Source organism: Mycobacterium malmoense (assembly GCF_019645855.1).
Lineage (GTDB): Bacteria > Actinomycetota > Actinomycetes > Mycobacteriales > Mycobacteriaceae > Mycobacterium > Mycobacterium malmoense.
The window spans coordinates 632504-687262 of the sequence record NZ_CP080999.1; the positions used below are offsets into that span (position 1 = coordinate 632504).

Below are 54759 nucleotides of genomic sequence, written 5' to 3' on the forward strand. Positions count from 1 at the left end.
CCCGACCCGGATCACCACCGTGCTGGGGATCCTCAAGGCCTACACCACCCGCGTGGGCTCCGGGCCGTTCCCCACCGAATTGTTCGACGCCAGCGGCGAATACCTGTCCAAGACCGGCGGCGAATTCGGCGTCACCACCGGACGGCGCCGGCGCTGCGGCTGGTTCGACGCCGTCGTCGCCCGCTACGCCACCCGGGTCAACGGCATCACCGACTACTTCCTGACCAAGCTCGACGTGCTGTCCAGCCTGGAAACGGTGCCGGTGTGCGTCGGCTACCGGATCGACGGGGCACGCACCCACGACATGCCGATGACCCAAAGCGATCTCGCCCGCGCCGAACCGATCTACGAGGAGCTGCCCGGCTGGTGGGAGGACATCTCGGCCGCGCGGGATTTCGACGACCTGCCCGCCAAGGCGCGTGACTACGTGCTGCGGCTGGAAGAGCTTGCCGGAGCACAGGTTTCGTGCATCGGTGTCGGTCCCGGCCGCGATCAGACCATCGTGCGCCGCGACATCCTGGCGGCCCGCCCGTGACGGATTTCGATCCAAAACAACTCGACCCAGAGTACGAACATCACGGCGGCTTTCCAGAATACGGCCCGGCCAGCCCAGGCCCCGGATTCGGCCGGTTCGTCGCGGCCATGCGCCGGCTGCAGGACCTCGCGGTGTCCGCCGACCCGAGCCCAGATCTCCAGGACGTCTGGGACGACGCGGCCGACCGCGCCACGGCCCTGGTGGAGCTGCTGGGCCCATTCGAGGCCGAGGAGGGCAAGGCGCCGGCCGGGCGGACCCCCGACCTGCCCGGCATGGGCAGCCTGCTGCTGCCGCCCTGGACGTTGACGCGGTACGGCCCCGACGGCGTCGAAATGACGGGCTATTTCAGCCGGTTTCACGTCGGGGGCAATCACGCCGTGCACGGCGGGGTGCTGCCCCTGCTGTTTGACCACATGTTCGGGATGATCTCGCACGCCGCGGGACGGCCGATCAGCCGGACGGCCTTCCTACATGTCGACTACCGCAACGTGACCCCGATCGACGCGCCGCTGGTGGTGCGCGGGCGCGTCACCAGCACCGAGGGCCGCAAGGCCTTTGTCTCCGCGGAATTGGTCGACGCGGGCGACACTGTGTTAGCCGAAGCCAACGGCCTCATGGTGCGGCTGCTTCCCGGCCAGCCTTAGGGCGCTGGCGGCGGACCTATCCTTGAGCGGTGGCTGACGGCTTGAGCGAGGGACCGGACGACAAGACGACGGCGCTTGCCGTGCCCCCGCAAGGCGCCCAGGCCGACGACGGGCCCCGGGTGATGCTGCTGGGTTCCGGTGAGCTCAGCCGGGAGCTGGCGGCCGCCCTGCGCCACCTCGGCGCGCAGGTGATCGCCGCGGGAGATGACCGCGAGCACCCGCACGGGGTGGCCGATCAGTCGCTGACCATACCGATGACTGACGCCGACGAGCTATCGGAGCTCATTCGACGGCTGCGACCGGACTTCGTGGTGACCGCCGCGGACGCGGTCGCTGTTGACGCCCTCGAAGCGCTGGCCGCCGGCCCCGACAACCAGCGCACCCAACTGGTGCCCAGTGCCCGCACCGTCCGGCTCACCGGCGACCGGGAGGGCCTGCGCCGGCTGGCCGCCGATGAGCTGGGCCTGCCCACCGCGCCCTTCTGGTTCGCCGGATCGGTCGGCGAGCTCGAGGCCGTGGCCGCGCACGCCGGGTTTCCGTTGCTGGTGAGGCCGGTGACCGGGCGGGGACACTCGGTGGTCGCCGGGCCCGACGACATCGGGCCGGCCTGGCAGCGCGCCGGTCACCAGCGGGTGATGGCCGAAACCGTGGTCGAGATCGAGTTCGACGTCACCCTGCTCGTGGTGCGCAGCGAGGGCCCGAACGGTCCGCTGATCGAATTCTGCTCACCCATCGGTCATCGCGGCGTCGACGGTGTTGTGCTGGAATCCTGGCAACCCCAGCAGATGAGCACCGCCGCGCTGGATGCCGCCAGGTCGATCGCCGCGCGGATCGTCAAGGCGCTCGGTGGACGCGGCGTCTTCGGTGTCGAATTGATGATCAACGGCGACGAGGTGTACTTCGCCGACGTCACCGCGCGCCTGCCCGAGAGTGCCTGGGTGACCGTGCGCAGCCAGCGACTTTCGGCGTTCGAACTGCAGGCGCGGGCCATTCTGGGCCTGCCGGTGGACACCCTGATGATGTCGCCGGGTGCGGCCCATGTGATAAGCCCCGGTCACGACGGTGGATCGGTCGCCGGCGCGCTGAGCGTTCTCGAAAGCGATCTCCGCGTCTTCGGGCGGGGACTCCGGTCCCCGAAGCCGGGCTTGGCGCTGGCCACGGCGCCAGACGTGGCGACCGCACGCGACCGTGCCCGACAGGTGGCGACCGCCCTGAATGTGAGCTGATGCCTGTGCCGCAAGCCCCTCGCCGCGCTGCAGGGTCTCCACCTTGACCCACACTGCGGGTCACCCGCGCCAAGCACGGGCCGGCGGGAGGTGGTCTCGGCGAAATTGCAGGAGAAGCGCTTCAGACCACCTCCAGGCCGATGTCGCTGACTTCTGCGACAATCGCCGCATGGCCGCCACCGTTTCCGTCCTGGACCGCGAGATGTACTCCGAGGCAGAGGCCGCGCGTCTGCTGCGAGTTCATCAGCAGACGCTGAATTACTGGCTCGAAGGCAAGACATGGCGTGGCCGCACGTATTTGCCGGTGATTCGGCCTAAGCCTGAGGGTCGGCGAACTGTGACCTGGGCAGAGTTTGTCGAGGCGGGTCTACTGAGCCAGTACCGCCAACGCAAGGTCGATCTCGATGAGGTCCGCCGGTTTATCGCCGTACTGCGTGATAAAACCGGCGAACCGTATCCGCTCGCTCATGAACGTCCTTGGACGCTGAATGGTCGTCTTCTGATAGAAGCGCAGAAGGCAAGCGATCTGCCGCCCGAATATTGGTTGTATGCCCCTACTGACGGCCAATTGATACTTCCCTTGTATGCCGCACAGGAGTTTCTTGATCGGGTGAAATTTGTTCACGACGAGGCTGTCCTTTGGCGCCCGGCCGGTCCTGAGTCGCCCGTGGTCATCGATCCCGACACGCGGTTCGGCCGACCTTCGGTCGGTGGCATCAGTACGTCGGTACTCAAGGAGTACGCGGACGACGGTTATGGCTACGACGAGATCGCCGAGGAATTCGGTCTCAAAGTGCGTGACGTGGAAATGGCTGTCGCATACGAACTGCAAAGCAAGGCCGCTTAAGCGGATCGCGCGCTGTGAAGAATGCTGATGTCCGCTTTTACTTCGATGCGGACATCCTTGGCTTGGCCCATGTGATCTGTGCGCTGAGGCCGGATTGCACCTATCCGGGCGATCCCGGAGCCGTCATCAAGCGTAAGTCGCGGCCGCCGTGCGTCATTCAGTCAGATCCGGGTGACAACCGCTGGATTACAACATCCACCGCCCAGGGATGGATAGGCATCACCCGCGACAGCGACATCCAGACTCACTTTTCGCTCATGCAATCCGTCAAGGACAATTGCGCGAGGCTAGTCACTCGCGCGGGTCCTGATGCAGGGGACAAATGGCGTCAACTCGAAACGTTTATGACGCAGTGGAGACGGATCGAGGCTCTGCTGGACCGAGAGGGGCCGCTCATCCTGTCGATAACACGGACTTCCCACCGCGAGGTTGACATCGAAAAGTGCCTGAGGAACATACGGCAAGGGCGCGAGACGCGATCGGAAGCTCGTCAGCGACGGCGAGACGGCCACCCGGACAGCCCGCGCCTGCTCTGAATCAAACATCAAAGGAAACGGCCGCGGCTGCGATGAATCCCGGCTGATAGCGTCGAAGGGTTGCGCCCAGGCCGGTCGACGCCCGCACTGACATGATGCTTAGGCACGGATAGTGTGGCTCACAATGTTGACAAAGGACGAGGTTGAAGACGTATGAGCACAGAGCGCGCCCACGCCTACGCAGGAGACATCACGTCGCTGGAGGCGTGGAAGCTACTCAGCGACAACCCCGACGCCGTGCTGGTCGACGTGCGCACCGACGCCGAATGGCGGTTCGTCGGCGTGCCCGACCTGTCCAGCCTGGGCCGCGAGGTCGTCTACATCGAGTGGAACACGACCGGCGGGACGTACAACGAGAACTTCGCCAACGAGCTCAGGGAACGGGTCCCATCGGCGGGAGCCGACGCGGAGCGGCCGGTGATCTTCCTGTGTCGCTCGGGCAACCGCTCCATCGGCGCCGCGGAGGTCGCGACCCGGCTCGGCATCACCCCGGCCTACAACGTGCTGGACGGCTTCGAAGGCCATCTCAACGCCGACGGTCATCGCGGTGACACCGGCTGGCGCGCGGTCGGATTGCCCTGGAAGCAGCAATGACCGACGGTTCGGTCCGCACGCCCAAGGCGCTGCCCGACGGCGTCAGCCAGGCCACCATCGGCGTGCGCGGCGGACTCCTGCGGTCGGGGTTCGAAGAGACCGCCGAGGCGATGTACCTGTCGTCCGGCTACGTCTACGAATCGGCGTCCGTTGCGGAGAGGTCGTTCGCCGGCGAGCTGGACCACTTCGTGTACTCGCGCTACGGCAACCCGACCGTGACGATGTTCGAGGAACGGCTGCGCCTGATCGAGGGTGCGCCTGCGGCGTTCGCGACCGCGAGCGGCATGGCCGCGGTGTTCACGTCGCTGGGCGCGCTGCTGGCCGCCGGCGACCGGCTGGTCGCGGCGCGCAGCCTGTTCGGGTCGTGTTTCGTGGTGTGCAACGAGATCCTGCCGCGGTGGGGCGTGGAGACCGTCTTCGTCGACGGCGACGACCTCGCGCAATGGGAGCGGGCGCTCTCGGTGCCGACCCAGGCGGTGTTCTTCGAGACGCCGTCGAATCCGATGCAGTCGCTGGTGGATATCGCCGCGGTGACCGAGCTGGCTCACGCCGCGGGCGCGAAGGTGGTGCTGGACAACGTGTTTGCCACACCGCTGCTGCAGCAGGGCTTTCCGCTCGGGGTTGACGTGGTAGTGTACTCGGCCACTAAGCACATCGACGGTCAGGGCCGGGTGCTGGGCGGCGCCATCCTCGGCGACAAGGAGTACATCGACGGCCCGGTGCAGAAGCTGATGCGGCACACCGGCCCCGCGATGAGCGCATTCAACGCCTGGGTATTGCTGAAAGGCCTTGAGACGCTTGCGGTTCGGGTTGAATACAGCAATTCCTCGGCGCACCGGATCGCGGAATTCCTGGAGGGTCATCCGGCGGTGAGCTGGGTGCGCTACCCGTATCTGGCGTCGCACCCGCAACACGACCTGGCCAAGCGTCAGATGACCGGCGGCGGGACGGTGATCACGTTCGCGCTCAGGGGCCCGGAAAATGCCGCCAAGCAACGGGCCTTCGAGGTGCTGGACAAGCTGCGGCTGATCGACATCTCCAACAATCTCGGCGACGCCAAATCGCTTGTCACTCACCCGGCGACCACGACGCACCGCGCGATGGGTCCGGAGGGTCGCGCCGCGATCGGGCTCGGCGACAACGTGGTTCGCATCTCAGTCGGGCTGGAAGGCGCCGACGACCTGATCGCCGATATCGATCGGGCGTTGAGCTAGCCGGCTTTGCTTTCAGCCGCCTCGGCGCGTTCGGCCGCCGCCAGCGTGCCCTCCTGCGCCTGCTGCTCGACCCAGTTCACCACCGGCCGTGCGTAAATCATCTGGCTGGTAATGGCCATCTGGCCGCGACCACGCCCCAGAAACGAGATTCCCCAGGCGAACAGGGCGGCGATGCGATTCCGGTGGCCGACAAGGTAATACAGGTGCAGCACCAGCCACGCTAACCAGGCGGCGAAGCCACCGAACTCGAGCTTGCCCACTTGTGCCACGGCGCTGAATCGCGACACCGTCGCCATGCTGCCCTTGTCAAAGTACTTGAACGGCTTACGGTTTGCCGGGTCATCCTGCCCCTTGAGCCCCTGCTTGATCGTCTTGGTGGCATAACTCGCACCCTGGATCGCGCCCTGCGCCATCCCGGGCACGCCGGGCACCGACATCAGGTCGCCCACGACGAACACGTTCGGGTGCCCCTTGACGGTGAGGTCCGGCTCCACGATCACCCGTCCGGCGCGGTCCACTTCGGTTCCATCGGACTGCTCGGCAATCATCTTGCCCAGCGAGCTGGCCTGCACGCCGGCCGCCCACACCTTGCACGCGCATTCGATCCGTCGTTCGCCGCCGTCCTTCTCCTTGATGGTGATGCCCTTGTAGTCGACGGCGGTCACCATCGCGTTGAGCTGGACCTCGACGTTCATCTTCTCCAGCCGGTGCTGGGCCTTCAGACCCAGCTTCGCCCCCATGGGCGGCAGCACCGCGGGCGCGGCGTCGAGCAGGATCACCCGGCAGTCGGTGGGCTTGATGGTGCGAAACGCACCGGCGAGCGTGCGCTCGGCGAGTTCGACGATCTGCCCGGCCACCTCGACGCCCGTCGGCCCGGCACCGACCACCACGAAGGTCAGGCGGCGTTGTCGCTCGGCGGGGTCGGTGGCCACCTCGGCGGCTTCGAATGAGCCGAGGATGCGGCCGCGCAGTTCCAGGGCGTCGTCGATGGTCTTCATCCCGGGCGCGTAGGTGGCGAACTCGTCGTTGCCGAAGTAGGACTGCTGCGCGCCGGCGGCCACGATGAGACTGTCGTAGGGCGTCACCGTCTCCATGCCCATCAACTTCGAGGTGACCGTCTGCGCCTTCAGGTCGATCGCGTTGACTTCGCCCCACAACACCCGCACGTTCTTTTGCTTGCGCAGGATCAGCCGGGTGGTCGGGGCGACGTCGCCCTCGGACAAGATCCCGGTGGCCACCTGGTACAGCAGCGGCTGGAACAGGTGAGTGGTCGTTTTCGAGATCAGGGTGATGTCGACCTGGCTTCCTTTGGGGGCCCGCCTGAGCGCCTTGGCCGCGGTCAGTCCGCCGAATCCGCTTCCGATGATGACGACGCGATGGCGCGACATGCTTCTCCTTCAGGGTTCTTCTGGTTGCACAGCGCATGTCCACCGTACGGCTGGGCCATCTCGATCGCTTTACACTATACGGGTAGGGGGTATATATTAGGACGGGTGAGCACCTCGCGGGTGACTTCGCATCGGCCGCCACGGCTGTTAACGGTCGTGGTTGTCGTGGTGCTGGCGTGGCTGCTCGCCGGTGCTGACTGCGGGCTCCCGCGGTTCGATGCGCACCCGGGTGGCCCGTCGCACTCGCTCAGCGTCGAGCATCCGCGTCTTTCCGACGGTTCGGCAGCATCGTGTGCGAGCACGCTGGCGACCGCCGTAATAGCGCGTCCGGCAACCGCATTGGCGGTGCTGGGCATCGCACCGGTTGTGCTCGCCCTTACCGGTCGGCTTGCCGGCCTACGGTCAACGGCCCTGCGCGGCCCGCCTTCTGGCTCGGTCTATCCCTTCACCAGCGTTTTGACGCAGCTCTGCGTGGCTCGTCGCTGATCAAACAGCGTACGAGCCTTTTGTCGCGCCGTTTGGCGCTCATCCATCGCGGACTGCTAAATCGCTTGGGAGGTACGGGGAAATGGACTTTGGGGCGCTACCGCCGGAGGTCAATTCCGCGCGAATGTATTCCGGCCCGGGCCCTGGGTCGTTGTTGGCCGCCGCTGGGGCCTGGGACGTCATCGCCGACGAGCTGTACGCCGCGGCGGGATCCTGCTCGGCCGTCGTCTCGGCATTGACCGGTCAGGCCTGGCTCGGCGCCGGGTCGGCGTCGATGGCGGCCGCCGCCGCGCCGTACCTGTCATGGATGAATGTCACTGCGGCGCAAGCTCAATACACCGCCGCCCAGGCGAGGGCGGCCGCGCTTGCCTTTGAAACGGCGCTCGCCGCCACCGTTCCTCCGCCGGTGATCGCGGCCAATCGCGTTGTGCTGGCGTCGCTGATCGCAACCAACGTCATGGGCATAAACATCCCGGCGATAGCGGCCACCGAAGCGCACTACGGCGAAATGTGGGCCCAAGACGCCGCCGCGATGTATGGCTATGCCGCCGCCTCGGCGGCCGCGTCGACGCTGACGCCGTTTACCTCGCCGGCGGAGATAACCAATCCGGCTGGGCTGAATTCCGTTGTCTCACCGGAACTTCAACAACTCGCGCAGCCGCTGGAGTCCGTCTCGTCACCCGTCAGCGACTACGCCTCGGCCATCAGTTCGTCGATATCCGTGATGTCGTCTCTGAGCTCGGTGGTCGAACCGCTCGGCACGTCCGGCACGCTGGCGTCGACGCCGGTCGGCGCCGATGTCGAATCACTGGTCTCAGCGCTTGGTTCGGCCGCCTTGCGGCCGGGTCCTTTCCTGGCCGGGCCCGGGTCGGCGATCTCCGCCGAGTTGGGCAAGGCCGCGTCCGTCGGGTCGTTGTCGGTGCCGCAGAGCTGGGCGGCGGCCGCCATCGCGCCCAGCCCGCTCGCCGCCCCGGCGGATGCCGGCGGCATCCCGGTGGTCCATGCCGGTGGGACGGGAGGCGCGCTGGGCGGTTTGCCGGTGGCCAGCCCAGCCGCGCGGGCCGGGAGCGGTGGCGGCAGCCCCCAAGGAGCGCAAAGCACCCCCGGGACCCGATATCTCAGCACCGCTTTCTTCGTCCCGCGGCTTGGTGTAGCCGAGCCGGTTGCCGGAGGTTGACGCGCTGTTCGGCCACTTCCGGCGCCGACAAGCACACTCCTTCCAGGCACGCCGCTTATCCACAACCGACGTCCGGGCAAGAAGTTTTGTCGGCGCCGCGGTGGCCGAGATTGAGGAGCACGTGCCGACTTCCCCCCGATATCGTTCTTGTGCCCATGGTGCACCTGCTCGACATCTTGACCGACAGACAACGCCTCCTAGAGCGCATACAGCGTGCCTGCCGCTGATGATCTTCTCAAAAATCGTGCAGCAAACGGCCATTGGGTGAGGGCGCACGTTCACGCATAGCGCATAGACGGTCACGTCGTCAGTCTGCGAGCTGAACATAGCGACGTAGAAAATTAGGCGCGCCGGAAGAAGCTGCGGATCTGTTCCCGAAGGCTCACTTCGAGGTCTTCCGATGGCGGGAACAGCCGCCGTGCCTCGGCTGCGAAGTTGGGTACCTGGTTGGCCAGCGCGGCGAGAAGCTGGTGCGCCGTGAACGGTGGATTCATCCAGGCCGCGAGAATACCGGAAAGTGCTGCGCGTGTTGCATCTTCGTAGAGGTCGAGCTGATCTAGCAAGAAGTCGTCGGGGTGGCGCACTTCGATGTTGTAGGGTTCGACAGCTTCTGAGGGAAACCCGGTACGGTCGGCGGTGACGATCAGCTCGGCGCGTTCTCTGACCGCTGCGGCGAGCACGTGGCGGTCCTTCTCGTTGTTGCGCATCGCCCCGATGAGTTCTTCGTACCCGGCGACTTCGGCGTCAACAAAGTTGTCCCGCATCATATTTAGGCGCTTATCGGCCTTCTGCGCCGATACGCCCAGCTTGTCCACCATGGTGCGCCGTGTCTCAACCAGGATGTGCTGTGACCACAGCGGGCGATAGATGCCCGTATCGGCCAGCCGCAGCAACACATCAACGAGCGGATACGGGGCGAGCACACACGCGTCCAACACCACCGGGAACGCCATACTCTTCTAATCCCTCACTGCGCCCAGAAGATACGATTTACTCTCCAAACGAGCGGCTATGGAGCGTGGCCCTGATGTCGTCCGCATGGTCGCGCGTCAGCTCATCCAGCGCCGCCCGCCGATTGCTTCTGGTTTCCTGCTGGTATTGCAGTAGCGCGTCAAGGCTGACCTTGCGGTGCCGTCCCGGCTTCTCGAATGGAATGCGGCCTTCCTCAAGGAGCTTCACCAGCGTCGGACGTGAGATGTTGAGCAGGTCGGCGGCTTCCTGGGTGGTCAGCATCTGGTGACGCGGCACCAGTGTGATGGCGTTGCCTTGCGCCATCGCGAGTACGACGCTATAGAGCGCTTCGCGCACCGGTTCGGGCAAGACGATGGGGTTGCCGTCACCGCCGCACACCGAAACTTGCTCAGCACCCAGCGCCCTCACCAACGGCTTGAGATCTGCCGGTTGGTCGGGCGGTAAAACAGTCCGCTCTTGCGCGGTCAGCATGGCTACCATGGTGTCCAGGGTAAAACGAAAGAAACGAAAAGTCGAGAACCGATAGTCCCGGCGCGCTCGGCGGCTTCACAGCATATCGCCAGGTAGCAGACCCAAACGATCACGCCGAGCCCCCGGCGTTCGTGGCTCCGCGCGGGCAACTGGGCGGCCATTGGTCTAGTGTCCAGCGCGGCGGTGGTGCAGCATGGAGGACAGCCCTGCGCCCGAGGTGGTCGGTGCAGCAGGCATGAATGGCTACCGGCCGGTGTCAGCGCTCCGCTGTACCGTGAGCGGCTGCAGGTCACACCAGACAGCCGACAAGTGGAAATCCATGAGCGACACGCCGCAACCAGAGCCGGCACGCACGGCATGCATCCCATAAAGCATCGAAGACCTCACGCACATCAACCAAGCCCGCATTGCCGCTGAGGCCGCCCGCCGCGCCGAACGGCTGACACGCAACAACGACCCACCGCCCTTCTAGTGCAACGGATTTCGCCTAGAACGGCCACGCGCTGGCGTTGGTTTTGTATTTCGCGTTGAGTGCCGTGCAGAAGTCGTCGGCCGTGCCGGCGAGGAAGATGTAATAGGCTTCGGCACCGCCGCGGCGGCTGTCAAAAGAATTGGGTGTGGTCCAGCCGCTGTCGCACATCGCGGTATCGCTGCCGGCGGTGGCCCTACGCCAATTGGTCTTGGCGCAGGAGGTCAGGGCGTCGACGTTCGGTGTGGCGCTCTTGGCGGCGACCAGCATCGCGCCTCCCCATTGCCCGTCGTTGCGGCGGTAGGCGCGCGCCCCGAATCCGGCGTTATTGGTCTGGCATGTCAACGCGCGACGCAGCAGTCCAAAGGGCGCGGCGAGCTGGGGGTTGGCGACCGCGGCGGCGGCCGTGATGAATTGCGCCGCGCCCGAGCCGTCGACCTCCTGGACGTTCGGGTTGCCGAGGCCGGTCAGCTGTTGCGCGATCCCGGCATTGTTGCCGCCACCGATGATCGGTCCGCCACCGCCGGACGTCATCGGGGGCAGCGTAACGGGATCGGCGTCCGCCGTCGGTATGCCGGTCACGGCGACCAACGCCAACGCGGCGACGACGTTGCGGATCTGGTATGCGCTAACCCTCATGGCTCTCATTCCAGCACGTGCGCATAGTCGGCACGTCGGCCGTCGGCGATCAGCGAGTCGAGCACGTGGCGGGTCTGCAATCGGATGTATTCGTCGACGGTGTAGGTCGGCCCGAAGTGCCAGTGCTTGAGCGCCCAGCCGTGCGCGAGCAGCATGATGTCGCACACGGTGAGGTCGACGTCGACGTCGCGGAATACGCCCTGCCCGATGCCGGCCTCGATCACCGCGCGCAGCGGCGCGGCAGAGGCGATTTCGAGCTCCTTGATCTGCGTGCGCCCGGCCGCCGACAGGGTTCGGCTCTCCCGGTAGGTGAGCACCACCCCGTCGAGGTTCTCGTCGACGATCCGGATGTAGCGGCGGATGCCCGCGGCCAGCCGGTCGACGACATCGTCGCCGGCGGCGTCCATGACGGGCGCCAATTGATCGCGGAACACATCGAGGATCCGCACGATCGTCGCGAGCAGCAGGTCTTCCTTGCCGCCAAAGTACTTGTAGATCAAGCCGACACTGACGTTGGCCTCGGCGGCCAGATCCTGCATGGACATCTGGTGAAACCCGGTCCTGCCCATGACCTTGACCGCGGCGTCGAGCACCTGCCGGCGCCGTGAGCTGGCCCGGGCCGCGCGCACGGCCTCCTCGGCGGGCAGGTCGCTGTAATCGACGGCCACTAGATGCCCAGGTCCTTGGCGATGATCGTCTTCATGATCTCGTTGGTCCCGCCGTAGATCGTCTGAATGCGGGCGTCGACGAACGCGCGCGACACGCTGTACTCGCGCATGTAGCCGTACCCGCCGTGCAGTTGCAGGCAGCGGTCGGCGGTGCGCACCTGCAGGTCGGTGGTCCACCACTTCAGCCGCGCCGCCCGCGCCGCGGTCAGCGAGCCGACGAGGTGCTCGGCGAGGCAATCGTCGAGATACGTTCGGGCGATGTCGATTTCGGTCGCCAACTCGGCGAGGACGAACTGGCTGTTCTGGAAGCTGCCGATCGGCGCGCCAAACGCCTTGCGCTGCTTAACATAATCGAGCGTCTGGGCAAATATGCCCTCGGCGGCGGCCACCGCGCCCACCCCCAGCGCGAGCCGCTCCTGCGGCAGGTTTCTCACCAGCTGATAGAACCCCGAGCCCTCTTGCCCCAGCAGATTACTGACGGGCACCCGCATGTCGGTGAACGCGAGCTCGCTGGTGTCCTGGGCGTGCAGGCCGATCTTCTCCAGGTTGCGGCCGCGGGAAAACCCCGGTGTGTCCGCGTCCACCACCAGCAGCGACAGCCCCTGATGCCGATCGGGCGAGGTGCGCACCGCTATCACGAACAGGTCGCCAGTCTGCCCGTTGGAGATGAACGTCTTGGCGCCGTTGACGACGTAATGGTCGCCGTCTGGCACCGCCGTCGTGCGGATCCCGGCCAGGTCGCTGCCGGTGCCGGGCTCGGTCATCGCGATGCCCAGCACGGTCTCGCCGGTCACCACGCCGGGCAGCCACCGTTGCTGCTGCTCGGGCGTCGTCAGATCGGTGAGATAGGGCAGCACGACGTCGTTTTGCAACGTGAACGCGATGGCCTCGGCCGCCGCCCCGGCCCGCTGCAGCTCGTCGATGAGGATCGCGTTGTAGCGAAAGTCGCGCACCCCCGGGCCACCGAAGCGCTCGGGCACCGAAAAGCCCAGCAGCCCAAGCTTTCCCGCCTCGACGAACAGCGAGCGGTCCCATTGGCCATCCCGCTCCCAACGTTCGTGAAGTGGGGCCACGGTCTGGTGCACGAAATCGTGTACCAGTCGCCGGAACTGGTGATGCTCTGGGTGGTAGGACAGGCCGCTCATCAGCGGAAGGCGTCGCTGCCGGTGAACGCCTGGCCGAGGATGAGCTGGTGCATCTCCGGTGTGCCCTCGTAGGTCAGCACCGATTCCAGGTTGACCATGTGCCGGATGACCGGGTATTCCAGCGATATCCCGTTGCCGCCCAAAATGGTTCGCGCGGTCCGGCAGATCTCGAGAGCCTCGCGGGTGTTGTTGAGCTTGCCGAAGCTGACCTGCTCGGGACGCAGCCCGACGGTGTCCTTGAGGCGGCCGAGGTGCAGCGACAGCAGCTGCCCCTTGTGCAGCTCGACCGCCATGTCAACGAGTTTCGCCTGGGTCAGCTGGAATCCGGCGATCGGGCGGCCGAATTGGGTGCGCTGCGTGGCATAGTCGAGCGCGGCCTGCCAGGCCGACCGCGCCGCCCCCATCGATCCCCAGATGATTCCGTAGCGCGCCTCGGACAAACACGACAGCGGGCCACGCAGGCCCCGCGCCTCCGGCAGCATCGCGTCGGCGGGCAGCCGCACGTCGTCGAGCACCAGCTCGCTGGTGATCGACGCCCGCAGCGACAGCTTGTGGTGAATCGTGTTGGCGGTGAAGCCCGGGGTGCCGGTGGGGACGATGAAGCCGCGGATCCCGTCGTCGGTGGCGGCCCACACGATCGCGACGTCGGCGACCGAGCCGTTGGTGATCCACATCTTGCGGCCGTCCAGCACCCAGTCCGAACCATCTTGCCGCGCACGGGTTTTCATCGCGGCGGGATCGGATCCGACGTCGGGTTCGGTCAGCCCGAAGCAGCCGAGCAGTTCGCCGGCGGCCATGCCGGGCAGCCACCGCTGCTTCTGCTGCTCAGAGCCGAAGTTCCAGATCGCGAACATCGCCAGCGACCCCTGCACCGACACCATCGACCGGACGCCGGAGTCGGCGGCCTCCAGCTCGGTACAGGCCAGGCCGTAGTGCACGGCGGAGGCCCCGCCGCAGCCGTAGCCGTGCAGGTGCATGCCGAGCAGCCCGAGCTGGCCGAACCCCTTGGCGAGCTCGCGGACCGGAAGGTCGCCGATCTCGAACCACTCCGCGACGTACGGAAGGACGTGCTCGGCGCAGAACTTCCTGACCGTGTCGCGCACCGCGAGCTCGTCACCGGACAGGGAGGCGTCAATGCCCAGGGGATCGTCGCGGTTGAAGGCGGGGGGCGCGTCGGTGCTCATGGGAATCAGCCTGCCACTAGCCTGCCATTGTGAGGCCACCGCTGACGCTGATCACCTGTCCGGTGATGAACGACGCGGCGTCGGACGCGAAGAACAGCACCGGCGCGGCGACCTCCTCGGGCCGGGCCAGCCGTCGGAACGGAATCGCTTTGACCAGCGCTTCTTTCAGCTTCTCCGGCTGTGCGTGAAACAGCGGCGTGTCCGTCGGGCCCGGGCACACGCAGTTGACCGTGATCTGATGGCGGGCCATCTCGCGGGCCAGCGATTTGGTGAGCGCGATGACCCCGCCCTTGGCCCCGGCGTAGATGGTTTCGCCCGCGCTGCCGACGCGCCCCGCGTCGCTGGCCAGGTTGACGACGCGTCCGCCGGCCTGCGCCTCGATCATGCCCGGCAGGAACGCGCTGCAGACATGCACCGGCCCCAGGTAATTGATGGCCACCACCTTGGCCGCGAATTCCGGTGTGGCATTGAGGAATTGGTCGGTGCGATCCCAACCGGCGGCGTTGACCACGATGGTGGGCACGCCGACCTCGGCGTTGGTCCGGTCGCGCAGGGCGTCGACCTGGGCGGGGTCGGCGACGTCCACCGGCAGCGCGGTGATCAGCTCGGCTTGCTCCTTGGCGGTGGCCACTGCGGCCGCCTCGTCGAGGTCGGCGGCGACCACCCGGTCGCCCTGCGCGGCGAACGCCAGCGCTATCGCCTTGCCGATTCCCGACCCGGCGCCGGTCACCACCGCAAGCCTGCGTTGTGAATGAGCATTCATTGCAGACGAATCTAGGTTCACCACGGCTGGGTGGTCAAGGATTCCGGCCCGGCCCGGTAGTCTCGCTGCATGCGACGGCCGGTGTGGTTAGCCATGGACGTCATCGCCGTGCTGGTGTTCTGCGCCGTGGGACGCCGCAGTCACGACGAAGGGCTCAGCGTCACCGGCGTCGCGACGACGGCGTGGCCGTTCCTCACCGGCACCGTCGTCGGATGGCTGGCGGCGCGGGCGTGGCGGCAGCCCACCGCGCTGGCGCCCACCGGGGTGGTCGTCTGGCTGTGCACCGTGGCGGTCGGCATGGTGTTGCGCAAGGCCAGCTCGGCCGGCGTGGCGGCGAGCTTCGTGGTGGTGGCGTCGACGGTCACCGCGGTTCTGTTGCTCGGTTGGCGAGCGGTCGTCGGGCTAAGCCTGCGGCGCCGCTCCGGTGTCTGACCACCGATGGCGCGGGCGGACGACGACAGCTGGGATGCGGCCACCGGCGTGGGAGTGACCGCGACGTTCGGCGCGGTGGCAAGGGCGGTGGCCACCAACAAAGGGCTGATCAGCGACGCGTTCGCCAAGCGGTTGGTGAGCGCCGCGGGGGTGGAGTACTTCGTCCGGGTGGTCAACGACGAGCGGTTCGCGGCCGACGACGGCGACGACCCGGTGATGACGGGGCTCATCGACATCCTGGCGGCGCACACCCGGTTCCTGGACGAGTTTCTCGCCGACGCGGGCAGGGCGGGCATTCGCCAAGTGGTGATCCTGGGGTCCGGTCTGGACACTCGGCCGTATCGGCTGTGGTGGCCGCGGGGGACGACCGTGTACGAGATCGACCTTCCACGGGTGCTCGACTTCAAGGCCGAGGTGCTACGCGGGCTGGATGCCAGGCTGACCGCCAACCGCCGCGCGGTGGGCATCGATCTTCGTCAGGATTGGCTGGCGGCGCTGCGGCGCGTCGGTTTTGACGCCGCCCAACCCACGGCGTGGATCGCCGAGCAGCTGCTCGTCGGCTACCTACCGCCCGACGCCCAGAATCGGTTGCTGCAAGACGTCACGGCGGTGAGCGCCGCCGGCAGCCGGTTCGCCGCCGACCACATGCCCACCTGGACCCCGATGCACGTCGAGGCGGGGCGGGCGTTTGTCGACAGCTGGCGGCAACACGGCCTGGACGTCGACCTGGCCAGCCTGACCTACCCGGGCGAATACCATTACGTCCCCGAGTATCTGGCGTCCCACGGCTGGGAGACGGACGAGCGCAACGTCGTCGAGTTGCTGACCGGCATGGGGCTGGCCGAACTGTGGCGCGGCGGCCCCGACGACTTGGCGGTCACCCCGGGTTATGTCACCGCGACGCGATCCTAGGAATGCCCCCGGGTGGCAAAAAGTGTTAGACGTTAGGTGATGTCGAGTTCCCGGCTCAGGTTTGTTCCGGCGGCGCTGGACGACGCGCTGGCGCGGCCGCTGCTCGCGGAGCTGGCCGTCGAGTATGCAACCCGATACGGCAGCACGACGTCGACGGTCCTGGCGTGGTTGACGGAAGGCCCCGCCGACGAGTTCGCGCCGCCCCACGGCGGAATGCTGATCGGCCTGTTGGATGGCCGTCCGGTTACCGGTGGCGGGTTCCGGCGGTTCGACGCCGAGACCGCCGAGCTCAAGAGGATCTGGACGGACAGCGAACACCGGCGCCGTGGCTACGCGATGGCGCTGCTGGCCGAACTGGAGGTCGAGATAGCCGCGCGCGGCTACCGCAAGATCTACCTGATGACCGGCGACCGCCAGCCCGAGGCCGAGGAGCTATATCGGGCCACCGGTTACACCCGGTTGTCCGGGCCGCTGCCGTCGTCGGGTCCGGTCTTCCCGATCGCGTTCGAAAAGCGGCTGGCGTGACAGCCTTCTGGATTGCCGAGCGGTTGGCCGCCAAACGGCAAGGCGCTCAACGCGCTCGCGTCAAGGCCTGATCGGTGGCCTCGCGGATCGGGCCGCGCCACACGTCGCCGTGACCGGGCAGCAGCACGCTGGTGTCCAGCAGAGCCAGCGCGTCCAGGCTGCGCAGACAGTCGGACTGGCTGTGGTTGAACACCGCCGGTAGCAGCTGGGGCCCGCGGTGACGCAGCAGTGGGTGGCCGGTGACCAGCGCGTCGCCGCTGACCAGCACGCCGTCGACGACATACGAGCAGTGGCCGCTGGTATGCCCCGGGGTGGCGATGGCCATCGGGTGTCCCGGCAACCCGGCGGCCACCTCGGCGGTCAGCGGCCGCGTCGAAGGGATGCCGTCGCGGATCAGGCCGCCGCTGCGCAGCACGTGGACACCCCACACCGCCCAGCGCGGCCGCCAAATGCGCAGTGCGACATCGAAAACCGAGGCCTGCTCCAGGTACTCCCGTTTGGCGTGACCCACTTCGTCGGCATGGCAATACACTTGCGTGCCATGCTCGCGGGCGAACCAGATCGCCGAGCCCAGATGGTCGATGTGCGCGTGCGTCAGCAGGATGGCGCGCACGTCGCCGGCGCCGTAGCCCAGTTTGTCCAGCGAGGCCAGCACGTCCTCCCGGTCCCCGGGATAGCCGGCGTCGATCAGCATGACGCCGGCGTCGTCGGTGACCAACGTCCAGTTAACGGCCTCGCCCAGGGCAAGGTGCACGGTGTCGGTGACCTGAACAAGTGTCGGTGCCGATCCCATGGCCGCGAGTCTAGGAGCGATCGCGAGCGCGGCGGAGCCGGGCGCGGCGGGTCGCGACGGTGAATCTAGGAGTGATCGCGAGCGCGGCGGAGCCGGGCGCGGCGGGTCGCGACGGCGAATCTAGGAGTAGAAATAACGGGTGGCTGAACTCAAACTCGGATATAAAGCGTCCGCCGAACAATTCGCACCGCGCGAGCTCGTCGAACTGGCCGTCGCCGCCGAAGGCCACGGCATGGACAGCGCCACCGTCAGTGACCACTTCCAGCCGTGGCGGCACGAGGGTGGGCACGCCCCGTTCTCGCTGGCCTGGATGACCGCCGTCGGCGAACGCACCAAGCGCATCGTGCTGGGCACCTCGGTGCTCACCCCGACCTTCCGGTACAACCCGGCCGTCGTCGCGCAGGCCTTCGCCACCATGGCCTGCCTGTACCCGAACCGCATCTTCCTCGGCGTGGGCACCGGCGAGGCGCTGAACGAGATCGCCACCGGATACCAGGGCGAGTGGCCGGAGTTCAAGGAGCGGTTTGCCCGGCTGCGCGAATCGGTGCGGCTGATGCGCGAGCTGTGGCGCGGCGGCCGCGTTGATTTCGACGGCGACTACTACCGGCTCAAGGGCGCCTCGATCTACGACGTGCCCGAGGGCGGCGTCCCGATCTACGTCGCCGCCGGCGGCCCGGCGGTGGCCAAATACGCCGGACGGGCCGGGGACGGGTTCATCTGCACGTCCGGCAAGGGCGAGGAGCTCTATAAGGACAAGCTGATGCCGGCGGTGCGGGAGGGCGCCGCGGCCGCCGACCGCAACGTCGACGACATCGACAAGATGATCGAGATCAAGATCTCCTACGACCCGGATCCTGAGCTGGCGCTGGAGAATACCCGGTTCTGGGCGCCGCTGTCGCTGACCGCCGAGCAGAAACACAGCATCGACGATCCGATCGAAATGGAGAAGGCCGCCGACGCGCTGCCGATCGAGCAGGTCGCCAAGCGCTGGATCGTCGCGTCGGACCCCGACGAGGCGGTCGAAAAGGTCGGTCAGTACGTGGAATGGGGCCTCAATCACCTGGTGTTCCACGCGCCCGGCCACGATCAACGCCGGTTCCTGGAGCTCTTCGAGAAGGATCTGGCGCCGCGGCTGCGTCGGCTGGCCTGAAAGGCGAGCGGGTGGCCGCCGGTGCCGGTTCTGTGTCGGCGATCTACATCGCCGCGCCCGAGCCGGAGACCGGCAAGTCGACCATCGCGCTGGGCCTGCTGCACCGACTGGCCGCGACGGTCGCCAGGGTGGGCGTGTTCCGGCCCATTACGCGGGCAGGCGAGGACCGCGACTACATCCTGGAACTCCTGCTGGCGCACACCACCGCGGGGTTGTCCTACGAGCAGTGCGTCGGCGTGACCTACCAGCAGCTGCACGCCGACAGCGACGCCGCGATCGCCAGCATCGTCGACACCTATCACGCGGTGGCTCAGGCCTGCGACGCGGTGGTGATCGTCGGCAGCGACTACACCGACGTCGCGAGACCCGCCGAGCTCTCGATCAACGCGCGCATCGCGGTCAACCTCGGCGCGCCGGTGCTGCTGACGGTCAGCGGCAAGGGCCGCACACCCAGCGAGATCGCCAGCGTCGTCCAGGTCTGCTTGGCCGAGCTGATCGCGCAGCACGCCCACACCGCGGCGGTGGTGGCCAACCGCTGCGAGCCGGCGGAGGTGGGGGCCATCCGGGAAAGGTTGGACGATGCGCTGCCCGCGTTCGCCCAGCGCAGCTACGTGCTGCCCGAGGAGCCGCTGCTGTCGGCGCCGACGGTGACCGAACTGGAGGAAGCCGTGAACGGGACGCCGGTCAGCGGCGAGGCGTCGCTTCGGGAACGCGAGGTCATGGGCGTGCTGGTCGCCGGGATGACCGCCGATCATGTGGTGGAACGGCTGAGCGACGGCGTGGCGGTCATTACCCCCGGTGACCGTTCGGACGTGGTGCTCGCCGTCGCCAGCGCCCATGCGGCCGAAGGATTTCCGTCACTGTCGTGCATCGTCCTCAACGGCGGATTCGAGCTGCATCCGTCCATCGCGGCCCTGGTTTCCGGACTGCGGCTGCGGCTGCCCATCGTCGCCACCACATTGGGCACCTACGACACCGCCCGGGCGGCCGCGGCCGCTCGCGGCCGGGTCACGGCGAGCTCGCAGCGCAAGATCGACACCGCGCTGGAGCTGATGGACCGCTACGTCGATATCACGGATCTGCTGGCACAGCTTGCCATTCCGATCCCCACCGTGACCACACCGCAGATGTTCACCTATCAGCTGCAGCTGCGGGCCCGCTCCGATCGCAAGCACATCGTCCTTCCCGAAGGCCACGACGACCGCATCCTCCGGTCCGCCGGCCGCCTGCTGCAACGCGGCGTCGCCGACCTCACCATCCTGGGCGACGAAGCCCGAATCCGCCTGCGTTCTGCGGAACTCGGTGTGAGCCTAGACGATGCGAAGGTAATCGACCCGCACACCAGCGAGCTGCGCCACCAGTTCGCCGATCAGTACGCGCAGTTGCGCAAGGCCAAGGGCGTCACCGCCGAACACGCCCGCGAGGTCATGCGTGACGCAACGTATTTCGGCACCATGCAGGTGTATAACGGCATGGTCGACGGCATGGTATCCGGCGCCGCCCACACCACCGCGCACACGGTTCGCCCGGCGTTCGAGATCATCAAGACCGCTCCCGACGTCTCCACCGTTTCCAGCATTTTCTTCATGTGCCTGCCGGATCGGGTGCTGGTGTACGGCGATTGCGCGATCATCCCGAATCCGACGACGGAACAGCTCGCCGACATCGCGATCAGCTCCGCGCGCACCGCGGCACAGTTCGGTGTCGAGCCGCGCGTGGCCATGCTGTCCTACTCGACCGGTGACTCCGGTGCCGGGGCCGATGTCGACAAGGTCAGGGCGGCAACGGAATTGGTACGGCGACGAGCTCCGAAGTTGCTAGTCGAGGGCCCCATCCAGTACGACGCCGCGATAGAGCCCACGGTCGCGGCCACCAAACTGCGCGGCTCATCGGTGGCCGGTCGCGCCACGGTGCTGATCTTTCCCGACCTCAATACCGGCAACAACACCTACAAGGCGGTGCAGCGCAGCGCCGGGGCGATCGCCATCGGCCCGGTGCTGCAAGGGTTGCGCAAGCCGGTCAACGACCTGTCCCGGGGTGCGCTGATCGAGGACATCGTGAACACCGTTGCCATCACCGCGATCCAGGCGCAGGGCATCCGTGACTAACGCAGGCCGCCTCGTGCTGGTGATCAATTCCGGGTCGTCGTCCCTGAAATTCCAACTGGTCGAGCCCCACTCGGGCGAGTCACGGGCGAGCGGCAACGTCGCGCAAATCGGAGAAGGCTCCTCATCGGTCCCCGACCACGAAGCGGCGCTGCATCGCGCGTTCGACATGTTGGCCGACGACGGCGTGGACATCCAGGCCTGCGGACTGGCGGCGGTCGGCCATCGAGTTGTCCACGGCGGCAACGAGTTTTACCAACCAACGCTGTTGGACGACACTGTCATCGGCAAGCTTGAGGAGCTGTCCGAGCTGGCCCCGTTGCATAATCCGCCCGCGCTCAAGGGAATTGAGGTGGCGCGCAAGCTTCTTCCCGACGTTCCACACATAGCGGTGTTCGACACGGCGTTCTTCCACGACATGCCGCCGGCGGCGGCGACCTACGCTATCGACCGCGGGTTGGCGCAGCGGTGGCAGATCCGCCGTTACGGGTTCCACGGCACGTCGCACCGGTACGTCAGCGAGCGGGCCGCCGCCTTCCTGGGCCGACCGCTCGGCGACCTGAATCAGATTGTGCTGCACCTGGGTAACGGTTCCTCGGCCTCGGCGATCGCCGGCGCCCGGCCGATCGACACGTCGATGGGCCTGACCCCGCTGGAGGGCCTGGTGATGGGCACCCGCAGCGGCGACATCGACCCCAGCATCGTCGCCTACCTGTGGCACACGGCGAAGATGGGTATCGACGAGATCGAGTCCATGCTCAACGAGCGGTCCGGGGTGTTGGGCCTGGCCGGCGAACGCGACTTCCGGCGGCTGCGGGCGATGATCGAATCCGGCGACAGCGCAGCACAATTGGCCTATAGCGTGTTCATTCACCGGTTACGCAAATACATCGGTGCCTACCTGGCGGTGTTGGGACACACCGACGTGATCAGCTTCACCGCCGGGATCGGTGAGAACGATCCGGCCGTGCGCCGCGACGCGGTGGCCGGCCTGGGGGAGATGGGCATCGCGCTCGACGAGCGGCGCAACCTCAGCGGGGAGAGGGGCATACGACGCATTTCCAGGGACGACTCTCGGATCGCCGTGCTGGTGGTCCCGACCAACGAAGAACTGGCCATCGCCCACGACTGCTTGAGCGTGCTGGATAGGTTATAGGAAGCCCAGGCCGGTGCGGCCGGATCCGACCGCCGGCGCGGGATCGGCCCCGACGGTGCGGGCCAGCAGCTCGTAATAGACATCGCGAAAGTCGGTGGTGAATTTCAGGTCTCCGTGGTCGAGGTCGGTAAGACTGGGTTCCGCGCCGTAAAATCCGCCCTTGACCGGCATGCCCGCGACGAAGACCGTGCCGGCGGTGCCGTGATCGGTGCCCTGGGACGCGTTGGCGCGCACCCGGCGGCCGAACTCCGAGTACGCCATCACGACGACATTGCGGCCGCAGGGATCGCCGGCCATCCCCTGCAGGAAGGGTGTGACGGCCTCGTCGAGCGTCTGCAGCAGGCGTTGCTGGGTCCCCCGCTCGTCGGCATGGGTGTCGAAGCCGCCCAGCTGCACCGTGTACACCCGCGTCGGGACGCGGGCCTGCACGGCGGCGGCCACCATGCCCAGCTGGGCGGCCAGCGAATTATGCCCCGCGGCAGCGGGTTTAACCGACCCGAAAGTGTCGTTGGCGGTGCGCGCGGCGCGATAGGCCTTGCGCACCGCGGCCATCGCCGGGGTGTCGTCGGGGTCATCGGTGCCAAGGGCACCCATGATCGCGTCAAACCGGTCCGCCTGCCCGGCCGGCACCTGGGTCGGGGAAAGCGCCGCCGCCGTGCACTTTTCGCCGACCGCCAGCGGGGGCAACACGGGCCCGATGTTCACCGCACGCAACGGGTCGTCGCCGGTGGCGTCGAGCCAGCGCCCGATCCAGCCGGTCGAGACTGGCTCGTCCGGCGATGCCGTCTGCCAGATGTCCATGGACCGGAAGTGGCTGTGGTCGGGCCGCGGATAGCCTACGCCGCGCACGATGGCGAGCTGCCGCCGGCTCCATAGCTGGGCCAGACCCTTCATCGCCGGGTTGAGCCCAAGCCGGTCGTCGAGGCGTATCACGTCGCCCGGGGCGTAAGCCAATTCCGGCCGCGCATCGTGATATGCGTTGTCGGCGTAGGGAATCAGGGTGTTGATCCCGTCGTTGCCGCCGTAGAGCGTGACGATCACCAGCACGCCGGCGCCCTCGGCCAGCGGCCGGTCCCCGGCCGCGCGCATCAGGTCGTGCCAATCGACCGCCACCGCCCCAGACAGCAGGCCGGCCGCCCCGACGCCCGCGCTGGCGATGAGGAATCTGCGGCGGTTGATTTCGGGCATCGTTGGTCTCAGGCAATCTCGTTAGGACGTCAGGTATTCGGGCGTGTTGACGGCGGCCGCGACCAGTTGCGGCGGCCTGTGGACCAGAGGCTGCAGCGCGTCGGCGCTCCGGTCCGACCAGGCTCCGACGCCGAGCAGGTAGCCGACCGCGTCGATGCGGTCGCCGGGGGAGGAGCCTTCGATGCCGGACAGGTCGCCGGCGTGGGCTAGCCGCGTCGCCGCGCGCAGCCGGGCCGTGGCGCTGGCGGTGGACAGCCACACCTGGCCGCGCGGCCAGCCGCCGACGCTCGGCGGGTAGAACGGCCGCTGCCCCAGCGCTCGCAACGTCGCGTCGGCCAGCTTCAGGTGTGCGGGTTCGCCGAGCGGCACCCGCAGCGCCCGCGCCACGCCGACCAGCCATTCGATCGGGGTGTTGACGACGGCGGCCCGGCTGCCGGTGAACTCGCCGTCGATGAGGATCGCCCGGGTCAGCGCGCGCAGGTCGCGTCCCGGACCGTACGCGGAGACCAGCCGGTCGAGCGCCTGCGGCGACGGCGGGTCGTCGGAAGCCAAGTGCTGCCACAGGCGTCCCGCGACATACTCCGCCGACTTGGGCTGGGCCAGCACGGCGTCGCAGAATCCGGCGGCGTCGAAGTCGCGGGTGAGCCCGAAGAGCGTCTTGGCCGTGAAGTCGTGGCGTTTGGGCATCATCGAGGTCTGGCCGTTGGCGCCGATCACCCATCCCGTCAGCGCCCGGGCGCCGGCGCGCACGTCGTCTTCGCTGTAGCCGTTGCCGTGGCCCAGCGCGAACAGTTCCATGAATTCACGGGCGAGGTTTTCGTTGGCGGCCTTGGCGGTATTGGTCTGCCCGTCCAGCCAGCGCAACATCGCCGCGTCGGTCAGCATCGCATAGGCCAGGGTGCGAAAATCGCCCAGCGACAGCGTGCGCAGCTTTTGATTCTGCGCGGCCATGTACGCCGCCACCCGGACCTTCTGCGCAGAGGTGGCAAAGTGGTTGTGCCACAAGAGCGTTAACTTTTCGTGGACCGGCCGGCCGACGGCGACCATGCGGCTCAGCCACCAGTCGGACAGCACACGCTGTTGCTCGGACAGCCGTCGGCCGAACTCCCTGCGGGCAGCCGGTGCCGCGCCCTTGCCCGGGCCGCGCGGCGGCTCCAGGGTGGGCATCGGCGTGGCGATCGCACCCGTGTCGGCGTCGGGGTTCGCGCCCAGCATCGCGTCGACGTAGCCCGGCCAGTCCCGGGTGACGGCGGCGTCGACCTCGGGCCCGGTCACCCCGAACCCGGCCCGGCGCAGCGCGCGGGCCGTGGTGATCCACCGCGTGGACTGCCCTGGCATGACTCAACTGTGCGGCGCGTACTTAAATTTTCGCTGAGCGTGTGCTCGCGGCTTTGAAGTGCGCCGGCGGTGGAATTTAGGGCCTTGGGTTTTCCGCCCTGGATACACACTCGGCCGGCCTGTGCATAGATGTAAACGCCGTCAGCGGTTGGCGTGCGACCTTTCTGGCATGAATTCGAGGGAACCGTTCATCGGCAGCGAAGCATTGGCGTGTGCGGCGTTGAGCCGGCATCAACTGCGGACGCGCTATCGCGCGGTGTTTCCCAACGTCTACCTGTCGACAAAGGTTCAACCCACCCTTGAACGGCGGATCTCCGCCGCTTGGTTGTGGTCGAGGGGCAGGGCGACCATCGCAGGCGCGGCCGCCGCGGCACTACATGGCACCAAGTGGATTCCCAACGACGTCCCAGTCGAGCTGATATGCGTCAACTCCCGGCCGCCGCGAGGTGTCGTGACACGACGCTGCTTATTGCTGGATGGCGAAGCGCAGATGATGGACGGCCGGTCGGTCACCACGCCGGAGCGTACCGCGTTCGACATCGGCCGAGGGGGAGCCATCCACTCGGCGGTCGCACGGCTGGACGCGCTCGCGGCCGCAACGGATTTCAAGGTCGAGGACGTGCTGCGTGTTTCGCGACGCCACCCCCACTCGCCGGGTCTGCGGCGATTGGAAATCGCGCTAGAACTCGTTGATGCGGGCGCACAGTCTCCCAGGGAGAGCTACCTTCGGCTGCTTCTCGTCGAAGCGGGATTTCCTCGGCCGCAGACCCAGATACCGGTGCTGGGCGCGGACGGTATTCCCGTCGCTCACATCGACGTGGGCTGGGAGGAGTACATGGTCGGCGTCGAATATGAAGGTGACCAACACCAGACCGACCGTCGGCGGTACGTCTACGACATTCAGCGCTTGGAGATGCTCGAGCGGATGGGCTGGCTCATCGTCCGAATCGTCGCCGAGGACCACCGCGCCAATATCGTGCGCCGAGTCCGGATGGCAATGGCCGAACGGGGTTGGACTGCGCGCTGACGCGCTGGGTGTGAGCTGACGGCTTTGCGTGTGAGTCCTGGGCTTTGCGCGTGAGCGTAGGGCGGGATCAAGGCGATATCCCAGCCCAGGATTCACGCCCAAAGCCCAGGATTCACACGCAAAGCCCAGGACTCACGCGCAAAGCCCAGGATTCACGCGCAAAGCCCAGGATTCACGCCCAAAGCCACGCGGGAAGCCTAGAAGGTGCTGGTTGGCCGCACCTTGTTCGCCATGTCCACCAGCGTGTAGCGGTGCCGTTGGGTGGGTGCGACCCTGGCCAGGCTGCGCAGCGACGCCTCGACGCCCAGCCGCAGGCCGTGTTCGGTGAACGGGAAGCCGAGGATGTGGTTGGTGCTGGCCTGGTTGTCCTCGAGCCAGTCCATCGCGCCGCCCAGCACCAAGGCGCGGATCTGCAGCACGCGCGGTTCGGTGGGCGGCAACGCCTCCACGCGGCGGGCCGCGTCGCGGATCTGTTCCTCGGTGATCTCGCTGGTCGACCGGCCGGACATCAGGGTCACCGCGCTGGTCAGGCGCGCGGTGGTGAAATGCCTTGAGGTGGGCGGCACCTCGTCCAGGGTCCGCACCGCGCCCTCTCGATCACCTTGCGCCGAAAGGGATCTGGCCAACCCGAAAGCCGCCGAGATCACGCCGTCGTTGGTCTTCCACACCGCCTCGTAGAACTTTTGCTCGTCGGTGTTGCCGGCCAGCTCGGCGGTGGCGGCCAGCGCCAGCTTGGGCGCGAGCTCGCCGGGAAAGGTGTCCAGCACCTCGGTGAAATGCTTTGTGGCGGAGTCATAGTCGCCGGTGAGCAGCTCGGCGACCGCCCGGTACCAGACCAACCGCCACCGCCAACCGACTCGCTCCGCCAGGTCGTCGAGTTTGCGGGTGGCCTTGGCCACGTCGCCGAGGTCCAGCAGCGCGCGGACTTCCATCAACGGCAGCTCGGTCGACTCGGACAGCTCGACACCGTCGGCGTCCAGCGCGCCGTGGCGGGCCGCGCGCAACGAGTCCAGCGTCTGCACCGGTTGGGAAAGCACCGTCGCCTGCAGCACCGGGGCCGCGACGTCGGCCGGATCGACCAGCGGCACCGGCAGGGCCGTCACGATTTCCCTGGCGGTCAGCTTCTCCGAATGGACCTGGCCGTCCAGGTACACGTCGGTGTGGGCGACCAGCAAGTCCACCCCGAACGTCGAGCGACTGGGGCTGAAGGTCGTCGACAATCCGGGCCGCGGCACCCCGGTGTCCTTGGCGACCACCTCGCGTAATACGCCCATCAACTGGCCGGACATCTCCTCGGCCGAGGAAAACCGTCGCCGCGGGTCGGGGTCGATGGCTCGGCGCAGCAACCGGGCGAAAGAGTCGTAGGTGGTCAACACGGGATCGTCGTCGGGCAGCCCGTCCACGTAGCGGCCATTGCGGGTGCGCAGGTTCAGCGTGAGCGCCGCCAGCGTGCGTCCCACCGTGTAGATGTCGGTGGCTATCGTCGGGCCGGTCCGCACGATCTCTGGCGCCTGGAAGCCGGGCGTGCCATAGAGGTAGCCGAACGAGTTGATCCGCGACACCGCGCCCAGGTCGATCAGCTTGAGTTGGTCCTCGGTGAGCATGATGTTCTCCGGCTTCAGGTCGTTGTAGACCAGGCCGATGGAATGCAGGTAGCTCAGCGCGGGCAGGATTTCCAGCAGGTAGGCGATGGCCTCGGCGACCGGCAGTTTCTCGGATTTCCCCTCTTTGAGGCTCCGCTTGAGCGACTGCCCGCCGACGTACTCCATGACGATGTAGCCGACCGGATCCCCGTGCCGGTCGATGTGCTCGACGAAGTTGAAGATCTGCACGATCTGCGGGTGGACCACCTCGGCGAGGAACTGGCGTTCGGCCATCGCGATGGCCTGCGCCTCGGCGTCACCGGAGTGCACCAGGCCCTTGAGCACCACCGGACGGTCGTTGACGTTGTGGTCGACCGCCAGATAGACCCAGCCCAGGCCGCCGTGCGCGATGCAGCCCTTGACCTCGTACTGCCCGGCGACGATGTCGCCGGGATTCAGTTGGGGCAGAAACGAATACGGGCTGCCGCAGGCGGGGCACCAGCCCTCGGACGCGCCCTTCTCGGAGCCGGACCGGCCGACGGGTTTTCCGCAGTTCCAGCAGAAGCGCTTCGACTCTGGCACCACGGGGTTGGTCATCAGCGCCTCGATCGGATCGATGTCCCGGACCCGGGGGATCTCGACCAGGCCGCCGCCGAGCTGCCTGGTCGGCGGAAGTACCCGCGTCGCGACCGTCATCCGGTCTTGCGGTTCGGTGTCCATGCCGCCGGTGGCGAGCGGCAAATCATCGTCATCGTCGAAATCGGGGCGGAACAGCGCCTGGGTGGCCTGCGGCCGCGACTCGGCTGCCGCGCCCGTCTGCACTTCCGACCCCTGGGTGCCCGGGCCCACGTCGTCGGACTCCAGCCCGGCCATCAGTCCACATACCTCGGCGTGGGCGGGGCGGGGGCCGGGCCCAACACCGTTAACCACTTGCGGTACAACGTGTTCCAGGTGCCGTCTCGGCGGATGCGTTCGAGCGTGCCGTTGACGAACCGGACCAGTCCGGTGTTGTTCAGGTTGACGCCGATGCCGTAGGGCTGGGTGGCCATGTTGGGTCCGACGATGTGCAGGTAGGGGTCTTCCTCGACCAGCCCGGCCAGGATCGAGTCGTCGGTGCTGACGGCGTCGATCTCCCGCTGTTGCATGGCCACCAGGCAGTCGGCCCAGTTCACCACCGACACGATGACCGGCGGCGGGTCGATCTGCCGGATCCGGTGCAGCGACGTGGTGCCCCGGGCCACGCAGACCCGCTTGCCGGACAGGTCGGCCGCCTTGGCGATCGGCGAGTCGCGCGGGGCGAGGATGCGCTGGTTGGCGTCGAGGTAGACGGTGGAGAAGTTCACCAGCTTGCGCCGCTCGCAGGTGATGGTCATGGTCTTGACGACGACGTCGACCTCCGACTTCTCCAGTGCGGTCACCCGCTCGTCGGACGACAGGATCCGGTACTCGACGTGCGACGGCGCGCCGAAGATGTCTCGCGCGATCTCACCGGCGATGTCCACGTCGAAGCCGGTGATCTCGCCGGTGATCGGGTCGCGGAAGCTGAACAGGTTGCTGCCGATGTCGAGCCCGACGATCAGCCGGCCCCGGGCTCGGATGTCGGCGACTGCGGCGTCGGCCTCCGCCTTGGTGGGGAACGGGCGCAGGCTGGCGGTCGCGTCGCAATCCTGAACGCCGTTGTCCGGCGGCAGCGGCGGTTCCGGCGGCAGTTGCTGCATGCCGACCGGTGTGGGCGGCGGCAACGTCGGCACCGTCGCCACCGACAGCGACTCGGTGTGGCTGCACCCCGCCAGCACGATCGCCGCGGCGAGCCCCCCGAGACAGGAGCCCGCCCGCCGGATCCGGGGCAGGGGCGTCATTATCGATACTCTTTCAGCCGGGGCCACAGGCCCAGCGCGACCGCGACGGCGGCGCCGAGGCTGAGCACCACGCCACCGAGCTGGGCGCCGGACAGCCCGCCGCGCGCGTTGAGGATGTCGTTGCGCAAATGGGTGCGGCTTTGGTCCATCGCCTTGCCCAACGCGTCTTCGAGCTTGTCGAACGCCGGGGTGGCGTCGTCCTCACCGCCACCCAGCGCGACCTGGGTGGCGGCCCGGTAGTTGCCCACCGAGATGTAGGAGTTGATCCGGTCGTTGGCCTGACGCCAGCGGACCAGCAGCTGGTCGGCGCCCTGCAGGTCGGGCTTGTCGACGGCGTCGCTGCGGGACATGTACTGGTCGAGCTGGGAGTGCATGGAATCGATGCGCTGATAGAACGACTGCTTGCGGATCTCCTCGTCGCCGCGGCGGATCAGCGACAGCGTCTCGTCCGCCCGCGCTTGCTGGGCGGTGATGGCGACATTGGTGACGGTCTTGAGTGACTCCGCGGCGGTGTCCTTGGCGCTGCGACTGGCGGTCGTGGAGATGGTGAGCGCGGTTCCGACCCATACCACCATGACGAGAATACCGAGCGCGCCGACGACCAGGCCGGGGTTGATCCGCCGCCTGGTCCGCCGGGCCAGCCAGCGATGGGCGAACGCGCCGAAGACCACGGTGGTGGCGACGACGAGGATCACCGGCGCCGGGAAATGGGTGGAGGCGGTGGTCTCGCTGTCCACCCGCTCCGACGTCGCCTGGTAGAGCTGCGCGGCGTCGGGCAGGATCGTCGATTGCATCAGCCCCGACGCCTCCGACAGGTACGACGACCCGACGGGGTTGCCCTCCCGGTTGTTGGTTCGCGCGATTTCGATCAGCCCGGTGTAGACGGCCAATTCGGCGTTGATCCGGCCCAGCAATTGCACCAACGGTTCGTCGGTCAGGCCGCTCGACGCTCTGGTGACGGCTGACGCGGCGTCGGTGATGGCCTGCTCGTAGCGCTGCCGGACCGGTTGCGGCTCGGCCTGGGCGATGAACGCGGTGGCCGCCGCGGCGTCGGCCACGGACAGCGTGGTGTAGAGCCGTCCGGCGGCGAACGACAGTGGCTCGGTGTGGTTGAGCACCGTGGACAGCACCTGTTGCCGGTGGTTGATGGTCGTCGAGGTGGCAAAGGCGCTCGAGACGCCGAGGGACGCCAGCACGATCCCGATGGTCAGGATGCGGCCCGGCGTCGTCGAGATGAACCACCAGCGCGGATGGGCCGGTTCGGCCGGCGACCGCGACCCTTTCGGCTCGGTCGACGGGTGCGCCAGCTCAACCGTCACGTCTGATCAGCCCTCATCTTTCGGCCCGTAATTCGCTGTACCAACCTGTATAAGCGAATTCTAAGAGAATGTTGCGCCGGATGGGGGGAGGCCGAGCCAATTGACCGTGCGGATCGCCTGCATATCCTGAACTCGTGCGCGGCGACGGTGACGGATGGGTGATATCCGACAGCGGCGCCCACTATTGGGGCCGGTACGGCGCGGCCGGCCTGCTCCTTCGGGCCCCGCGGCCCGACGGCACCCCCGCGGTGTTGCTGCAGCATCGGGCGGTGTGGAGCCATCAGGGCGGCACCTGGGGTTTGCCGGGCGGTGCCCGCGACAGCCACGAGACGCCGCAGGAGACGGCGGTCCGCGAAGCGCTCGAAGAGGCCGGCCTCCCCGCCGAGCGACTGGCCGTGCGGGGGACGGTGGTCACGGCCGAGGTTTCCGGGCTCGGCGGCACCCGCTGGTCCTACACCACCGTCGTCGCCGATGCCGGCGAATTGCTGGACACCGTGCTCGATCGGGAAAGCGCCGAGCTGCGCTGGGTCGCCGAGAACGAGGTGACCGACCTGCGGCTGCATCCCGGCTTCGCGGCCAGCTGGGAGCGGCTGCGCACGGCCCCGGCGCTGGTGCCGCTGGACCACGGCGACGAACGACGGCATTGCCTGCCGCGCACCATCGAGGTCGAGGCCGGCGTCTTCGTCTGGTGCATGCCCGGTGAGGCCGATCAGGCCCCGTCGCAGCTGAGCCGCCGGATCAGCTCGCTGCTGCAAGCGCCGACCTGAGCTGGTGCGCCGCGGCCCGCGGGTCCTCGGCCGCGGTGATCGCCCGCACCACCACGATTCGCCGGGCACCGGCGTCGAGCACCTCGGGCAGCCGCCGCGCGTCGATGCCGCCGATCGCGAACCACGGCTTGTCCCCACCGAGCTTGGCGGCCGCTCGCACCAGGTCGAGGCCCGGCGCCTGGCGACCCGGCTTGGTTGGGGTGGGCCAGCAGGGGCCGACGCAGAAGTAGTCGGCTTCGCTGTTGGCGGCGGCGGCGACCTGGCTGCGGTCGTGGGTGGACAGCCCGATCAGCGTGTCCGGCCCGACGATTTCCCGGGCCACGTCCAGCGGCAGGTCACCCTGGCCCAGGTGCAGCGCGTCGGCGCCGGCCGCGCGGGCGATGTCGGCGCGGTCGTTGACCGCGAACAGGGCACCGTGCCGGCGGGCCGCGTCGGCCAGGATCTCGCAGGCGGCCAGCTCGTCGCGAGCCTCGAGCGGTCCGAACCGCCGCTCACCGGCCGACCCCTTGTCGCGCAGCTGGACGATGTCGACCCCGCCGGCCAGCGCCGCGTCGGCGAACTCGGCCAGGTCGCCACGCTCGCGGCGCGCGTCGGTACACAGGTAAAGCCTCGCCGCCGCGAGGCGGGCATGGGAGTCGTGCACACCGCGACGCTAGCGCGCTAGCGTAGAACCCGAAGAACACGGGAGTCCCGGGAGCGGGGTCTGAGAGTGGGCGCGCCTGCCCTTACCGTCACACCTGATCCGGATCATGCCGGCGAAGGGAGCAAAGGGATGCCGAACACGCTGGCCGTAATCGGCGGCGGTGTCATCGGGCTGTCGGTGGCGCGCCGGGCGGCGCAGGCCGGATGGTCCGTGCGGGTGCATCGCACCGGCGACGAAGGCGCGTCCTGGGTGGCCGGCGGCATGCTGGCGCCGCACAGCGAAGGCTGGCCCGGCGAGGAGCGGTTGCTGCGGCTGGGCCTGGAATCGTTGCGGCTGTGGCGCGAGGGCGGCTTCCTGGACGGGCTGCCGCCGACGGTGATCACCGCGCGCGAATCGCTGGTGGTGGCCGTCGACCCGGCCGACGTCGCGGACCTGCGCACGGTCGCCGACTGGTTGGCCGCCCAAGGGCATCCGGTGGTGTGGGAGTCGGCCGCCCGCGACGTGGAACCCCTGCTGGCGCAAGGCATCCGGCACGGCTTTCGGGCGCCCACCGAACTGGCGGTGGACAACCGCGCGGTGCTCGACGCGCTGCGCAAGGACTGCGAGCGTCTCGGGGTTCGGTGGGCTTCGCCGGTGCACGACCTGTCGCGGGTCGATGCCGACGCGGTGGTGATCGCCAACGGCATCGACGCGCCCGCGCTGTGGCCCGGGCTGCCGGTGCGTCCGGTGAAGGGCGAGGTGCTGCGTCTGCGCTGGCGCAAGGGATGTATGCCCTTGCTGCAGAGGGTGATCCGCGCCCGCGTGCACGGGCGGCAGGTGTACCTGGTTCCGCGGGCGGACGGTGTGGTCGTCGGCGCCACCCAATACGAACACGGGCGCGACACGGCGCCGGTCGTGTCCGGGGTGCGTGACCTGCTGGAGGACGCGTGCGCGGTGCTGCCGGCGCTGGGGGAGTACGAGCTGGCCGAGTGCGCCGCCGGGCTGCGCCCGATGACGCCCGACAATCTGCCCCTCGTGCAACGCCTGGACGCGCGAACCCTGGTCGCCGCCGGCCACGGCCGATCCGGATTTCTGCTGGCGCCGTGGACCGCCGAACGGATTGTGTCCGAACTCGTCCCGGTCGGAGCCCACCGATGATTGTCATCGTCAACGAGCAAAAGGTCGAGGTCGACGAGCGCACCACCGTCGCCGCGCTGCTGGAGTCGCTGGGCTTCCCGGACCGCGGCATCGCGGTGGCCATGGGAGACGCGGTGCTGCCGCGATCCGACTGGGCTGTAGCACTTTTCGACGGTGCCCGCCTCGAGGTGGTGACGGCGGTGCAGGGTGGCTGACACGGGCGACCGCAAGCTGACCATCGGCGACCGCAGCTTCGCCTCACGGCTCATCATGGGCACCGGGGGAGCGACCAACCTGGCGGTGCTCCAAGAGGCGCTGATCGCGTCGGGCACCGAGCTGACCACCGTCGCGATGCGCCGGGTCGACGCCGAGGGTGGCACCGGGCTGCTGGACCTGCTCAACCGGCTCGGCATCACGCCGCTGCCCAATACCGCGGGGTGCCGCAGCGCGGCCGAGGCGGTGCTCACCGCGCGGCTGGCCCGCGAGGCGCTGAACACCAACTGGGTCAAGCTCGAGGTGATCGCCGACGAACGGACGCTGCTGCCGGATCCGATCGAATTGGTCCGGGCGGCAGAACAATTGGTCGATGACGGATTTGTCGTGCTGCCCTACACCAACGACGACCCGGCGCTGGCCCGCCGGCTGGAGGACACCGGTTGCGCGGCGGTGATGCCGCTGGGCGCGCCGATCGGCACCGGGCTTGGCGTCACCAACCCGCACAACATCGAGATGATCGTCGCCCGGGCCGGCGTTCCGGTGGTGCTCGACGCGGGCATCGGCACCGCCAGCGACGCCGCGTTGGCGATGGAGTTGGGTTGTGACGCCGTGCTGTTGGCCTCCGCGGTGACCCGGGCCGCCGACCCGCCGGCGATGGCCGCCGCGATGGCCGCCGCCGTCACCGCCGGCCATCTGGCGCGCCGGGCCGGGCGTATTCCCAAGCGCTTCTGGGCCCAGGCTTCCAGCCCGGCGCCATGAATCGTTATGTCGCGCTGGGTAGTTCGATGGCCGCCGGTCCCGGCATCCGGCCCCGAGCCGCGGGCGCTCCTCGATGGTCGGGCCGGTCGGCACGCAACTACCCGCACCTGGTGGCCGAACGATTGAACCTGCAACTTGTTGACGCTACCTTTTCCGGTGCGACCACCGCCCATCTGCTTACCGATCACCGGCATGGGCAGCCGCCTCAAATCACCGCACTGGACGGCTCGGAGAACCTGGTTACGGTCACCATCGGCGGCAACGACGTCGGCTACGTTCCGCTGTTGATGGCGGCATCGCTGCCGCGCTGGGCGCGCCGGCTGCCGCTGCTGGGTGGGCGCATGGCCGAACTGCTGGACCGTCAAGCCCGCGACGGGGCCCTGGCCGAGGTGTTCGATTCGTTGTGCGCGGTCGGGCACGCGCTGCGCCAGCGCGCCCCGGGCGCCCGGATTTTCTTCGTCGACTACCAGACCATCCTGCCGCCCGCGGGTACACCGGCCCCGCCGCTTTCGGAAGCGGATGCCGACCTGGGCCGCCATGTGGCCGCGACCCTCGAACGACTTACGGCCGACGCGGCACTGGCAACCGGGTGCGAGGTCGTCCACGCCGCCGCCGCCAGCCGGCCACACCACGCCTGGTCGGCCGAGCCGTGGACCACCACGCCGGCCCGCTACGGCGTGCCCCTCCCGGGTCGGCCGGCCCCGCTGCACCCCAACGACGCCGGGATGCGCGCGGCCGCGGAACTCATTGCGGCCCAACTGTGAAGGTCAGCCGTTGGTCCGCCACCACTGGTAGATCGCCGGGACGTCGGTGTTGGATGCGCGGATGTAGCTCAATATGTTCTTGGAGTCGGTGGTCCAGATGATTTCCGCGGCATTTTGGTAGGTCCCGCACGCCACCTGTCCCGAGTTGGTGGTGGAGCTGCCCTGGTGCCAGGTGGTGGGTGACTGGCCACTGTCCCCGCACGCGGTCAGGACGTCGTCCTTGATGCTGGCCTTGAACGAGCCGGCTAAGTCGTCGCCGGTGCTGAAGAGGACGTACTTGGCCTGGACGGGCCCGTTGGGGTCGGGGCTTTGCCCGCATGTGAGCGCGGCGAGTTCGCCGCTGGTGAGGTTCTGGGCGGTGCAGTTGTTGAGGCCGTAGCCCTTCGACAGCGACCCGGCCAGCGTGTTGATGTCCGCCGAGTTCCCGGTGTTGGTGGGGTCCGCGGTCGCCGCGGCGGTACCCGCGAAGGCGAAACTGCCCATGAGCACCGTAGCCGCCGCGGCTCGCAGCGCGTTGCGGAGATGAGACATCCTGGGCTCCTTACGGTTGTCGTACCGGCGGTGCGGCCGCGCCGAAACAGTGCTTTGTTAAGTGGGATCGTAGGGCTATGTCCTGACTATGCAACACATTCCACCGGAAATTGTCTGTCTAGGCATCATTTCCGTCAGACCCGCATGATGTTGCCGCGAAGCGGTGATGTCGCGGGCCGCCGGCCGTGACCGATCGCTAAAGCGGTTGGGGACCAAAGGTTTTGATCCTGACGTTGAACGCTCGTCGCCCGGCGAATGCCGCCCGACCGGCCCGCCGCGCGGTCGGTGACGATTTGCCGAAACGAGAATTTTGCCCAGATGGTGCCATGGCGGCACCGCTCAGGTTATGGTAAGCACGCTTCACGCCAGCTAACTCCTCTCGACTGGAGAACCCATGACGCAGCCACCGCCCCCACCCCCGCCCGGCTACCCGCCGCAGCAGCCCCCGGCGCAAGCGCCCAACAACTACTTGGTGTGGTCCATTTTGGCGACGGTGTTCTGCTGCCTTCCCCTGGGGATCGTCGCGATCGTCAAGTCCAGCCAGGTCAGCGGGTTATGGGCGCAGGGTCAATACGCCGAGGCGCAGGCGTCCGCCGAGAGCGCCAAAAAGTGGGTGAAGTGGTCGGTCATCCTCTGGGTCATCGGCGTTGTCGTCTACGGGATCGTCCTCCTGGTGCTGGCCCTGACCGCCGATCATTCGAACCAGGCCATGCTTGCGGCGATGGCCTAAATCGGCAAGGGTCGACGTCATGGTGACCCGTCTAGATTCGGTCCGGCTGACTCTGGGTGCGCCACTGTTGGTGGCCGCGTCGTCGACGCTGGTGTGCGCCGCCGTCTGGGTGGGCGATCCCACCACACCGAACGGACCGTTGCCGGTATGCCCCACAAAGGCTCTCCTAGGTATCGACTGTCCGGGATGCGGCAGCTTGCGCATGGTGTACTCGCTGTTGCACGGCAACCTGCCGGCGGCCGCCAGGTTCAACGCACTCGGCCTGGTGGCGCTCGCCCTCTTGGTATGGGCGTATCTGGCGTGGACCTACGGCCGTGTGGTGGGCAGGCGGATCGCCAGCTGGCAACACCATCGGCGGGCCGCGGTGGTCACGCTGTTATTGGTGGCGGCTTGGTTTGTGGTGCGCAATATTCCCTTTCCACCGTTCAGCGCACTGTATGTCTGACTCGCGCCCGTAACAACTGACGAGCGCCGGTCGGGGCGTCTAACCTTGGGCGCGATGGTGAACAAATCAAGGACGATTCCGGCGGTGCTCGCCATGGTCGTCGTGACCGCATTCACGGCCGGCTGCTCCCATCGGTGCGCTAACCCGCAGCAGGTGATCGGTGACCCCGCCGCGGCCGGGTTCGCCACCGCGATACGCAACAAGGTCACGGCCGACGCGATGATGACGCACCTGTCGAAACTGCAGGACATCGCCAATGCCAACAACGGGACCCGCGCGGTGGGCACCCCCGGCTACGAAGCCAGCGTCGACTATGTGGTGAACACGTTGCACAACAATGGCTTTGACGTGCAGACACCCGAATTCTCGGCGCGGGTGTTTCACGGCGACAAGCCTGCGGTGACCGTCGGCGGCAAGACCGTGGAGGCGCGCGCAATGGAATTCAGTCTCGGCACCCCGCGGGACGGGGTGAGCGGTCCGCTGGTGGCCGCGCCCACCGGGAACGGCCCGGGCTGCAAGGCCTCCGATTATGACGGTCTGCCAGTGCAAGGCGCGGTGGTGCTGGTGGACCGCGGCACGTGCCCGTTCGCTCAGAAGGAGGATGCCGCGGCGCAGCGCGGGGCCGTGGCGATGATCGTCGCCGACAACGTCGACGAACAGCAGATGGGCGGCACCCTGGGCCCGGACACCGACGTGAAGATCCCGGTGGTGAGCGTGACCAAATCCATTGGGGTGCAGCTGCGCGCGCGGCCGGGGCCGACCACCGTCAAACTCAATGCCAGCGTCCAGAGTTTCAAGGCCCGCAACGTCATCGCGCAGACCAAGACGGGCTCGCCCACCGACGTGGTGATGGCGGGCGCGCATTTGGACAGCGTGCCCGAGGGACCAGGCATCAATGACAACGGTTCGGGAGTGGCCGCGGTGCTGGAAACCGCGGTGCAGCTGGGAAATTCGCCGCAAGTGCACAACGCGGTGCGGTTCGGCTTCTGGGGCGCGGAGGAACTCGGGCTGATCGGGTCGCGCAACTACGTGGAGTCGCTGGACCTCGACGGGCTCAAAGACATTGCGCTGTACCTGAACTTCGACATGCTCGCGTCGCCGAACCCCGGTTACTTCACCTATGACGGAGACCAATCGCTGCCGGCCGACACCCGCGGCCAGCCGGTGGTGCCGGAGGGTTCGGCCGGCATCGAGCGCGCGCTGGTCGCCTACCTGAAGTCGGCCGGCAAGACCGCGCAGGACACCTCGTTCGACGGGCGTTCGGACTACGACGGATTCACCCTGGCCGGCATCCCCGCCGGCGGCCTGTTCTCCGGCGCCGAGGCCAAGAAGTCCGCCGAGCAGGCCAAGCTGTGGGGCGGGACCGCCGACCAGCCGTTCGATCCCAACTATCACAAGAAGACCGACACCCTCGATCACATCGACCGCACCTCACTGGGCATCAACGGCGGCGGTGTGGCCTACGCGGTGGCTTTGTACGCGCAGGACATCACCGGCCGCAACGGGGTTCCGGTCCTGGCGGACCGCACGCGCCACGTGCTCGCCAAGCCATGATCGTGACCGTAATCCGTCGGCTGCTCGCGGCGTTGGTGCTGACCGGGTTGGTGGCCGCTTGCTCGCCAGATTCGGGGTCGCGGCCGGTGTCGCCGCCCGCGGCGCCGGACCTGGGTCGTGGGTTGGCGGGAAAGGTAACCGCGGACCGGATGTTCACCCACCTGCGCGCGCTGCAGGATATCGCCAACGCCAACAGGGGCACCCGGGCGGCGGGCACACCGGGCTACGACGCCAGCGTCGAATATGTGGCGAAGACCTTGCGGGACAGGGGTTTTAAGGTATCGACGCCGCAGTTCGACCGGCTGTATCAGGTTTCGCCGGGCAAGCCGGCGCTGACGGTGGCCGGCCGCGCCTATCAGGTCGACCAGGCCTCGCTGCTGGTCCGGACACCACCCGGCGGCCTGACGGGGCAGCCAATCCGGCCGACGCAACCGTCGGGCTGCGCGCCTGCCGATTACCCGGCCGTGGTACCCAAGGGCGCGATCGCCGTCGTCGACGACGCTCGCTGCTCGGTGGTCGACAAGCAGAACAGCGCGGTGGCCAAGGGCGCGGCGGCGCTGATCGTGCTCAGCACGGCCAACGGCCAGGGAGCGCCGCCCACGTTGTTCAGCCCCGGTTACTTCAAGCAACTGACCGTGCCGGTCGCCGTCGTCGGCGCCTACGGCGCCACCGCGCTCGCAGGTAACACCGCGCCGATACGCCTGGTGTTGGACGCCGAGAACGTCAAGGTCACATCGCGAAACGTGTTGGCGCAGACCGAGACCGGTTCGCCGCATGAGGTGATCATGGTGGGCGCGCGCCTCGACGGCCCGCGCAACGGTCCGGGCATCAACGACAATGGGTCCGGCGTGGCCGCGGTGCTGGAAACGGCGCTGCAGCTGGGCCCACTGCCACCGGTGAGCAACGCGGTGCGGTTCGTGTTCTGGGGAGCCGAGGAGGACGGCCCCAACGGCGCCATGGATTACGTTTTCGGCCTGGACCGCGACCAACTCAACGACATCGCGCTGTACCTGAACTTCACCATGCTGGGTTCACCGAACGCCGGCTTTTTCACCGACGACGGCGACCAGTCCGGTCCGCCCGGGGCCGGGGTGGCGTTCGGGGATGTGCCCGACGGCTCGGCCGGCATCGAGCGCACCCTGGACGGCTATCTGAACCTGGCCGGCAAGAGGCCGGCGGACATGCCGTTGAACACCAGGACCGACTACCACCCCTTCCTGGTCGCGGGCGTGCCCGTCGGGGGTATGACCGCCGGTGCGTCGCAGACGAAAATCACGGTGCAGGCGCGGCTATGGGGCGGTCAGGCCGGTGCCCCGTTCGACCCCAACTACCAGAGCCCGCGGGACACGGTCGACAACGTCAACCGGGAAGCGTTGGCGGTCATGGGTTCTGGCGTGGCGTTCGCGGTCGGTACCTATGCGGAGTCGATCGGGGGCGTCAACGGCGTCCCGCCCCACGACAAGCGGCATCGCACGCGGATGCCGTAGCGGCGGGCGGGCCTCGACGAAGCCGTTTCCGGCCGGCCCACCGACCACGTGGTCGCCAGCCACGCCCACGGCGCCAGCGTTATTCGTGCTGCCTCAAGCGATCTCGGCGAGCCTGGGAATCAGTCGATCGCCGAGGCGGCGGATGAAGCCGACGGGGTCGGGGTTTCCGGGGAAGGGACCGATGTTGATCAGGTCAATACCCAACCCGGCATAACGTTCCACCGTATTCAGGTAGCCGGCGGTGTCCTCGAAGGGATCGGTGAAAAGCCCCACCGTCTTGCGGATTTCGGCCGGGTCCCTACCCACCGCGTCACAGTGGCGGTTCAGCACGTCGATCTTGTGCCTGAGCTCGTCGACGTCCGACACCATGGCGTTCCAGACGTCGGCGTACTGGGCGACCAGCCGCAGCGTCTTCTTCTCGCCGGCGCCGCCGATGAGAATCGGGGGCCGCCGAATCGGTTGCGGCTCACAGATTGTTTCGGCCAGCCGATAGTGCTTGCCGTTGTAGGGCCCGTTGTTGTCGCTCCACATCTGCCGGGAGATCTGCAGTGTCTCTTCGAGCATCTCGAACCGCGCGCTGAGCGGCGGATACGGAATGCCGAGGGCCACATGTTCGCGGTCGTACCACGCGGCGCCGAGTCCCAGCATCGACCGGCCCTGGGACAGCACGTCAAGCGTGGTAACCGCCTTGACCAGCACACCGGGATAGCGATAGGTGACCCCGGTGACCAGTAGGGTCAGGTCGATCGTGGTGGTTTGCGCCGCGAGGAAACCCAAAGACGTATAGCCCTCCAGGAATGGATCTTCGGCTCGCCCAACGCTTTCCATCTGGAAGAAATGATCGGCCAAGGTGAACATCGTCGCGCCACCCTGCTCCGCGGCCTTCGCCGCGTCGGCCAGCGTCGGGCCCAGCGCCGCCGGATTCCCCGGCAGAAAATCGATGAAGTGCACTCCCAGTTCCATTGCAGGTCCTTTCGCCCTAGTTTTCGGTCAAGCGCTCGAGCAGCGATAAGGCGTCAAGGATGACGCGGCGTTCCCGCTCGGAATACCGCTCCTGGATGGTGCGCGCCAACCATTCCTCCCGCACCCGACGGTCGCTCTCGGCGCGCCGGCGGCCTTCGGTGGTCAGCGAGATCACTTGGCGACGACCATCTTCAGGGTCGGGCGTGCGCTCGATGAGCCCACGCTGCTCGAGGGCGGCCACGATGGTGGCCATCGACTGCGGCCGCACCCGTTCGGCGCCGGCCAGTGCGCTGGCCGACGACGTTCCCTCTTTCCACAGCCGGGTGAGCACCGCGGTCTGGGACGGCGTCAGATCGTCGTCGATCGCGAGGTCCCTCAACCGGCGTCGCAGCCGGCTGAACAGCACCCGCAGATCGCGGGCGGCCGTCACGGCCGAGACACCGATGCCGTCCATGCTCCCACCCTAAAATAGACAGCTAAAACTGTCCAGTTCTAGCTGAATGAATTGGGCTCAGGCGGTGGGCCGCGCGCGCCCACATTGATTATGTAAATGTCCAATATGTGGGATGAGCGCCTTCACGTCATGCAGACGTTCGCGAAAAGCAGCACCGGCCACGACACGATCGACCCGAGGAAGGACACCGCGAGATCGACGCCGCGCATCTGGTGCAGATGCTCGGTGTGAGTCATCGACCAGATGGTGCCTATCAGCAGATATGGAGTGCCGAGGACGATTCCGATGGCCAGCAGCTGACCGATGCTGAGCCGGAATTCGAGCAGTCGACGAAATCTTTCCCACATGCGCGGTCCCTTTGATACGGGGCTCGGACGGCCCCCCGAGTGTCGATTCACGTTGTTTGGCGATGCAGCAGACGCAGCGCCGCCTCGACCGCAAGCGCAGGCACGTCGAGGGTCTTCGAGCGCAAGTCGTGCCGGGCGCCGGTGATTTCGACGACTTCGGTCGGCGCGGCGATCAGCGCCGCCGCGGCGCGCACCTCGGCCGGCGTGCCGAAGGGGTCCGAGGTCCCGTGGGTGAACACCGTGGGCACCGTGATGTCGGGCAGGTGTTCGGTGCGCGGCCGCTCCGGCTTCCCCGGGGGATGGACCGGGTAGGAGAACAGCGTGAGCACGTCCACCTGAGCTTCGCCGCCGGCAACAACCATGGACGTCTGCCGGCCACCGTAGGAGTGCCCGCCGGCGACCAGCGGGCCGTCGGTAAGACCGCGGCACACCGTGATCGCCTCGACGATCCCCGCGCGGTCGGTGGCGGCCGAGCCCGACGGCGGACCCGTGGGCCGGCGCCGCCGGTAGGGCAGGTTGTAGCGCACCGCGAGCCAGCCGCGTAGCGCCCACTCGTCGCAAACCTGTTGCAGCAGCGGGGATTCCCGGTTGCCGCCGGCGCCGTGGGTCAGGACTACAACGCCGTTGGGGTCGCCTTCCGGTTGGTGCGCCACACCCGTGATTCGCTCGAGGTTCATGCGCCCGCTGACGATGCGGTCCGGAACGGATTGAGGTGGGGGCGGGCAATCATGACAGCCGGAACAGGGGCGAGACCGGGCCGTGGCCGTGGCCCAATGGGTAAGCGGCGCGTAGGCATTCGGTGACCCACCGCTTCCCGAACTCGACCGCGTCGGGCATGCCGAACCCGTGCGCCAGCGCGCAGGCGACCGCGGTCGCAAGCGTGTCGCCACCGCCGTGGTCGTTTCCGGTGGGGATGCGCTCCGCGTCGAACTCGTAGCAGGAGGCACCGTCATAGAGCAGGTCGCGGCTGCGATCCGACGACCGCAGGTGTCCGCCCTTGACCAGCGCCCAGCGCGGGCCCAGCGCGTGCAGTGCCTTGGCCGCCGCGCGCTGCGAGTCGGCGTCGACCACATCGATATCCACCAGCAGCCGCACCTCGTCGAGATTGGGCGTCACTAGCGTGGCCAACGGAAACAGTTGAGTGCGAAGAGAATCCAGTGCCTCTCGTGCCAGCAGCGGGTCACCGTGCATGGACGCGCACACCGGATCGACGACGAGCGGCACCGTCAACTCGAGCCCGCGCCAGGTCGTGGCCACCGTGTCGATGATGCCGGCCGACGCCAGCATCCCGGTCTTGGCGGCCTGGATACCGATGTCGGTGACGACCGCCTCTATCTGACCGGCCACGACATCGTTGGGAATCTCGTGAAAGCTCTTGACTCCCAACGTGTTCTGCACGGTCACCGCAGTGACCGCGATGCACGCGTGCACGCCCAGCAACGCCATGGTGCGCATGTCGGCCTGGATGCCCGCACCGCCGCCGGAGTCCGACCCGGCGATGGACAGCACCCGCGGCGGGGTCGTCCCCGGCGGCGCCAGCGGCAGGTAATTCACTGCGCGAGCGGCAGATACACCCGGTTGCCGTGCTCGGCGAACTCGGCCGACTTCTCCGCCATTGCGGCTTCGATCGCCTCTTCGCTGTCGAGCCCGTGTTCTGTCGCGTACGCCCGCACGTCAGCGGTTATGCGCATCGAGCAGAACTTCGGCCCACACATCGAGCAGAAGTGCGCGGTCTTCGCCGGCTCGGCCGGCAGCGTCTCGTCGTGGAATTCCCGTGCGGTGTCGGGGTCCAACGACAGCGCGAACTGGTCGTTCCAGCGGAACTCGAACCGCGCCGTGCTCAGCGCGTCGTCACGCGCCTGCGCGCCGGGATGGCCCTTGGCCAGATCCGCCGAATGCGCGGCGATCTTGTAGGCGATCACGCCGTCCTTGACGTCCTTGCGGTCCGGGAGCCCCAGGTGTTCCTTCGGGGTCACGTAGCACAGCATCGCGGTGCCGGCCTGGGCGATGATGGCCGCGCCGATCGCCGACGTGATGTGGTCGTAGGCCGGCGCGATGTCGGTGGCCAGCGGACCGAGCGTGTAGAAGGGGGCCTCCTCGCACAGCTCCTCTTCCAGCCGCACGTTCTCCACGATCTTGTGCATTGGGATGTGACCGGGGCCCTCGATCATCACCTGTGCGCCACGGGCTTTCGCGATCTTGGTCAGCTCGCCCAGGGTGCGTAGCTCGGCGAACTGCGCGGCGTCATTGGCGTCGGCGATCGAACCCGGCCGCAACCCGTCGCCGAGTGAGAACGTGACGTCGTAGCTCGCCAGGATGTCGCAGAGTTCTTCAAAGTTGGTGTAGAGGAACGACTCTCGGTGATGCGCCAGGCACCAGGCCGCCATGATCGACCCGCCGCGGCTGACGATGCCGGTGACGCGCTTGGCGGTCAGCGGCACGTAGCGCAGTAGCACGCCGGCGTGCACGGTCATGTAGTCCACGCCCTGCTCGCACTGTTCGATCACGGTGTCGCGGTAGATCTCCCAGGTTAGCTCGGTGGGGTCGCCCTTGATCTTTTCCAGCGCCTGGTAGATCGGCACCGTGCCGACCGGCACCGGCGAATTGCGCAGGATCCACTCGCGGGTTTCGTGGATGTTCTTGCCGGTGGACAGGTCCATGATGGTGTCGGCGCCCCAACGGGTGGCCCACACCATCTTGTCCACCTCTTCGGCGATCGAGCTCGTCACCGCCGAGTTGCCGATGTTGGCGTTGACCTTGACCGCGAACGCCTTGCCGATGATCATCGGCTCGGCCTCGGGGTGGTTGTGGTTGGCCGGGATCACCGCACGTCCGCGGGCGACCTCGTCGCGCACCAGCTCGGCGGGCATGCCCTCGCGGGCGGCGATGAACGCCATCTCCGCGGTGATCTCGCCGGCGCGGGCGCGCTGCAGCTGGGTGCCGCGGTCACGAACCACCCCGGGCCGCGGCGGCAGCCCGGACGTCAGGTCGATCACCGCGTCGGGATCGGTGTAGGGGCCCGAGGTGTCGTAGAGGTCGAAGTGGTCTCCGGTGGACAGATGCACCCGCCGGAAAGGAACCCGGGCACCGGGAACGCCGTCTACTTCTTGATAGACCTTGCTGCTGCCCGCGATGGGCCCGGTGGTCACGGATGGTTCGACAGTTACGGTCATTTTCATCTCCCTACGCCGGCATTACCCGGTCAGGTTCGTACGGTCGACGGCCCCGAGCCGTCCTCTCAGCGCACTCGGCGTGCGCTCCCGCGTTTATGGATGGTCCGGACGCGAGGTTACTCCCAACCGGGACCATCCGCGCCAGGCGGGCGGGTGGCAGTGGACCCTCCGGCTGCGCTGGCAGCTCAACGAAATTCTCTGACCGGGGCCTCGCGCCTGAGACGGGTCGGGAACGTCAGCACCGGTGAGAATCTTGCGGCGTGCCCTACGCAGTGATGGTGTCCTTTACAGGGGTGTGGCGATTGTTGTTGGCGAGGTGGCGGCTCGACGGTGAGGCTTGTGTCGGACGGGTTTGCTGGTGGTGCTGGACGAGTGTGGCAAATATATGCCGGGCGCCACGCTCAGGTAGTTTCGATCTGAACTAAAATTCGGGGGTGGGGGTAACTCTAAGATCTTGAAAATATTTTTTAGCAGTGGTTACTTTACTTCAAATAGTTTGCAGGACTCGATGTTCGCGGGATGAACTTGGCCAACATCACCCCAACTCTCCCGAAACTCAGGTTGCTCTCAGCTACCTTCTGACCATCCGAATTCGACGCACCGATCAAAGGAGATGGTCGTGGACCTCGCAGCCCGCCCCCACATCACCGCTGGAATCGCCCTGACCAGCGCCGCAGTCATCGCTGCCGGTCCGATGACCCAGCACCTACCGAAATTTGATGTAGCCCAACACCTGCCTCCCGTGAGCGTGTCCGATATCGATCTCACCGATGCCGCCAGCGGGATGGTGGATCTGTTCTCGGGTGTGGAGAGCGAACTCGCTTCGCTCGCCGGCGGCTCCAGTGCGGCCGCAGTGCCCGCGCAGGCCATTACTGACATCAGCCCGTACTTCGTCAACCCGCTGCAGACATACGTGAATATGTTCCAGGACGCGGTGACCAACCTGCAGTACCTTGGCGGCGAATTCAACCCGCCGTTCCCGGTCTTGCAGCAGCTCGCTGCCAACGGGGTGTCGTACGCGAGCGACTACGTCGGGGCGTACCAAAGCACCGCAGCCTCCTTAGTCAAGCTAATCGGCGGGACCACCAAGACGAGTTTTGCGAATCAGACAATCAACGCGGTCAACGACATCCTGCAGGGCAATATCTCTACCGGGCTACCGCTGCTGAGCACACAACTGCTCCAGCGGCCGATCGTTGCGCTTGAAGATATGGAGAACATCATCTACATCCCCTCCTACATATCGCAGAACATCTCAAACACCATCGAGTTCTGGACCCAGGGCCCCGGCCTCGCCGGCTTGGTCGCTGGGTATGGCCTCCCCTTGCTGGGTGTCCCTGGAAACGTGTTGGGTCAGAGCCTGCAGGCTGTTTATGACGCAGCGGCCACCGGTGACTCGTTAGGGGTGGTAACCAACCTGGCTGACATCCCAGGTCAGCTGATCAACGGCGTGATCAACGGGGCGCTGACAAGCGGCTCCGGCGGGTCGCCGACCGGCGGCCTGCTCAGCTCGAAAGCTTTCGGGCAGTACGCTGGTGGCTTTCTCAACTATCTGGTGAATCAAACCCTGCCCTCTTGGTCAACCGCGGTCGTTGCCCCGAACGCCCAGAACATCGAAGCGGGCGGCAGTGTCGGCGCCGGAGTCCAGAACCTCATCTCCCAAATGCAGAACGGCTGGCCGAGCGCGACCGCGATCCAAGGCGCGATTACTCAGCTGCAACGTATCGGCACCACCATTGGTCCTGAACTGGTGGCGCAGCTGCAAAACATTCCCTCACTGCTGGCGAATCTCCCCTCCGCGGTGGTCAACTTCACCGGAACCCTGGCCAGCCAGATCGGGGCCATTATCGTCGGCCTGCTCAAGATGCTCTGAATCCGCGGGTGGTCGCCGATGCGAGCCGGTGACCGCCACCGGCGATTGGCCCCCTTCGGCAAAGGAGGGGGCCAATCCGTCTATAGCGTGTGGTTGTCGGCTGGGCACGTAACGGTCTGGGGACAACGCGATTCATGCCAGCCGGAGGGCACCATATCGATGCCAGTATGAAATCGGTTCTATCCCAAGGATTTTGGATGATCGGTAACGTCGGCCGAACGGATCCGACCGACCCCGGGGCAAAGGTTGCGATCGGATCGATCACCAAGGCGCCGCGTTCGGTTCGAGAACGGGCCAGACTGGAGAGCGACCCGGGAAACTCAAACCGTGGACCGCCACCTGACGTGAAATCAGGCCAGGCGCGCCTAAACCTCTTCCATCGCCTCGCCGAGTTCCTCCAGAATCTTGTTGTGATGGCTGCTTGCCATCAAGTGTCCGGCGGCGATGACCACAGCGACGGGCCAGTCGATGAGTTCGAATGCCGCCAGGGCGGCCAGACCGCCGTAGTAGGCCAGCTGCTCCGGCCGCGGAATCTCCATCTGTCCCAGCACCGGCACGTTCACCACAAAGGTCTCGCCCTCGCGGATCTTCTGCACCGCTTCGCGCTGGGATATCCCTCTGCGCGACTTCTTTTCCGCCATCATTTGCCTTTCGGTAACGAAGGGTTTGCCGCCTCGCCGGGTCGTGAGTTCAACGTCGGACTTATGTCGACGACCGACTCCTCGGGCTTCTTAGCCGATCCGCTCGTTTCGTCGATCGCCCTGGTGCTGCGGGTGCCGTTAGTGGAACTCTATGCGCTGCTTTGGCGCGTCGGGGTGGTGGAGATTCGGCAGTCCGACCGGACGCCTCGTCGTTCGTCACGGGCGCAGCAGGTTCGGGTGGCTCCGTGTCCGGCGTGCCCCAACCTTCCAAAACACCGTTCACAACGGCTATCCCAACGGTCGCCGCAGCGGCGGCCCCCAGAGCCTGCGCCCAACCAAGCGGACCCAGCGGCGTGCAGCCGAGCAACTGGCTGACCACCGGAATGCTGATCAGCGTTCCCATCGCCCCGAGCGAGCCCACCGCGGTGAGCACCACCAGCGGGGCGCGGGAGTCCAGCAGCGTTTGACCCAATTCGGCGCCCACCAGCGCGACCAGTGCCACGGTCGATGCGCGTTGCGGGCGCCCGGTGACACTCGCCATCGCCCACGCCGCCGTCGTCGCGGCCGCCGTGGTGACGCCGCGAACGGCCACGGCGCGCCACAACGCCGGCTGATCCGGGCCGCGCAGACCCGAATCGACAGGTCCGCTGGGCTTGCTGACCGCGAGCGCGGCCGCCGGCAGCGCATCGGTCATCATGTTCACCAGCAGCAACTGCCGGGTGTTCAGCGGCGAGTTCCCGGTGATCGCGCTGCCGATGACGGCGAACAGCACCTCGCCGGCGTTGCCGCCGAGCAGCACGGACACCGCCGCCTGCACCCGCTGCCAGAGTTGGCGCCCCTCCTCGATGGCGTGCACCAGCGCCTCGATGCGGGCATCCACCAGCACCACGTCGGCCGCCATGTGCGCCGGGTCGCTGCCTCCCGCGACGACGCCGATACCGACGGTGGCGGCCCTGATGGCGGCCGCGTCGTTGGATCCGTCGCCGACCATCGCACACAGCACCCCGGCGCTCTGCAGCGTCTGAACGATATGGACCTTGTTCTCCGGCGTCATCCGCGCGAAAATCACCCGCTCGGTCACAACGCGCTCTTGGTCCTTGCGCGACAGCGAGTCCCATTCGGGACCGCTGATCACCTGCTCGGGGGTCACCGACAGGCCCAGCTCCGCGGCGATCGCCATGGCGGTAATCGGGTGATCACCGGTGATCAGCTTCACTCCCACCCGTTGGCGCCGCAGGTTCGCGAGCAGGCCGACGGCCTCGGCGCGCGGGGTATCGGACAAACCGAGGAACCCCATCAGCGTCAACCCGTTGTCGCAGAATTCGGCGATGTCGTCGGGGTTTTCCCGGATCGCCCGAGCCTGTTGCGGGTTCAGCCGGCGCCGCGCCACCGCGATCACCCGCAACCCGCCGGCGGCCAGTTCGGCGACGGTCTGCTCGACGGCCGGGCCGGCGTCCTCGCAGGCGGCCAGCACCACTTCGGGCGCGCCCTTGACCGTCAGCTCCCCGTCGGTGACGGAGGCCGAAAAGGATCTGCCTGAGCGGAAGGGAAGGTGAGCTGTGGGTTCGGCGCTGGGCGCGGAGCCGTTGAGCGAGCCGACGGCCGCCTCGACGATGGCGACGTCGGTCGCGTGCACGTGGGGGGCGCCGTTCGACACCGGCGCGGCGTGCGCCGCACAGCGCAGCACCTCCTCGCGCGAAAACCCCGGCGCCGGGTGGACCTGCGTCACCCGCAGGCGGTTCTCGCTGAGCGTTCCGGTCTTGTCGAAGCAGACCACGTCGATGCGGCCGAGCGCCTCCACCGAACGCGGAACACGAACCAGCGCACCGAATTTCGTCAGCCGTCGAGCCGACGCGGACTGCGCCAGGGTCGCCACCAGCGGCATCCCCTCGGGGACCGCGGCGACGGCGATGGCGATGCCGCTCGCAACCGCCTGGCGCAGACCCGCGCCACGCAGCAGCCCCAGCGCGCTGACGAGCGCGCCGCCGCTCATGCTCACTGGGAAGGCGCGATTGGTGAGCTGGCTGAGCTGGTGCTGCAGGCCGATGTCCGACGGCAGGTCGCCGGACACCAGCTCGGCGGCTCGGCGTTCCTGGGTGTCGGCCCCGACCGCGGTCACCAGCGCGACCGCGGTGCCGGCGACCACGGTCGTCCCGGCGTACAGCATGCAGTGTCGCCCGGCGAGATCGGCACCCGGCGTGGCCTCCACCTGCTTTTCCACCGACACCGACTCACCGGTGAGCGTCGACTCGTCGACCTCGACGTCGACCTCCTCGAGGATCCGGGCGTCGGCGGGCACCACCTCGTGCGTGCGCACCTCGATGACGTCGCCGGGTTGCAATTGCGCCGCGACGACATCGGTGTACGCTCGCTGGCCGTCCGGTCCGGTTATCACCTTCCTGGCCGGCGGAATCTGTTGTGCGAGAAGGCGATCCAGTCGGTTTTCGGCGCGCAGCCGTTGGCTGGCCGCGAGTATCGAGTTCCCGGTCAACACCGAGAAGACCAAGATCGCGTCGACGGGTGAACCGAGCACCGCGCTGGCCGCCGAGCCGAGCGCAAGCACGGGAGTCAGCGGGTCGGTCAACTCGGCGCGGATGGCCGTGAGGAGTTGCCAGACCGCGTGCGGGGCCGCTGCCGCCGGGTGCGAGCCGTGGCGGTCCGGTCCCGTCCGGGAATCGGGCGGCGGCAACGCCTTACGCACCTGCTCGGCCGGCATCGCATGCCAGTCGTGAACGGGTGCCGGGCGCGGCGTATCCGCGTTCATGATCCCGCGTGCCAACAGGTAGCCGGAGAACAGGCCCGCCGCCGCGCCGGTGGTCACCGGTCCGGGTCCCAGGCCGCGGACGCCCGGGATCATCAGAAGAGATCCCATCGCCGTCGCGCCGGCCGATATCCCGGCACCCCGCTGGGTGGCGGCCCGCGCCGCCGGAAGCGCGTGCAGCACCCGCCAGGCGGCCGCCAGGTCGGGCAGGAGCAGATCGGCGCACCAGGGCGGGCCCGCCCCGGTCCGCGGCATCACGCCCAGCGCTACGTCGGCCGACGAAAGCGCTTGTGCCCCAGACGATGACAGCACGGCCACCGTGCGGCCCGCCTTTTGCAGGTCCGCGACGGCGCGGGCGAGCGCGTCGTCGACGGCGCCGTTTTTCACGGGTTTGACGTCATCGAACGCCGGCCGCAATTCGCCCAGCGAGTCAACGTCGACCGAGACCAGCTCCGCTCCCGTCCGGTGCGCCTCGGCGACCACGGCCGACGCCAGGGGATCGTGGGTGAGGCGGAAAAGGGCCTCGACTTCGGAATCCGGCTCGCTGGCCGAGATCCCGGGGACCGGGTGCCAGCCCGGCCGGTGCCCGTTGTTCTCCAGCGCCAGCTGGGCGCGGTTCCACGCCGCGGACACGTCGTGCTCGTGGGCGCCGCGGATGCGCGCCACCCGCAAGCTGTTGGTGCACAACACCCGCGGGTCGATGACGATCGCGTCGACCCGGTCGAGACGGCGCAGGGCCTCCGGCCGCAACGGCAGGACCGCGTGCCGATCGGCCAGCCCGCGCCCGAGCTCGGCGGCGAACGCCTCGGGCGTGGTGCGGGTGGCCTTGGGGGCTGTCACCAGCACCGCGGTCGCGGCCATGTGCACGCTGCCGGTGGTGGCGCCGACCAGCCCGGCGCTGAGCGCCTGGATGAGCGCGAAGCGCCCGGCGTTGCGTTCCACGGGCCTGGAGCGCGGCTTCGGCGGCGACGACGCGCCGGCATGCCGGGCCAGCTCCGGTTCGTGCCGGCGCCAGGCCCGCGCCCCGGCGCGGGATTCGGCGGCCTTCAGCGACTGCATCAGCAGACCCACCGACAACGACCCGGGGGACTGCGTGACCGTTTCCGCGGCCGCCATGGCCAGCGTCATCACGGTGTCGGTCGCGGGCCCGCCGATGCGGTCCTCGATCAGACGGCGCAGCCGGGGTTGGTACTCCACCGCCACCACGCCCGCAAGGACACCGATCGGCAGTCGCGGCCACCGCAGCGCCCGGCCCGTCAGCGCGATGCCCAGCCCGGCCGCGTTGGCGGCCACGGTCACGGCCCTGGTCGCCGCCACCACGCCGTCGCCGGGCAGGCTGGCCGTGGGCGCTTTGCTGCTTGGGCGGCAACGCTTTTCGGTGTCATTGACGATGCGGCAAAGGTCACGCAGCGAGGTGTCCTGGCCGTTGAGGCTGACGATCACGCGCGACAGGGGACGGTTCAGGCTGACCGAAGTGACGCCGGGGTGGGCCCGGACCGCGTCGAGCACGGCCCGGCCGAGTTCACCGTCGTCGGCGCCGTCAAGGCCGCGCACCTCGATCCAGGCCCGGCCCTGGCCCCGCGAACAGCGGCGGCCGAGCGTTTGGTCGGGAAGGTCGGCGGTGAGCGCCCTGGCGCCTTCTCGCAGCGGGATGGCCGCGATCTGGAAGCTTGTCCTCGAGGCGGAAAGTGCCGCGTTCAGCGCGGCGTTAGTGAGGGCTGAGGTTGCCTGGATGCCCGTCGTGACAGCCCGCAGCGGCATCGATCGTGGTAGCGACGTGACAATGCTCAAGGGCTGCTCAAAGAGTTCCGCTTTAGTTGGTGCTGCGCAATTCGGCGGCGCCCGCGCGCCGTCCGGCCGCCTTCTTGGCCGGCTGCTTGCGGGCGGCTTTCGCGGGCGCCGCTTTCTTCGCCGCGGGCTCCGACGGTACCGGCGTGAGGTTCGCCTTCGTCGATGCGGCCGTCTCCGTACTGCGGTGCATCCTGTGCAACAGCAGCGCGCCGCCTCCGACGGCCAGCAGGACCGGCCACTCGACCAGACCGGCAACGCCTAGCGCACCCAACGCCAGCGCGGCCGCCGGCGTCGAGTGGCTGCCGCTGCTGACTCCGCGTTTGATGCCCTCCGCGGCTCCCGTCACGCCGCCGACAATTCCGTTGACCGCGGCGCCACCCACCGCGCCCGCGGCCGCTGTGGTCGCGTCCGCCGCACGATTCACGGTTTTGCCCACGTTGCGGACCGCACCGCCGACGACACCCATGATGACTCCCTTTGGTATCTCATCGCTCTCACTGGGAACCGCGTTGGCAACCTGTATACCCGTTGAACGCGAAGTTAACAGCAACAACGAACTCGTTCTCTGCGTCTATCTAGCAAAAGCCTGCCACGTTACAAACGCGCGTACAACGAGCAACTTCTGGATTTTGTGCGGCCCGCCGGTGGCACACGAACCATCGATGCGATTCAAATCCGGCTCACATCGATCAGCACCGGGGCATGGTCGCTGGGCGCCTTTCCCTTGCGTTCCTCGCGGACGATCTGCGCGTCTGTGACGCGGCCGGCCAATGCCGGCGATGCGAGGATGAAGTCGATGCGCATGCCCTGCTTCTTCGGAAACCGCAGCTGGGTGTAGTCCCAGTAGGTGTAGACACCGGGGCCTGGGGTGAAAGGCCTTATCACGTCGGTGAATTGGGCGTCGATGATCGCTTTGAAGGCTTGGCGCTCCGGTACGGAGACGTGCGTGGCGCCGGCATAGAATTCGGTGCTCCAGACGTCTTCATCCTTCGGGGCGATGTTCCAGTCGCCGACCAGCGCGATCTGTGCCGTGGGGTCGTCGCGTAGCCAGCCCGCCGCCGTATCACGCAGCGCAGCAAGCCAATTCAGTTTGTAGGTGTAGTGCGGATCGCCCACGGCGCGGCCGTTGGGAACGTAGAGGCTCCACACGCGTATGCCACCGCAGGTGGCGCCCAGCGCGCGGGCCTCCGCGGTCGCGGCCACGTCCGGCTTGCTGCTCCAGCTGGGCTGGCCCTCGAAGCCGATCTGTACATCGTCGAGACCGACGCGCGAGGCGATGGCCACGCCGTTCCACTGGTTGAAACCGACGTGTGCGACCTCGTAACCGAGTTCGAACAGCGGCAGGGTGGGGAACTGGCTGTCGGCGCACTTAGTTTCCTGCATGGCCAGCACGTCGACCTCGGCGCGGGCCAACCAGTCGACGACGCGGTCCAGGCGGGTCCGAATCGAGTTCACATTCCAGGTGGCCAGCCGCAAGTGCGGCGAAGCCGGGCGCGGCGGGTCGCCGCCATCAAGCGGCGATCGCAAGTGCGGCGAAGCCGGGCGCGGCGGGTCGCCGCCATCAAGCGTGCCGTCGGGCATGGCTAGACGGTATCCGTTGTTCGGGCGGCGATGTAGCGGCGGCGGTGGTGCGGCCGGAAACCCAGCTCATCGGCGAGGGTGGTCGCGCCGCCGTGATAGGCATGCATGTAGCCACGGGTTGCGCCGCGATCCACGCCCCAGGCCAGCAGTGCTTCGCAGACGGCCACCGCGACCCGCTCGTCGGGAGCGCGTATCGCCGACAGGCCCACCCACCGGGTGCCGCCCGGTGCGTCGGTCACCGCTGCGCGCGCGACGGCTGAGCCCGGGTGGATGCCGAACATCAGCTCGCCGTCGACGACGGCGGTGAGGACGTCGACGGGAATCTCGCGTTGGTAGGTCCGCAGCCACGCGTCGCTCGGCCGTTGCTCTAGCGTGACGCTCGGGTCCGGCCGTTGCTCTAGCGTGACGCTCGACACGTCGCGCACCAGGACTACTTCCGTGCGCTCGGCGGTCAGGCCGGGCGGCAGCGGCAACAAGCGGTCGGGAATGGCCAGCCGCGGCGTTAGGCCGCGACGCTCGTACCAGGCTATGATCTCGGGGACAGCGCTTGCCCGGGCCGAAACATCCAGTGGCACTGCTGAATTGGCAGCCAAGCCCGCCCACGGGCCGGCCCGCAGTAGCCAGCCGTCCAGCCAGGTGTGCTCGACGCCCGGCCACGCCGCGGTGGCCGCGTGCTCGAGCGCCCGGATTTGGGAGGTGCGCATCGGCGCGTCGGTGAGTTCCCGCAGCGCAACGACGTCGGCGGGCGCAAACTCGACGACCGCGCCCGTTTTCGTCCGCACCCGCACCATCGGATCGACCGCCAGCAGGTGTCCGACCGCGTCGGTGAGCGGCGGGACCGATCCGGCGGGTCGCCGGTAGCGAACCGTCACCCGCGTTCCGGGGTCCGGCCACGAGATCATCAGTGTCCGAACGGGTCCGGCCCCTCGCCCGGTAGCCACGACAGTCCCGGGACGCCCCAGCCGTGTGACTTGACGGCGCGTTTCGCGGCGCGGGCGTGGCGGCCGATGAGGTGGTCCAGGTATAGAAAGCCATCCAGGTGCCCGGTCTCGTGCTGCAGCATCCGCGCGAAGAGGCCGGTGCCCTCGATGGCGATGGGTTTGCCGTCGGCGTCGAGCCCGGTGACGCGCGCCCACTTCGCGCGGCCGGTGGGAAACGATTCACCGGGAACCGACAGGCAGCCTTCGTCGTCGTTGTTGGGGTCGGGCATGGTCTCGGGTATTTCGGAGGTTTCCAGGACGGGGTTGACGACCACGCCGCGGCGGCGGTCGGTCGTTCCGCGGTCCTCGGCGCAGTCGTAGACGAAGAGCCGCAAGCCGACCCCGATCTGGTTGGCGGCCAGGCCGACGCCGTGCGCGGCGTCCATGGTGTCGTACATGGTGGAGATCAACTCGGCCAGGTCCGGCGGTAGCGAACCGTCGGCGGCGACGGGCACCGGCGTCGTCGGGTTGTGCAGGACCGGATCTCCGACGATGCGAATGGGTACGACTGCCATGGTCGGCTAGCTTAGGCCCGGCGACGATCCGCGCCGCGAAGCGGCGCGGTGAGGAGCCGGGCAATCGGGTGGTATCGGCGACGATCCGCGCCGCGAAGCGGCGCGGTGAGGAGCCGGGCAATCGGGTGGCCGGACTACAACCCGGCGACGGTGTTCACCACCTCGGCCAAGCGGTCCACCTGGTCCAGTTCGGCGATCCCGGGCAGGGCGATGACTTCGTCCATGCCGACATCCAGGCAACCCTGTAGCACCTCTCGCACCGCTTCCGGCGTCGACGGTGGCGCTTGAATGATCTCCTCGACCGCCGGCGCCCGCAAAGCTGC

55 protein-coding genes, 1 pseudogene and 1 riboswitch (2 of these 57 only partly in view) are annotated in these 54759 nt (G+C 67.8%); of the genes and pseudogenes, 27 read left to right on the forward strand and 29 right to left on the reverse strand.

Features of this window, described 5'->3' with window-relative positions:
* The 7 genes from K3U93_RS02865 to K3U93_RS02895 all read left to right on the forward strand — a co-directional run.
* Window positions 1-535 carry the 3' end of an adenylosuccinate synthase gene (locus K3U93_RS02865; RefSeq protein WP_083011625.1) on the forward strand. The gene continues 764 nt to the left of window position 1, outside the view, so the window shows 535 of its 1299 coding nt (coding positions 765-1299); its start codon lies beyond the left edge, outside the window; its stop codon occupies window positions 533-535.
* Window positions 532-1179 (forward strand): PaaI family thioesterase, encoded by a 648-nt coding sequence (locus tag K3U93_RS02870; protein WP_071508698.1) that lies wholly within the window; start codon window positions 532-534, stop codon window positions 1177-1179. The genes K3U93_RS02865 and K3U93_RS02870 overlap by 4 nt, the downstream gene beginning before the upstream one ends.
* Window positions 1180-1208: 29 nt before the next feature.
* A complete protein-coding gene (gene purT, locus K3U93_RS02875; protein ID WP_420915372.1) occupies window positions 1209-2405 on the forward strand; it encodes a formate-dependent phosphoribosylglycinamide formyltransferase in 1197 nt (398 codons plus the stop codon).
* A 169-nt stretch (window positions 2406-2574) separates the two neighbouring features.
* A complete protein-coding gene (locus K3U93_RS02880) occupies window positions 2575-3252 on the forward strand; it encodes a DUF433 domain-containing protein (protein ID WP_139797135.1) in 678 nt (225 codons plus the stop codon).
* Between the two features lie 14 nt (window positions 3253-3266).
* Complete coding sequence (locus tag K3U93_RS02885) at window positions 3267-3788, forward strand: hypothetical protein (RefSeq protein WP_083011623.1); 522 nt, start codon at window positions 3267-3269, stop codon at window positions 3786-3788.
* Between the two features lie 153 nt (window positions 3789-3941).
* Window positions 3942-4382 (forward strand): rhodanese-like domain-containing protein, encoded by a 441-nt coding sequence (locus tag K3U93_RS02890; RefSeq protein ID WP_083011622.1) that lies wholly within the window; start codon window positions 3942-3944, stop codon window positions 4380-4382.
* Entirely contained in the window at window positions 4379-5596 is a 1218-nt protein-coding gene (locus K3U93_RS02895) for an O-succinylhomoserine sulfhydrylase (protein ID WP_083011621.1), read from the forward strand. The genes K3U93_RS02890 and K3U93_RS02895 overlap by 4 nt, the downstream gene beginning before the upstream one ends.
* On the opposite strand, the gene K3U93_RS02900 is transcribed toward K3U93_RS02895, so the two are convergent.
* Window positions 5593-6984, reverse strand: coding sequence for an NAD(P)/FAD-dependent oxidoreductase (locus tag K3U93_RS02900; protein WP_083011620.1), 1392 nt, complete (start codon window positions 6982-6984; stop codon window positions 5593-5595). The two genes, K3U93_RS02895 and K3U93_RS02900, sit on opposite strands and share 4 nt — an antisense overlap.
* Window positions 6985-7089: 105 nt before the next feature.
* On the opposite strand from K3U93_RS02900, the gene lpqS reads away from it, so the two are divergent.
* Both lpqS and K3U93_RS02910 read left to right on the forward strand, forming a co-directional pair.
* Window positions 7090-7470 (forward strand): putative copper homeostasis (lipo)protein LpqS, encoded by a 381-nt coding sequence (lpqS, locus tag K3U93_RS02905; protein ID WP_139797134.1) that lies wholly within the window; start codon window positions 7090-7092, stop codon window positions 7468-7470.
* Window positions 7471-7552: 82 nt separating this feature from the next.
* A complete protein-coding gene (locus K3U93_RS02910; protein ID WP_083011619.1) occupies window positions 7553-8647 on the forward strand; it encodes a PPE family protein in 1095 nt (364 codons plus the stop codon).
* A 341-nt stretch (window positions 8648-8988) separates the two neighbouring features.
* On the opposite strand, the gene K3U93_RS02915 is transcribed toward K3U93_RS02910, so the two are convergent.
* The 7 genes from K3U93_RS02915 to K3U93_RS02945 all read right to left on the reverse strand — a co-directional run bounded on the left by K3U93_RS02915 (window position 8989) and on the right by K3U93_RS02945 (window position 14958).
* Window positions 8989-9600, reverse strand: coding sequence for a PIN domain-containing protein (locus tag K3U93_RS02915; protein WP_083011618.1), 612 nt, complete (start codon window positions 9598-9600; stop codon window positions 8989-8991).
* 37 nt (window positions 9601-9637) lie between these two features.
* Window positions 9638-10099, reverse strand: coding sequence for an excisionase family DNA-binding protein (locus K3U93_RS02920; protein ID WP_230981571.1), 462 nt, complete (start codon window positions 10097-10099; stop codon window positions 9638-9640).
* A 478-nt stretch (window positions 10100-10577) separates the two neighbouring features.
* Window positions 10578-11207 carry a hypothetical protein gene (locus tag K3U93_RS02925; protein ID WP_420915373.1) on the reverse strand — a complete coding sequence of 210 codons (630 nt, stop codon included), beginning with the start codon at window positions 11205-11207 and terminating at the stop codon, window positions 10578-10580.
* Entirely contained in the window at window positions 11204-11866 is a 663-nt protein-coding gene (locus tag K3U93_RS02930) for a TetR/AcrR family transcriptional regulator (RefSeq protein WP_071508711.1), read from the reverse strand. The genes K3U93_RS02925 and K3U93_RS02930 overlap by 4 nt, the downstream gene beginning before the upstream one ends.
* The gene (locus tag K3U93_RS02935) at window positions 11866-13011 is read right to left on the reverse strand and encodes an acyl-CoA dehydrogenase family protein (RefSeq protein ID WP_071508712.1); all 1146 of its coding nucleotides are present in this window, start codon (window positions 13009-13011) and stop codon (window positions 11866-11868) included. The genes K3U93_RS02930 and K3U93_RS02935 overlap by 1 nt, the downstream gene beginning before the upstream one ends.
* Window positions 13011-14195: an acyl-CoA dehydrogenase gene (locus K3U93_RS02940; RefSeq protein ID WP_083011616.1), complete on the reverse strand. Its 1185-nt coding sequence runs from the start codon at window positions 14193-14195 to the stop codon at window positions 13011-13013. Before K3U93_RS02940 ends, K3U93_RS02935 begins: the two co-directional genes overlap by 1 nt.
* A gap of 16 nt (window positions 14196-14211) precedes the next feature.
* Window positions 14212-14958 (reverse strand): SDR family NAD(P)-dependent oxidoreductase, encoded by a 747-nt coding sequence (locus K3U93_RS02945; protein WP_083011615.1) that lies wholly within the window; start codon window positions 14956-14958, stop codon window positions 14212-14214.
* A gap of 69 nt (window positions 14959-15027) precedes the next feature.
* Here K3U93_RS02945 and K3U93_RS02950 point away from each other — a divergent pair, with 69 nt between their 5' ends.
* From K3U93_RS02950 to K3U93_RS02960, 3 genes are read left to right on the forward strand one after another with little or no spacing between them, the layout of a single operon-like run.
* Window positions 15028-15390, forward strand: a complete 363-nt coding sequence (locus tag K3U93_RS02950; RefSeq protein WP_139797133.1) for a DUF3054 domain-containing protein — start codon at window positions 15028-15030, stop codon at window positions 15388-15390.
* Between the two features lie 6 nt (window positions 15391-15396).
* On the forward strand, window positions 15397-16302 hold the full coding sequence (locus K3U93_RS02955) for an SAM-dependent methyltransferase (protein ID WP_083011614.1): 906 nt from the start codon (window positions 15397-15399) through the stop codon (window positions 16300-16302).
* A 39-nt stretch (window positions 16303-16341) separates the two neighbouring features.
* The gene (locus K3U93_RS02960) at window positions 16342-16827 is read left to right on the forward strand and encodes a GNAT family N-acetyltransferase (RefSeq protein ID WP_083011613.1); all 486 of its coding nucleotides are present in this window, start codon (window positions 16342-16344) and stop codon (window positions 16825-16827) included.
* Between the two features lie 46 nt (window positions 16828-16873).
* On the opposite strand, the gene K3U93_RS02965 is transcribed toward K3U93_RS02960, so the two are convergent.
* Window positions 16874-17620 carry an MBL fold metallo-hydrolase gene (locus K3U93_RS02965; RefSeq protein ID WP_083011612.1) on the reverse strand — a complete coding sequence of 249 codons (747 nt, stop codon included), beginning with the start codon at window positions 17618-17620 and terminating at the stop codon, window positions 16874-16876.
* A 139-nt stretch (window positions 17621-17759) separates the two neighbouring features.
* On the opposite strand from K3U93_RS02965, the gene fgd reads away from it, so the two are divergent.
* The 3 genes from fgd to K3U93_RS02980 are packed head-to-tail and all read left to right on the forward strand — an operon-like array spanning window position 17760 to window position 22031.
* Complete coding sequence (gene fgd, locus K3U93_RS02970) at window positions 17760-18770, forward strand: glucose-6-phosphate dehydrogenase (coenzyme-F420) (RefSeq protein WP_083011611.1); 1011 nt, start codon at window positions 17760-17762, stop codon at window positions 18768-18770.
* A 32-nt stretch (window positions 18771-18802) separates the two neighbouring features.
* Window positions 18803-20878 carry a phosphate acetyltransferase gene (gene pta / locus K3U93_RS02975; RefSeq protein WP_230981733.1) on the forward strand — a complete coding sequence of 692 codons (2076 nt, stop codon included), beginning with the start codon at window positions 18803-18805 and terminating at the stop codon, window positions 20876-20878.
* 13 nt (window positions 20879-20891) lie between these two features.
* Window positions 20892-22031, forward strand: coding sequence for an acetate kinase (locus K3U93_RS02980; protein ID WP_083011609.1), 1140 nt, complete (start codon window positions 20892-20894; stop codon window positions 22029-22031).
* Here the strand turns inward: K3U93_RS02980 and K3U93_RS02985 are convergent.
* Together K3U93_RS02985 and K3U93_RS02990 are read right to left on the reverse strand one after the other, a co-directional pair.
* On the reverse strand, window positions 22026-23219 hold the full coding sequence (locus K3U93_RS02985) for a DUF1501 domain-containing protein (protein WP_083011608.1): 1194 nt from the start codon (window positions 23217-23219) through the stop codon (window positions 22026-22028). The two genes, K3U93_RS02980 and K3U93_RS02985, sit on opposite strands and share 6 nt — an antisense overlap.
* Window positions 23220-23240: 21 nt before the next feature.
* Window positions 23241-24557 carry a DUF1800 domain-containing protein gene (locus K3U93_RS02990; RefSeq protein ID WP_083011607.1) on the reverse strand — a complete coding sequence of 439 codons (1317 nt, stop codon included), beginning with the start codon at window positions 24555-24557 and terminating at the stop codon, window positions 23241-23243.
* Between the two features lie 169 nt (window positions 24558-24726).
* On the opposite strand from K3U93_RS02990, the gene K3U93_RS02995 reads away from it, so the two are divergent.
* Window positions 24727-25584, forward strand: a complete 858-nt coding sequence (locus K3U93_RS02995) for a type IV toxin-antitoxin system AbiEi family antitoxin (protein WP_083011606.1) — start codon at window positions 24727-24729, stop codon at window positions 25582-25584.
* Window positions 25585-25781: 197 nt separating this feature from the next.
* Here the strand turns inward: K3U93_RS02995 and K3U93_RS03000 are convergent, their stop codons facing one another.
* From K3U93_RS03000 to glnX, 3 genes are read right to left on the reverse strand one after another with little or no spacing between them, the layout of a single operon-like run.
* Window positions 25782-28040, reverse strand: a complete 2259-nt coding sequence (locus K3U93_RS03000; RefSeq protein ID WP_083011605.1) for a serine/threonine-protein kinase PknG — start codon at window positions 28038-28040, stop codon at window positions 25782-25784.
* Window positions 28040-29026, reverse strand: coding sequence for a glutamate ABC transporter substrate-binding protein (locus K3U93_RS03005; RefSeq protein WP_083011604.1), 987 nt, complete (start codon window positions 29024-29026; stop codon window positions 28040-28042). Before K3U93_RS03005 ends, K3U93_RS03000 begins: the two co-directional genes overlap by 1 nt.
* On the reverse strand, window positions 29026-30345 hold the full coding sequence (glnX, locus tag K3U93_RS03010) for a protein kinase G-activating protein GlnX (RefSeq protein WP_083011603.1): 1320 nt from the start codon (window positions 30343-30345) through the stop codon (window positions 29026-29028). Before glnX ends, K3U93_RS03005 begins: the two co-directional genes overlap by 1 nt.
* Before the next feature lie 134 nt (window positions 30346-30479).
* Here glnX and K3U93_RS03015 point away from each other — a divergent pair, with 134 nt between their 5' ends.
* A complete protein-coding gene (locus K3U93_RS03015) occupies window positions 30480-31112 on the forward strand; it encodes an NUDIX hydrolase (protein ID WP_083011602.1) in 633 nt (210 codons plus the stop codon).
* On the opposite strand, the gene thiE is transcribed toward K3U93_RS03015, so the two are convergent.
* Window positions 31084-31755, reverse strand: a complete 672-nt coding sequence (thiE, locus tag K3U93_RS03020; RefSeq protein ID WP_083011601.1) for a thiamine phosphate synthase — start codon at window positions 31753-31755, stop codon at window positions 31084-31086. The genes K3U93_RS03015 and thiE overlap by 29 nt on opposite strands.
* 129 nt (window positions 31756-31884) lie before the next feature.
* Here thiE and thiO point away from each other — a divergent pair, with 129 nt between their 5' ends.
* The 4 genes from thiO to K3U93_RS03040 are packed head-to-tail and all read left to right on the forward strand — an operon-like array spanning window position 31885 to window position 34610.
* A complete protein-coding gene (thiO, locus tag K3U93_RS03025; protein WP_083011600.1) occupies window positions 31885-32892 on the forward strand; it encodes a glycine oxidase ThiO in 1008 nt (335 codons plus the stop codon).
* Entirely contained in the window at window positions 32889-33086 is a 198-nt protein-coding gene (thiS, locus tag K3U93_RS03030) for a sulfur carrier protein ThiS (protein ID WP_083011599.1), read from the forward strand. The genes thiO and thiS overlap by 4 nt, the downstream gene beginning before the upstream one ends.
* Before the next feature lie 55 nt (window positions 33087-33141).
* Window positions 33142-33846 carry a thiazole synthase gene (locus tag K3U93_RS03035; RefSeq protein WP_139797136.1) on the forward strand — a complete coding sequence of 235 codons (705 nt, stop codon included), beginning with the start codon at window positions 33142-33144 and terminating at the stop codon, window positions 33844-33846.
* Window positions 33843-34610, forward strand: coding sequence for an SGNH/GDSL hydrolase family protein (locus K3U93_RS03040; protein WP_083011597.1), 768 nt, complete (start codon window positions 33843-33845; stop codon window positions 34608-34610). Before K3U93_RS03035 ends, K3U93_RS03040 begins: the two co-directional genes overlap by 4 nt.
* A gap of 3 nt (window positions 34611-34613) precedes the next feature.
* On the opposite strand, the gene K3U93_RS03045 is transcribed toward K3U93_RS03040, so the two are convergent.
* A complete protein-coding gene (locus tag K3U93_RS03045; RefSeq protein ID WP_071508733.1) occupies window positions 34614-35141 on the reverse strand; it encodes a serine/threonine protein kinase in 528 nt (175 codons plus the stop codon).
* A 394-nt stretch (window positions 35142-35535) separates the two neighbouring features.
* On the opposite strand from K3U93_RS03045, the gene K3U93_RS03050 reads away from it, so the two are divergent.
* From K3U93_RS03050 to K3U93_RS03065, 4 genes are read left to right on the forward strand one after another with little or no spacing between them, the layout of a single operon-like run.
* Entirely contained in the window at window positions 35536-35871 is a 336-nt protein-coding gene (locus K3U93_RS03050; protein ID WP_083011596.1) for a CD225/dispanin family protein, read from the forward strand.
* A gap of 19 nt (window positions 35872-35890) precedes the next feature.
* The gene (locus K3U93_RS03055; protein WP_071511366.1) at window positions 35891-36316 is read left to right on the forward strand and encodes a DUF2752 domain-containing protein; all 426 of its coding nucleotides are present in this window, start codon (window positions 35891-35893) and stop codon (window positions 36314-36316) included.
* A 54-nt stretch (window positions 36317-36370) separates the two neighbouring features.
* Window positions 36371-37870, forward strand: a complete 1500-nt coding sequence (locus tag K3U93_RS03060; RefSeq protein ID WP_071511365.1) for a M28 family metallopeptidase — start codon at window positions 36371-36373, stop codon at window positions 37868-37870.
* Between the two features lie 11 nt (window positions 37871-37881).
* Window positions 37882-39357, forward strand: coding sequence for a M28 family peptidase (locus K3U93_RS03065; RefSeq protein WP_420915396.1), 1476 nt, complete (start codon window positions 37882-37884; stop codon window positions 39355-39357).
* A 93-nt stretch (window positions 39358-39450) separates the two neighbouring features.
* Here K3U93_RS03065 and K3U93_RS03070 read toward each other — a convergent pair whose 3' ends face one another.
* From K3U93_RS03070 to thiC, 6 genes are all read right to left on the reverse strand, one after another.
* Window positions 39451-40320 (reverse strand): LLM class F420-dependent oxidoreductase, encoded by an 870-nt coding sequence (locus tag K3U93_RS03070; RefSeq protein ID WP_083011594.1) that lies wholly within the window; start codon window positions 40318-40320, stop codon window positions 39451-39453.
* 16 nt (window positions 40321-40336) lie between these two features.
* Window positions 40337-40774: a MarR family winged helix-turn-helix transcriptional regulator gene (locus K3U93_RS03075; protein WP_083011593.1), complete on the reverse strand. Its 438-nt coding sequence runs from the start codon at window positions 40772-40774 to the stop codon at window positions 40337-40339.
* A 122-nt stretch (window positions 40775-40896) separates the two neighbouring features.
* Window positions 40897-41121: a hypothetical protein gene (locus tag K3U93_RS03080; RefSeq protein ID WP_083011592.1), complete on the reverse strand. Its 225-nt coding sequence runs from the start codon at window positions 41119-41121 to the stop codon at window positions 40897-40899.
* 47 nt (window positions 41122-41168) lie between these two features.
* Entirely contained in the window at window positions 41169-41798 is a 630-nt protein-coding gene (locus K3U93_RS03085; RefSeq protein WP_083011591.1) for an alpha/beta hydrolase family protein, read from the reverse strand.
* A gap of 49 nt (window positions 41799-41847) precedes the next feature.
* Window positions 41848-42675, reverse strand: coding sequence for a bifunctional hydroxymethylpyrimidine kinase/phosphomethylpyrimidine kinase (thiD, locus tag K3U93_RS03090; protein ID WP_083011590.1), 828 nt, complete (start codon window positions 42673-42675; stop codon window positions 41848-41850).
* Window positions 42672-44294, reverse strand: coding sequence for a phosphomethylpyrimidine synthase ThiC (gene thiC, locus K3U93_RS03095; RefSeq protein ID WP_083011636.1), 1623 nt, complete (start codon window positions 44292-44294; stop codon window positions 42672-42674). Before thiC ends, thiD begins: the two co-directional genes overlap by 4 nt.
* Window positions 44285-44395, reverse strand: a riboswitch (TPP riboswitch). Its footprint overlaps the gene before it by 10 nt.
* 512 nt (window positions 44396-44907) lie before the next feature.
* On the opposite strand from thiC, the gene K3U93_RS03100 reads away from it, so the two are divergent.
* A complete protein-coding gene (locus K3U93_RS03100; RefSeq protein WP_083011589.1) occupies window positions 44908-46167 on the forward strand; it encodes a hypothetical protein in 1260 nt (419 codons plus the stop codon).
* A 365-nt stretch (window positions 46168-46532) separates the two neighbouring features.
* Here K3U93_RS03100 and K3U93_RS03105 read toward each other — a convergent pair whose 3' ends face one another.
* Window positions 46533-46811: a hypothetical protein gene (locus tag K3U93_RS03105; protein ID WP_071511355.1), complete on the reverse strand. Its 279-nt coding sequence runs from the start codon at window positions 46809-46811 to the stop codon at window positions 46533-46535.
* Between K3U93_RS03105 and K3U93_RS25425 the strand changes: the two are divergent.
* A pseudogene (locus K3U93_RS25425) lies at window positions 46773-46955 on the forward strand (hypothetical protein); the annotation flags it as partial. The gene K3U93_RS03105 and the pseudogene K3U93_RS25425 overlap by 39 nt on opposite strands.
* Here K3U93_RS25425 and K3U93_RS03110 read toward each other — a convergent pair.
* The 6 genes from K3U93_RS03110 to K3U93_RS03135 all read right to left on the reverse strand — a co-directional run.
* On the reverse strand, window positions 46870-51330 hold the full coding sequence (locus K3U93_RS03110) for a cation-translocating P-type ATPase (RefSeq protein WP_139797131.1): 4461 nt from the start codon (window positions 51328-51330) through the stop codon (window positions 46870-46872). The pseudogene K3U93_RS25425 and the gene K3U93_RS03110 overlap by 86 nt on opposite strands.
* Before the next feature lie 52 nt (window positions 51331-51382).
* Complete coding sequence (locus tag K3U93_RS03115) at window positions 51383-51826, reverse strand: hypothetical protein (RefSeq protein ID WP_071511353.1); 444 nt, start codon at window positions 51824-51826, stop codon at window positions 51383-51385.
* Between the two features lie 203 nt (window positions 51827-52029).
* Window positions 52030-52836 carry an exodeoxyribonuclease III gene (locus K3U93_RS03120; protein WP_176220040.1) on the reverse strand — a complete coding sequence of 269 codons (807 nt, stop codon included), beginning with the start codon at window positions 52834-52836 and terminating at the stop codon, window positions 52030-52032.
* Between the two features lie 107 nt (window positions 52837-52943).
* On the reverse strand, window positions 52944-53843 hold the full coding sequence (locus K3U93_RS03125; protein ID WP_083011586.1) for an N-acetylglutamate synthase, CG3035 family: 900 nt from the start codon (window positions 53841-53843) through the stop codon (window positions 52944-52946).
* A complete protein-coding gene (locus K3U93_RS03130; RefSeq protein ID WP_071511351.1) occupies window positions 53843-54436 on the reverse strand; it encodes a peptide deformylase in 594 nt (197 codons plus the stop codon). Before K3U93_RS03130 ends, K3U93_RS03125 begins: the two co-directional genes overlap by 1 nt.
* 134 nt (window positions 54437-54570) lie before the next feature.
* Window positions 54571-54759, reverse strand: the final stretch of a protein-coding gene (locus tag K3U93_RS03135; protein WP_083011585.1) for an LLM class flavin-dependent oxidoreductase. 744 nt of this gene lie beyond the right edge of the window; 189 of the gene's 933 nt are visible here — the last part of the coding sequence; its start codon lies off the right edge, out of view; its stop codon occupies window positions 54571-54573.

What these genes read in the sequence shown, in the direction of transcription:
- K3U93_RS02935 (WP_071508712.1), bottom strand. Translation starts at nt 13,011, where the DNA reads ATGAGCGGCCTGTCCTACCACCCAGAGCATCACCAGTTCCGGCGACTG.
- K3U93_RS03125 (WP_083011586.1), bottom strand. Translation starts at nt 53,843, where the DNA reads ATGATCTCGTGGCCGGACCCCGGAACGCGGGTGACGGTTCGCTACCGG.
- K3U93_RS02920 (WP_230981571.1), bottom strand. Translation starts at nt 10,099, where the DNA reads ATGGTAGCCATGCTGACCGCGCAAGAGCGGACTGTTTTACCGCCCGAC.
- K3U93_RS03105 (WP_071511355.1), bottom strand. Translation starts at nt 46,811, where the DNA reads ATGATGGCGGAAAAGAAGTCGCGCAGAGGGATATCCCAGCGCGAAGCG.
- thiO (WP_083011600.1), top strand. Translation starts at nt 31,885, where the DNA reads ATGCCGAACACGCTGGCCGTAATCGGCGGCGGTGTCATCGGGCTGTCG.
- K3U93_RS02985 (WP_083011608.1), bottom strand. Translation starts at nt 23,219, where the DNA reads ATGCCCGAAATCAACCGCCGCAGATTCCTCATCGCCAGCGCGGGCGTC.
- K3U93_RS03070 (WP_083011594.1), bottom strand. Translation starts at nt 40,320, where the DNA reads ATGGAACTGGGAGTGCACTTCATCGATTTTCTGCCGGGGAATCCGGCG.
- K3U93_RS02915 (WP_083011618.1), bottom strand. Translation starts at nt 9,600, where the DNA reads ATGGCGTTCCCGGTGGTGTTGGACGCGTGTGTGCTCGCCCCGTATCCG.
- K3U93_RS02900 (WP_083011620.1), bottom strand. Translation starts at nt 6,984, where the DNA reads ATGTCGCGCCATCGCGTCGTCATCATCGGAAGCGGATTCGGCGGACTG.
- K3U93_RS03075 (WP_083011593.1), bottom strand. Translation starts at nt 40,774, where the DNA reads ATGGACGGCATCGGTGTCTCGGCCGTGACGGCCGCCCGCGATCTGCGG.
- K3U93_RS03115 (WP_071511353.1), bottom strand. Translation starts at nt 51,826, where the DNA reads ATGGGTGTCGTCGGCGGTGCGGTCCGCAACGTGGGCAAAACCGTGAAT.
- K3U93_RS02940 (WP_083011616.1), bottom strand. Translation starts at nt 14,195, where the DNA reads ATGAGCACCGACGCGCCCCCCGCCTTCAACCGCGACGATCCCCTGGGC.
- K3U93_RS03050 (WP_083011596.1), top strand. Translation starts at nt 35,536, where the DNA reads ATGACGCAGCCACCGCCCCCACCCCCGCCCGGCTACCCGCCGCAGCAG.
- K3U93_RS02955 (WP_083011614.1), top strand. Translation starts at nt 15,397, where the DNA reads ATGGCGCGGGCGGACGACGACAGCTGGGATGCGGCCACCGGCGTGGGA.
- thiS (WP_083011599.1), top strand. Translation starts at nt 32,889, where the DNA reads ATGATTGTCATCGTCAACGAGCAAAAGGTCGAGGTCGACGAGCGCACC.
- K3U93_RS02925 (WP_420915373.1), bottom strand. Translation starts at nt 11,207, where the DNA reads ATGAGAGCCATGAGGGTTAGCGCATACCAGATCCGCAACGTCGTCGCC.
- K3U93_RS03035 (WP_139797136.1), top strand. Translation starts at nt 33,142, where the DNA reads ATGGGCACCGGGGGAGCGACCAACCTGGCGGTGCTCCAAGAGGCGCTG.
- K3U93_RS02990 (WP_083011607.1), bottom strand. Translation starts at nt 24,557, where the DNA reads ATGCCAGGGCAGTCCACGCGGTGGATCACCACGGCCCGCGCGCTGCGC.
- K3U93_RS02995 (WP_083011606.1), top strand. Translation starts at nt 24,727, where the DNA reads ATGAATTCGAGGGAACCGTTCATCGGCAGCGAAGCATTGGCGTGTGCG.
- K3U93_RS02950 (WP_139797133.1), top strand. Translation starts at nt 15,028, where the DNA reads ATGCGACGGCCGGTGTGGTTAGCCATGGACGTCATCGCCGTGCTGGTG.
- K3U93_RS03080 (WP_083011592.1), bottom strand. Translation starts at nt 41,121, where the DNA reads ATGTGGGAAAGATTTCGTCGACTGCTCGAATTCCGGCTCAGCATCGGT.
- K3U93_RS03100 (WP_083011589.1), top strand. Translation starts at nt 44,908, where the DNA reads ATGGTCGTGGACCTCGCAGCCCGCCCCCACATCACCGCTGGAATCGCC.
- K3U93_RS03110 (WP_139797131.1), bottom strand. Translation starts at nt 51,330, where the DNA reads ATGCCGCTGCGGGCTGTCACGACGGGCATCCAGGCAACCTCAGCCCTC.
- K3U93_RS02895 (WP_083011621.1), top strand. Translation starts at nt 4,379, where the DNA reads ATGACCGACGGTTCGGTCCGCACGCCCAAGGCGCTGCCCGACGGCGTC.
- K3U93_RS02945 (WP_083011615.1), bottom strand. Translation starts at nt 14,958, where the DNA reads ATGAATGCTCATTCACAACGCAGGCTTGCGGTGGTGACCGGCGCCGGG.
- K3U93_RS02965 (WP_083011612.1), bottom strand. Translation starts at nt 17,620, where the DNA reads ATGGGATCGGCACCGACACTTGTTCAGGTCACCGACACCGTGCACCTT.
- K3U93_RS03000 (WP_083011605.1), bottom strand. Translation starts at nt 28,040, where the DNA reads ATGGCCGGGCTGGAGTCCGACGACGTGGGCCCGGGCACCCAGGGGTCG.
- K3U93_RS02880 (WP_139797135.1), top strand. Translation starts at nt 2,575, where the DNA reads ATGGCCGCCACCGTTTCCGTCCTGGACCGCGAGATGTACTCCGAGGCA.
- thiC (WP_083011636.1), bottom strand. Translation starts at nt 44,294, where the DNA reads ATGACCGTAACTGTCGAACCATCCGTGACCACCGGGCCCATCGCGGGC.
- K3U93_RS02960 (WP_083011613.1), top strand. Translation starts at nt 16,342, where the DNA reads ATGTCGAGTTCCCGGCTCAGGTTTGTTCCGGCGGCGCTGGACGACGCG.
- K3U93_RS03085 (WP_083011591.1), bottom strand. Translation starts at nt 41,798, where the DNA reads ATGAACCTCGAGCGAATCACGGGTGTGGCGCACCAACCGGAAGGCGAC.
- K3U93_RS03045 (WP_071508733.1), bottom strand. Translation starts at nt 35,141, where the DNA reads ATGTCTCATCTCCGCAACGCGCTGCGAGCCGCGGCGGCTACGGTGCTC.
- K3U93_RS03130 (WP_071511351.1), bottom strand. Translation starts at nt 54,436, where the DNA reads ATGGCAGTCGTACCCATTCGCATCGTCGGAGATCCGGTCCTGCACAAC.
- K3U93_RS03040 (WP_083011597.1), top strand. Translation starts at nt 33,843, where the DNA reads ATGAATCGTTATGTCGCGCTGGGTAGTTCGATGGCCGCCGGTCCCGGC.
- K3U93_RS03055 (WP_071511366.1), top strand. Translation starts at nt 35,891, where the DNA reads ATGGTGACCCGTCTAGATTCGGTCCGGCTGACTCTGGGTGCGCCACTG.
- K3U93_RS03060 (WP_071511365.1), top strand. Translation starts at nt 36,371, where the DNA reads ATGGTGAACAAATCAAGGACGATTCCGGCGGTGCTCGCCATGGTCGTC.
- K3U93_RS03005 (WP_083011604.1), bottom strand. Translation starts at nt 29,026, where the DNA reads ATGACGCCCCTGCCCCGGATCCGGCGGGCGGGCTCCTGTCTCGGGGGG.
- K3U93_RS02890 (WP_083011622.1), top strand. Translation starts at nt 3,942, where the DNA reads ATGAGCACAGAGCGCGCCCACGCCTACGCAGGAGACATCACGTCGCTG.
- K3U93_RS02910 (WP_083011619.1), top strand. Translation starts at nt 7,553, where the DNA reads ATGGACTTTGGGGCGCTACCGCCGGAGGTCAATTCCGCGCGAATGTAT.